Genomic DNA, 54973 nt, shown 5'->3' with positions numbered 1-54973 from the left:
GTACTCGCGGCGGTGAACTGCGGTCCCATGTCTTTCGGGTCGCTTTGGCCATCCGAACTCTCTGCAGTCCCAGTGCCAAGGCGAGAAAGTCACTCAACTTTCGAAAAAGGTAGCGATCTTTTCATTATTTATCGGATGATTGGTAGAATCGTGGCGACTTCGAACAGCACCACCGAGAAAGACACTCATGGAGCCACGCGCTACTGCCAGCCAAGACGCATCGGCAATGAAATCCGCACGACGCTTGCTTCCGGAAGAAAGGGAACAGCAGATCGTCGAGAAAGCCATCGAACATTTCACCCGGAATGGGTTCGGCGGCAGCACGCGCGAACTGGCACGGCAGATCGGCGTCACGCAGCCGCTGCTCTATCGCTATTTTGAAAGCAAGGAAGCGCTCATCGAGCGGGTCTACAACGAAGTCTTCCAATGGCGTCCGGACTGGGACCGGCAGATCACCGATCGCTCGTTGCCGCTGACCGAGCGCTTGTATATCTTCTACCTGGACTACTCGTCGGTGATTCTGCGCGAGGAGTGGATCCGGCTCTTTATCTTTGCCGGGCTAACCCATGAAGGCATCAACAACAAATACCTGAGCAAGCTCCGCACCAAAGTATTCCTGCCGGTGCTGGCGGAGGTACGCGCAGCCTTCGACATTCCCGCGCCACGCAATACAGCGGAAACAGATGCCGAGATCGAGATGATTTGGGGCCTGCATGCGGCAATCTTCTACATTGGCGTGCGCAAGTGGATCTATGGCCTGAAGGTGCCAACCGATATGGAAACGGTCATTCGCCAGAAGGTGGACATGTTCCTACACGGCGCGCCGGCAGCCATGGCGCGTGTGCGTGCTGCGACTTGATGGGCAATGCAGGCGTCCGCAGTAAATTCGGGCGAGGCAACGCCCTACGGATCGCGCCGTTCCGGGGCCTAAAGATGCCCCAATCGATCCGGATGCGGGAATCCGCAAACACCGTTTTCATGCTTTTTCGGCATTATGTAACTCTATTGGGGAATTTTGGGACCGTATGATGGGCGCATGAACCAGTTTATCGCTGATCGGGAATCAATAATACTTCCTGCATCGACATACACGGGACAAGCGTCATGTCAGCCCACTCGACTTCCCTGCAGCAATCCCAACACGCCGAGGCACCGGCAAGCGTGCATTCTCTTTCCGATGAGGCCGGCCGCGCGTCGCATCCGCATCCCTATCTGCAACAGCATCCCGGCTACCAGCGCCTGTTCCGGCCTGGGGCCCTGACGGTCGGCCTTATCCTTCCACTGGAAACCCATCCGGGCAAGCCGGCGCCGACCATGGCAGACCACGTGGAGATGGCGCAACGCGCCGAAGCTCTTGGCTTTGGCGCGCTCTGGATGCGAGACGTGCCGTTTTACGATCCTGCCTACGGCGATGTCGCCCAGATCTTTGAGCCGATGGTTTATATCGGCTACCTGGCGGCAGCGACGACCCGCATCACGCTCGGCACCACGGGGATCGTTCTTCCGACCCGGGAACCGATGTATCTCGCCAAGCAGGCGACCTCACTTGATCAACTTAGCGGCGGGCGGCTGGTGCTCGGCCTTTCTTCGGGAGATCGCGAGAGCGACTACCCGATGCTCGGAATCGACTACGGATCCCGTGGGGACCGCTATCGCGACGCTTACTCGGTCTTTCGTACGTTGGCGGAACAGCGCTTTCCCAACTTCCGCTCGACGCGCTTCGGCGGCTCTCCCGGAACGCTCGATCTCGTACCCAAAGCCCCGTACGGCCGCGTCCCATCCGTCGCCGTAGGCCAGGCGCAGCAGAGCATGGATTGGCTAGCCCAGAATGTCGACGGTCTGCTGACAGGCTCCCCGCCGGTCGACAGGCTGACCGAGTTCGGCGCGCAATGGCGTGCGCAGGTGCGAGCGGCCGCCGGCCCGGACCTGTTCAAGCCACTGGGAATCGGCGGCTTCTTCGATCTCGGCACGAACCCTGACATGCCTTTCCAGCGGATGCCGGGCGGCTTTCGCGCAGGGCGCAATGGCTTGCGCGCCTACCTCGAGAAGGCACAGGCCGCGGGTGTGTCGCATGTTGCGCTCAACCCCAAGGTCAGCCGGCAGCCTTACAAGGAAATCCTGGAGGAGCTTGCCGAGTACGTGTTGTCCGATTTTCCCTCACATATCTGAAGCAGTCGGCCCAGGGCTTTTGCCTTTGGGCCCGACAAGGAACGGTTCCATGTCAGCACTTTTTGATCCCTACCAGCTTGGCATGCTGACGCTGCGAAATCGCATCGTCATGGCGCCGATGACGAGGGCACGTGCCGCCGATACAGTGCCGACCGAGCAGATGGCGCTCTACTACGCCCAACGCGCCAGCGCCGGCCTGATCATTACCGAAAGCGCGCAGGTTTCGGCGCAGGGACGCGGCTACCTCTGCACTCCGGGAATTCATACTCAGGCACAGATCGACGGTTGGAGGCGCGTTACGGACGCCGTTCACACCGCAGGCGGGCATGTCTTCGTCCAGCTCTGGCACGTCGGCCGGGTCTCGCATACCTCGCTGCAGGAAGGCGGACGTCAGCCAGTTGCCCCTGTGGCGATTCCGGCCGCCAACACAACAGTGCAGGCCTACGATCAGGAAAGACGCCCTGCACAGGTACCAGTGAGCACGCCAGTTCAACTGGATGCTGATGGTATCCGCCAGATTGTTGCTGACTTCCGTGACGCTGCGCGTAACGCCATGCGGGCCGGCTTCGATGGCGTGGAGATCCACGCCGGTAACGGCTTTCTCTTCGAGCAGTTCGTCAATGGCAGGCTGAATACCCGTAACGACCAGTATGGCGGTGCCGCGGTCGACAACCGGCTCCGCCTGCTTCTTGAAACGATCGACTCGGTCGCACAGGAGATTGGCAGCCAACGTGTTGGCGTGCGCGTTTCTCCGTTTGCGCGCCTCTACGACCTGCATCCGTTTGACGGCGAGGAAGACACCTGGCTCGCCCTGGCCAAAGCGCTATCTCAGCGCAGTCTCGCATACGTTCATGCCAGTCACCTGGGTTCGGCGACGTTTCAGCAGGCATTCCGCGCGGCCTATCGCGGTACGCTGATGCTCGCAGGCGGCTTCACTGCGGAGTCTGCCACGCGTGCCATCGACGATAACCAAATCGATCTCGCCGTGTTCGGCCGACCCTTCGTTGCCAACCCGGACCTCGTTGCCCGGATGTATCACGGCTGGCCGCTCGCAGAGGCGGGCGAGGAAGCCTTGTACGGCGGCGGTGCCCACGGGTACACCGACTATCCCCCTTTCAACGTCGCCACAGAGGATGTGGCGACGGTCTGAAGCAAATGGAGCAAGAATGACAGCACTCTCAGTACTGGACCTCGTGATGATCGGCGAGGGCAAGCGGCTTTCCGATGCACTCGACGCGTCGCGACAACTGGCCCGCCACGTGGAAAAACATGGTTACAAGCGCTACTGGATTGCGGAGCACCACGACATGCCCGGCATCGGATCTGCCGCCACGCCCCTGATCATTGGAGACATCGCCTCGGCGACGTCGTCCATTCGCGTCGGATCGGGGGGCATCATGCTGCCGAACCATGCCCCGCTCGTGGTGGCGGAACAGTTCGGCACCCTCAACACGCTGCATCCGGGCCGAATCGACCTCGGCGTCGGTCGCGCGCCTGGCAGTGGCGGCGCCACTGTCCGTGCCCTGCGCCGAGGCGCGCCGGAGCGCGACTTCGCGCAAGACGTCATGGAGATGATGGACTACCTTGCCGACAACGGCAGGCAGCCCGTACGCGCGGGACATGAGCCGAATGATGTGCCCGTCTGGATTCTCGGATCCAGCCTCTATGGTGCCGACCTAGCGGCCAAGCTGGGGCTGCCCTACGCGTTCGCGTCGCACTTTGCCCCGCGCTATCTTCACCAGGCCATCGCTCACTATCGCCAGAATTTCCGACCATCCCCACACTACTCGGCGCCTTACGTCATGGTGGGCGTGAACGTCTTTGCGGCCGACACAAGTGACGAGGCGGAGTTCCTGGCTTCGTCCCACCAGCAGTGGATGCTCAATTTGCACATGGGGCGCACCGGATTGCTGCCACGTCCGGTGGAAGGGTATGTGAAAAGCCTCCCCGATCACGAGCGCAACGTCCTCAATCAGGTGTTAGCGTGCACGGTCGCCGGGGATAAGGCCAAGGTGGGTGCGTGGATGCATGAGCTCGTCGAACGGACCGGCGCGGACGAACTGATGATCGACTGCCGGATTTTCGACGTGGGCGCACGCCTTCGCTCGCATCAGTATGCAGCCGAGTCGCTGCAGGACGCCCTTGTCGACTAGACGGCGTCAGATGTACGAGGAGGACGCGGGGCGATACTTCATCGCCCCGCTTGCTTGTCGATCAGGTCAGGCGCTGAACCATCGGGCACGTATTCCATCCATTCGATCAGCCATGGCCCTGCATCATGGCGACGCAAGCAAATTTGATAGTGCGCGCCTAGCAAGCGCGAGCCGTCCGCTTGCCGGGTCTTTCCGGGCATCAATCTGCCAATCCACAATCGTGCCGTACCCTGCTCGCTGTCAATCTCTATCCCCAGTGGGGTGCCATAGTGTTGCATCCATGGCCACGGAAAACGAAACGCCTTGAGTGTCCCCACCACCTCTCTACGCCCGCGCAGATGGCCCATTGGTGTGAGGACAGCTTGCGCATCTTCGCTGAAGCAACCCGCGAGCAGCGAGAAGTCTCCTTGATCCAGAGCCCAGGCGTATCGATACCAGGCTTCAACCACAGCATGTTGATCCGATTCCGCTGCACGCAGGTCGGTACGAGCCCAGGGAGAATCCATTTCGCTGACGATCGTTGCAACGCGATCACCCGGCTGCCACGCGCGGTCCTGGACGGGTAACGTCCAATTCGCCAGCAGGGCTGCATCGCCCTGAACCCAGTTGACCTGCATCCGGATGTCATGAATCAGGGGAGTGTCTTCGCGCATGCACATCTTCAATGTCACGAATCCTCCGAACAGCACCGCACTGGAAGTGGGAGCTTTATGATCACGCACCTCGCCGAAGAAATAGGCACTCATCACCCCTTCCCGGCCACTAAACCGCACCACCTCATTCGAGCCAGTGATATGAACAACTCGGCGGTCGCGAAAATCGACTGTCAGCATCGTGGTCACCGCTTCTTGCCCGCGCGCGTCGCCGCGGTGACTGGATTGGAACTGCACCGCGGGGCTAAACAGTGTGTGGGCATCGCCAACATTCTCACCGGACCAATAGTCAAGGAACGCTGTCAGGGTGGCTTCCAGACGATCACGTAGAACTGCGGGGGGATGCATGCTTCAACTCCTAATCGGTGCGCAGCTTTGGCTATCGAAGCCCGGCGAGCGCGCATATAGACAGACGGCAAGATTAGTCCGATGATTCGGGACGTGCGGTCCCATATCCCGGAATCGGAACACCCAGGCGAGAACGCAAAGACGACAAACGAATGGAACTCAACCGGATTGGCGACATTGCTGCCTTCGTGGCAGCGGTCAAGACTGGCAGCTTTACCGCTGCCGCGACCTCATTGGGGCTGACCCGTTCGGCCATCGGCAAGTGCGTTGTCCGTCTTGAAGCGAGGTTTGGTGTGCGCTTGCTGAATCGGACCACACGCCAACTCAGCCTGACGGACGAAGGGCGAATCATGTATGAGCGTTGCCGGCAGATTATTGAGGATCTCGAGGATGTGGATGCCACCATGGCCATGCGCAGAAGCAAGCCAACGGGGACCCTACGATTGACGGCGCCGTTGTCATTCGGCCAGCGGCACATCCTGCCAGTGCTGGACACCTTCCTTAAGCAGTGGCCCGAACTTCGCGCCGACATCGCCTTCACGGACCGCTTTGTCGATCTGGTGGACGAAGGCTTCGACATTGCTATCCGTATCGGAGAACCGAAGGACGATTCCGCAATCCTGACGCGAACCATCGGAACGCAACGATTTCTGACCTGCGCTTCCCCCGACTATCTCGCCAGACGGGGCACGCCACAAACGCCACAGGCGCTGCATGAGCATGACATCATCACGCTGCGTAGCGCGGATCGCCCTCGAGCATGGCACTTTGACACGCCGGACGGCCATTACGTATTCGACACCCAGGGTCGCCTGAGCATCGATAGTTCGGAAGCCATGCGCGCGGCCGCCCTTGCCGGGTTCGGGATCGTGCAGTTGCCCACGTATATTACTGGCGACGCACTGCGCAGCGGGGCCCTGATTCCAGTCCTGGAAGAGTTTGTGCCAGCACCGGATCCTATCCGGATCATCTACCCGAGCAAGCGTCATCTCTCGCCCAGGATTCGTGCCTTTATCGACCTTCTGGTCGAAATCTGGAAGGATGGCCAACCGTGGGAGCAGCGCTGACAACGGATAGATAATTGGGTCCCCGGCGGACCATATCCTGGTACGGAAAACGGCTTTATCCGGTCTGCGCTTTCTTTCAGACTTCGTTCTTCGCATCGCCTGCGTTTGTCCATCCACAACGACATGGCGGTATGCAAACCGGAGAACGTACCCATGCCCAGTCTTTTCGACCCATTCAAGCTCGGCGCCATCGAGCTCGCCAACCGTGTCGTCATGGCACCGCTCACCCGTTCGCGGGCCGACGCCAACGACGTGCCTTCCGCGCTGATGGCGCAATACTACGCACAACGTGCGAGCGCCGGGCTCATCATCTCCGAAGCGATCAACGTCACGCAGAACTCGCAGTCGTTTGAACGCTCGCCAGGCATCTACAGCGACCAACAGACCGAAGGCTGGCGCCGTGTAGTGGACGGCATTCACCAGCACGGCGGTCGCATCGTGGCCCAACTCTGGCATACGGGTCGCGCCAGTTCCTTTGCCATCCTCAACGGGAAGGCCCCTGTTTCGCCGTCGGCCGTCAATGACGATCTGCATCTCCTCCATGTTTGGGGACAGTTGGAAAACGGCGTCTATACCAAGATCCACGCCACGCCCTCGCGCGCAATGACGACCGAGGAAGTCCAGGCCACCGTCCAGGAATACCGTCGTGCCGCCGAAAACGCCAAGGCCGCTGGCTTCGATGGTCTGGAAGTCCACGCTGCCAACGGCTATCTGCCGCATCAGTTTCTCTCGCCCGGTACCAACCAGCGCGATGACCAATATGGCGGCTCGCTGGAAAACCGGACGCGCTTCTTGCGGGAAATCATCGAGCAGGTGTCGGAAGTATTTCCGCTCGACCGCATCGGCGTTCGGATCTCACCGTTTGCTGACTATAACAACGTACGCGACCCCGATCCGGCGCCGACGTACCGGTATGTCGCCGCCATGGTTCAGGGGTTCGGCATGGCCTATCTGCACGTTGCCGACACGAACGGGTGGTTCGACCGTCACGACTTGCCGCGCATTTTGGAGATCGTCCGCCCAGCTTACTCCGGCGCACTGATTGTCAATGGCGGCATCGACGGCAATAAGGCGAAGCAGCTCGTCGGGGAAGGAACCGCGGATGTTGTGGCCTTCGGCCGAGCCTTTATCGCGAACCCCGACCTGGTTTCGCGCTTGAAAGACAACGTCCCGCTCGCCCAGGCGTCTATGGAACACTGGTACGGTGGATCTGCAAAGGGCTATACCGACTATCCGGCCTATGCGGCCTGAGAGCTGCACCACAGGGTAAATACCTAGCTAGTCGAGTCTGCAGCGGACAGACGCATCTGCTAGAGTTTATCGATCGATCACTGATCGGTCGATAAGTCTATGACGGAAGGCAACTCGGTCGATCCACCTCGACCGAATAACTGGAGACCTCACATGGCTATGATGAAAGCCACCGTATTCGTTGAACCGGGGCGCATTGCGCTTGAAGACAAGCCGATTCCCGACATCGGGCCCACGGACGCCCTGATTCGAATTACGACGACCACAATCTGCGGCACGGACATTCATATCCTCAAGGGCGAATACCCTGTCCGCAGCGGACTCACTCTGGGGCACGAACCAATCGGGATCATCGAAAAGCTTGGTTCCCAAGTCAGGGGTTACCAAGAAGGACAGCGCGTGCTGTGTGCGGCAGTGACGCCCTGCGGCCAGTGTTCGTCCTGCCTGATGGGATTCCATTCCCAGTGCGGCAGCCAAGCCCCCAATGGCTGGAAAGTGGCGGGAGGCTGGAAGATTGGCAACTATCTGGACGGCTGCCAGGCGGAGTATTTCGTTGTGCCAGACGCTCAGGCAAACCTTGCACTGATTCCCGACAATCTGAGCGATGAGGACGTACTCCTGATTCCGGACATCGTCAGCACCGGCTTTTCCGCTGCCGAGTCCGCAGGCATCAAGATTGGCGATGTCGTTGTTGTCGTGGCCCAAGGTCCGATCGGACTATGTGCCACTGCGGGCGCGCGGCTCCAGGGCGCCGGCCTGGTGATCGCAGTAGACCCGGTCGAAGCACGACTCGAGAAAGCCAGGTCGATGGGCGCTGACGTCCTTCTTAATCCCAAAGAATGCGATGTGCTGGACGAGGTAATGAAACTTACGAATGGCGTGGGAGCCGACGTGGCCCTGGAATGCCTCGGCCGTGATGAAACGATGGCGACCTGCGTCAACGTGACACGTCCCGGCGGTACCGTGTCTAGCGTGGGCATCTATTCGAAGGATATCCCCGTGCCCCTGGACGGCTTTGGGGCCGGTCTTGCCAACAAGCGGATTGTGACCTCCACTTGCCCTGGTGGTAAGGAACGCATGCGTCGACTGCTCAACGTGACCTCTAGCCAGCGTATCAAGCTAGACCATCTGGTCACCCACACCTATCCGCTGGATGACGTCGTCGCCGCCTACGAGTTGTTCGGCCATCAACGCGATGGTGTCGTCAAGCTGGCACTGAAGCCGTGAGCCGAGCCTGAGAGCACCGACGTACTGAGTAGCCTCCGGTGCGTCGGTCGCGGGACGTGGTGGCACTCTTTGCACCTACTGAGGCAAACAGATACTCGCGCAGTCGTTGCCAATCAATCCGACCCACTGCCCACTCAATACGTCGACTTCGTCTCTGGGGGTTTCCATGAACTTCCGTTGCGCAAGCGCATACCGGAGCAAACGTTTCACCGTATTGCAGGCAAAGTGAACCTCATCTAGCCCCCTGGAGCTTCGCGTGGACGTCGGCCCAGCGCAAGGGAGCCGGCCCATTAGGTAGCACCGTCTTTCTGTGCCGACCCCTTCAACGACGCGCCAACAAATGCCCGGACTGCGGGCGACAACTCGCGCTTTCTCCTTGCAAAGGCCAGGTCGACGGTGTACTCGAAATCCCGAATCGCTCGATAGCATATGCCCGGCTGGAACAAATTCCTCATCGACTCGGGCACAACAACCACACCATATCCTGCGCAAGCCAGGCTGATCGCAGAGATGAAGTCCTGAACACGATAGTCGAGAATCGCCCTAAAGCCACCGACGGCACCTAATGCCGACAATACCTCTCCGAACCCTTCCTCTTCGTCAAACTGGGGCGAGATGAAGGACGCATGTCTCAGATCCTTGGCGGACAGCTCGGCCTTTCTCGCCAACGGATGATCTTCCGCCATCGCGATCATCAGGCGCTCACTATGTACGAGAGCCGCCGTCAAGCCTTGCGGATACGTACGCCGGGGGCGGCCGATCCCGACATCTATCTCCCCGCTAACTAACCCCTCAAGCTGGCGCGGGGTCTCCATGGCCACCACCTCGATACGGACATTGTCATGTGAAGCACGGAACTCGCGCATCAACCGCGTGAGCACCCCGCTGCTTACGCCTGAAGCGACGAAGCCAATCCGAACAACACCCGCCAGCCCGCGCGCCGCCAGCCTGCCCACCTGTTCGGCACGATCCAGATGCCTCAACGCCACCAAGGCTTCGGCACGTCCTGCATCCGTCAATGTTACAGGCTGTCGCTTGTTGCGGTTCAGCAGACGCACGCCCAAACTCCCGCTCCAATCGCTGAACTTGCGCACTCAAGGCGGACTGCGCCGATCTGCTGCCGGTCGAGTATTACCACGTGGTGTTCACCCTGCCGGCGCTGGTCAGCGCCATCGCCTATACCAACAAGGCAGTGATCTACGGCTTGCTGTTCGACGTCGCCGCCGAAACGCTGCGCACCATCGCGGTGGATCCCAGGCATCTGGGCGCGAAGATCTGTGCGACCCTGGTCCTGCACACGTGGGGATCGGCGCTGACCCATCACCCCCACGTGCACGGCATCGCCCCCGGCGGCGGGCTGTCGGGCGACGGATCGCGCTGGGTGGCCTGCAGGCCGGGCTTCCTCCTGCCGGTCCGGGTGCTCTCCCGACTGTTCCGGCGGCGCTTCCTCGAGGAACTCCACCAGGCCCATCGTGCCGGGCGGCTGCAGTTCTTCGGCGAGCATGCCAGCCTCGCCGAGGCGACGGCCTTCGCCGCGTGGCTCGCGCCACTGCGCCAGTGTGAGTGGGTAGTCTACGCCAAGCGCCCGTTTGCCGGGCCGGCGGCGGTGTTGGCGTATCTGTCGCGCTACACCCACCGGGTGGCGATATCCAACCAGCGCCTGCTTGCCCTGGACGAGCGCGGCGTCACTTTCCGCTGGAAGGATTACCGCGCCAAGGGCCGCACCCGCTACAAGACCATGACGCTCGGCGCGGACGAGTTCATGCGCCGCTTCCTGCTGCATGTGCTGCCCGGGGGCTTTCACCGCATCCGCCACTACGGCCTGCTCGCCAACGCCGCGCGCAGGCAGACGCTGGCCAGGGTGCGTGCGCTGTTGCACGTCGAGCCTGCGGTCGATCCACCGCACGCTGTCGAGGCGCTGGTCGGCCACGCCCAACCGACCTTCGTGTGGCCGCACTGCGGCGCACCGATGATCGTCGTCGACACCTTCACTCGCGGGCAAGCGATCCGCGCCCCCCCGCGGCGGCGAGGCGCAGCATGAGCCCATGCGTCCATCAAGGCCAATTCCGACTGTCGGCTCTTGGGCAACCCGAGCCCAAAGGGGACAGCTGCGCCTGGTGTCCCAATGGCACAGTTTGCCGCGCGACGCGCCGTCCTCAACAAGGGGGTTCCAGCGTTGCCGCCGCGCTTCTCGTCACCGTTTCCTTGCGGCCACCCGAACTCACCACCGTGTCCGGCCGAACTGCGGCCCTTCCAATCCCCATAGTGGCGTAGCTCGCTCAGGCGGCATCGTTCCATTCCGCGGTTTCCTCCCTCGAGGCTTGTCCGACGCCTGCCCGCCAGTTCCGGCGCAGGCTCGCAGGCCTGCGCATGAGGGCAGGCATCAGACAACCCTTAACAGGAGCAGCCAGTCCAGGGGCTTTCCTGATCGGCCGCTTTAGGCTGAATCTGAGTCATTCACGGTCCGAGACCCAACGGCAGCGATCACGGACACCGGTCATTGGACGACTTCAGCCACGATCGACAGCTTGAACCTCGACACCAGTCGTTCAAACACGCGGGGGCGACATGCCGGCGCAAAAAGCCGCTCCTGCGCAACGCGATTGGGTTCGAGGCAACCCGGTGCGGACTTCGCAATTGCCGATTTGATCCCTGAATAGCGAACGTTCAGCAATATATGAAAGGCAGCGGCAACTGCTAGCACGACGCGATGCGGCGTTTCCGATGCGGGCAAGCGCGTAGGCGCACTTCTTCTAAACTCGTAGAGGTTGTTGCTTTGATAGCAAGTTCGAACTCATCCAATTTGGTGCGCGTCCCCCCTTTTGCCCTTGCTTCATGGAGACAGTTGACTTGGTCGCGTGATGTTCCCTTGGATCACCAAGGTGACAACGGTCACGTTCGCTGGAGCTGCAGACTTGAGAATCGCAATACCGTCATCAGCAGGCCACGGCGCCGAGTTCTTTTCGCTGCAGTCAAGGATGCAGAGAAGCGCAACGCGCTTGCCCTTTGCCACCGCGTAGCTTGCTGCCTGCTCGACGTACGCTTGGCAGTCATCCATCTGCCGGATCCTCTTCTTCACCGATTTGAGCTCGATGGAGATCCCCCGCAGGCTCAGGTCTGTCAAACCTCCCGCCGCTGCAGGATGCTCTTCCAGTTCGGCCGCGATGTGAGGTGAGCGCCTGAGTTCCTTGCGCACGTACTCTTGGAATGGCGCTTCGAGCCAGACACCCTTGAACGCTGCATCTTGAACAGCCCGTCCGGTCATGACGGCGGCAAGCATCTGTCCGCCTGGTTCTACCCCGCTAACCTGAAGGCTATGTCCGCCTCGAAGAGGCGGTAGGGGTGCGGGGAAAGCGGAATTCAGTATATAAATGCGGTCATGACACCCGTTGACAGCCTCTGGTTCACCAATCCCACCCTCGCCTATGCCGATTGGCAGAGCCGCGAGGCAGCCGGCGCGGACCGGCGCCCTTTCGCGGCCCGCTCGATCATCCAACATCAGGCCATGTTCGAGCATTTTCGGCATCATCTGCTGGCCGCCGACACCACCGTCGTCACGTTCGGCCCAGACCATATCGATACCTTCTGGCAGTCGCCCGACGCGCGCAGTTACAGTACCGCCACGCGCATGCGCTATCTGAAACTGCTGGACCGGTTGTGTCGCCACTTGGTGGCCATCGGCGTGCGCAAGAGCAATCCAGCCGGTCAATTGGTCCGCGACGGTCAGTGGCCAAAGGCCGAGCCGGATCCCATCTACCTGCCAGAGGACGCGGACGCCCGCCTGCAGGCTTGGGTGCAGCCGCACGCTGGGGATGATCCGGCGGCCTTGCGCAACCGCGCCATCGTGGCGCTCTTCCTCGGCACCGGCGTCACGGCATTGGAAGGCCGCACGGCCCGCCGGGAGGATCTGCAGCCCGATGCTGCCCCGCCCTACCTGCGCGTGCCAGCCCACGGCGCGCGTGATACCCGCACGATCCCCCTCGCCGGGTTCGCGGTGCCGATCCTGACCGAGTGGTGCGTTCGCCGGCAGACCCTTCCGGTCGTTGGCGACCTCGTGTTCTCCCTCCAGGCCAGCGGCGAGCCGATCACGGATATGAGTCTTGGCAAGATCGTGCGAGCGGCGCTCGTCGCGATCGACTTCGAAGCGCCAGACATGAGCCCGCGGGTGCTGCGCAACACCTACTGCCGGCGTCTGCTGCTTGCCGGGCGCAACCGCGATGAAGTCGGCAAGCTGCTTGGGCTGGCCAGCACGCGAACTTGTGACCGGCTAAGGACCACCATCGATGCACAGTTGTAAGTATTGGTATCCCCAAGTCCCACATACCGCATAGAGTTTGCTATTCTCGCGGACGCCTCTACGGCGAAATATCAACGAGTAACCAGACAAAGAAATCCATGGCAACCAAAGCGAAAGCTGTCGTAAAGACCCCGGCCAAGCCTGCCGCCAAGAAGGCAGCAGCACCTGCCCCGAAGGCGGCCGCGCCGGCAAAGAAAGCCGCAGCGGCTGCGCCGGTAGCGAAGCCGCTGAAGGAAACCTTCACCAAGGCGAGCTTGCTGGCCCACCTGGTCGCCCAGACCGAGCTGGACGCCAAGACCGTCAAGACCGTGCTGGCCCACCTGGAAAACACGGTCCTGAGCGCGGTGCACAAAAAGGGCGCGGGCGAGTTCACGCTGCCCGGCCTGCTCAAGGTCACCGCCCTGCAAGTGGCGGCCACGAAGAAGCGCTTCGGCAGGAATCCGTTCACGGGCGAAGATCAATGGTTCGCAGCCAAGCCGGCGACCGTGAAGGTCAAGGTTCGCCCGCTGAAGAAGCTCAAGGACGCTGCGCTCTGAGCCATCGTGCCGCCGGATATACCCTTCAGGGCATCCCGGCGGCGCACAACAATCAGACGTCTTGCAACCCACGGCCGCGAGACACGTGCTTTCCCCCGACTTCGACTGCCAAATCGCTGCGGAACCCGCTATCATTGGAACGTCGCGACAGCGGCAGGAAACAAACAGTACACCGACCCGTTGACAGATCAACCGGTCAACGCACCCCGCCAGCATTGTCCATGGAGCGTCTGCCCATTCAAATTGGCATCGGCATGCGCCTCTCTTCGCGCTCATCTCCTTTTTAACGCCGAGATTTCGGCAGAGGGAGAAAACGTTGAACACCGCAATCGAAGCTCAACCCGCCGCGCGGGTAGCGGGCCATAACCCGATCTTCCGCCTGGAAGAGTTCGCGTCTGGCCGCTACGATGTCTACTCCGCGATCAATGGCTTGCGCGCCGGCTCGCTCATTGGCGGAAACGGTCAATGGTGCGCCGAGCAGGGCAGCAAGCCTCTGGGATATTTTGGGACCAAGGACGATGCCGCCATGGCGCTGATCCAGGCCCGGGGCTTTCCGTCCCAAACGCTCTTCGAGCAGATGCGTGCCTTCGTCGAAGGTCCGCTGAAGCCGCTGCAGCACTACCAGGACGACTTCTACAAGCACGATCGGGCCTATCTGGATGAGTGGCAGAATGCCACTGACATGCTCTGGTTTGTGACCGCCACGGCGACGCATCTCGTCATGCTCGACCTGGACGAAATCACAAAGCGTGAGGGTAACGCCGTGCTGGAGGCCAGGGATCCGGCCATCACCGGCCATCCGCTGCACATCCATCACCTGGACGTTGGGACCGGCAAAATGCGCCCGTGCACACCGGAGAAGGCGCTCGCACTCATTAACAACCAAGCGCAGACCTACCGATTTGTCTCGGGCACCATCAAGAAGAACGGCGAGACCTTTGCGCGCGTGACGCTCACGGTGGAGCGCCGACCGGCACAAAGCCCGATCGCCAACATCGCAATGGCGGTAGCGCGCGAGCCTTCCCAGAAGGAAATCGCAGTGCTACGCCGCTTTGCCGCGTATGCGGCTGTCCGCCACTTTGGCACCCTGTTCGCCGCCGTCGGTCATGTCCGAATCGCCGACGCCGAACGTGCCTACTTTGACTCGGCGAGGCCCGCGCCGAAGTCGTAACCCCGTTCCGCCCTGGCCTGCGCCAGGGTGGAACCCCTGCTTGTCCGTCCGGAATCCTTTCGCAAGGCAACCGCCTTGGGACAGGGTATCCCCTGCGCTTCTTTCAACTGCGTCGTATGACGCAAAGGAGCAAAAGATGGACCTCAGCAATTCCCGGCTTGGCGACAGCCAGCCGCTCGACAACCTCCAAACCGCAAGCCTGCGCATCTGCCTCACCAGCGACCCGCGCATCACCCATCTGGAAGACACCCAGATTACCGGTGCCGTCGTTCTCTACGGCCGCCTGGCCAAGCAAGTTTGGGCTTCGCAAGCGGCACGCCCGTTTGCCGACCCAGCCACTCCGTTCATCCGACTGCAATAGAAGCCAAAGGGATGAACGATGCCAGTCGAACAGCGTGCTGTAGCTGCGGTCACTGAGGTCGTGCCACCACAAGCGGCGTGTCCCACTTCAGTCTGAAAAGCACGCTATACGCCAATGGCGTACACTTCGTCAATGACCGACACCGAAATTGAAGCACGCGACGCCAAGCGTGATCTGGCTGCAGAGCTACTGCAATCTGTTCGCGAAATAACCGCAGGTGAAAGCACGGCGGTAGGGCAGTTCGCCGTGCCCGAGGCTGCCGAAGCGCGCCACCGAACTGGGCTGTCACAAGCCCGATTTGCGCAACTGCCTGGCGTGTCCAAACGCACGTTGCAGGGATGGGAGCAAGGGCGACGGAAACCCACTGGCGCAGCGAGCACCTTGCTCAAGGTGGCCAAAGTGCATCCCGAGGTCCTACGCGAACTCGATACGCCCACGGCAGCATAGCGGAGCTCATCCGCGATCGACGATAGGCTCCCGCTTCCGCGCCTGGCCTTATGTCGACTGCAGCGACCTCTGCTGTACCAAGCCACGCCCTACCCGGGCGTGGCTCTTTTCTTTGGTTCAAAGCCGCATTGTGGGCAGTTTGGAGTCAAGCTGATATCCCGCCGCGGAATGCTGAACGACGGCCGAGTTCGACCCTAAACCGCAGTTCGGGCTCGCGCCACCGTAACGACTGCTTCTAACGGGCAACCGCCGATCGCCCCGTAAAGTTGGTCGGTAAGTCACTTTCCGCGCGGGTTATGTGGCGATAGTCAGGATTTGTCCAAGCCGGTAGCACCCTGGAGCCCTTACTGCGCGTCCGTTATTGCCTGATAGAGTGCCGGGTTCACCCGCTGCAGATCCAACTGTTGCACAGCCTCCTCTGGCGAAGCAGCAAGGCTCTGGCAAATCACGGCAGCATTTACGTTTTGTCGTGCGGCTGCATCTTCGGTGTTCAACCGGATGGTCTGCTCCAGGCTCGGTCCCATCTGCTTGTAGCAGCATGTCTTCAAGCGCATCCGCCGAATACGGTCCTCTGGCATTAATCACACGGCTTTTCGCATAGAAAGCTGCGTTGTGTTGCCTGAACGCTTCGACGAAAACTGTGATGTCGACCCCTTGCGACTTGCAGTAATCTGGCCGGGACCGAACATTGACGAGGTAGTATCCGAGAAACTGCCCAGCCGCCGCGTCCGCTTTCTGCGCGCCAGATTTCACGGCCAGGTCAGCCTGACTCTGCGACGCCGCGGCCTCACGGGCGGCTTCGCCACGCGGCATCTCAGGATGCTGCTTGGCAGCCTGGTCCTGAAGCGCGCGCATCGACGCAGTCGCATTCGCTGTCCCCTGGGCTAAAGCTTCCCCGTCGGCGGTATGCTGCCTGTATGCTTTGACTGCAACGAACGCTACGGCGAAGCTAATCAACCAGACAATCTGCCGTTTCCACGACGATTTTTTGGGTGGACTGTTGGTGTTGTTCAATGCCACGTTGGTCTCCCTTAATTGGCGCCCGTATAATTACGGAAACGGATTCTGGCCCGGACCCGCCTTCAATGACTGTTCTGTCAGTCGCCGCACAGCAGCGGCCAGCCGTTCTCCGCGCGCCAAATCTGCTCCCCTAGTCGAAGCAGCATGTCGTCGCACGAAATCTCGCTGCGAAATCTACTCATTGTCACGAAGAAGAATTGCCATTCGTAGCCTGCCAGCTCTTGGTACTTCGACAACGCGAGCCCGCCCGTACCCGGGTCCGGAAAAGTGTGCTCACGAGCGCGCGATAGCAGGCTAGATGCCATACCTGAATAGACGTTGGCGATGTTCCAGTACGGAGCAAGGTCGGGTTGATAGCGCAATGCTCGCGCAGCAATGTTGAGGTTCTTAACCGGGACAACTTCACCGCTCCTCTTCTTGCTATAGGTGGCGCTCCACAACGTCTGTCGTTGCAGCACGTCGAGTGGCGTCGTCGTTCGAATGAAATACCACCCTTTTCTGTCCGGAATTCCAGCCTTGCTGGCCCACTCCTTGTCGCTTAGATCGATGTTTGCGCAACTGCAAATTCGCTGTAGGTATGCAGCCAGCTCTTTCATTGCGAATCCATTTGTTTGTCTGGTCAATACAATACACGCGTTCGCGCGTGCCTTGGACGCTATACCTGAAGGCAGCACGTGCTGTGATAACTATCGAGAAAACATCATGTACGGATACTTCAAAAAGCGCATCACGGAGCCGTGCGCCCGCAATTAAACACAACGTCTTAAATAATGCAGCATAGTCGTCGTAGTACCTCGTTTGGTCTCTTCCATTGCTAGAAGCAGGCGTCGACTGCCGAGAGAACTTCTACGAGGGTGGCGAAGTACCGGTTATGTAACCCCAGGCGCCGTGTCAGTTTCCATACGCGTTCGATAGGCGCCAGTTGCGGGCTGTATGGTGGCAGGAACAACAACGTCATGTGCCGCCTGTATTTGTGCAGTAACGGTTTGAGCAGAACGGCATGGTGGTACTTGGCGTTGTCCAGGACCACGACGATGCGCTTGCCGCGACGTCGATGGCGCAGTAGTTGGCGAAGAAAGGATGCAAACGTTTCTGCGTTGAAGACAGGGCATACCTGCCAGACGAAGCGACCCGTGCTCAGACTGACGGCGCCAAAACATGCCACCGACTTTCGCGTCGGCGCATGCATCAACACCGGATCGCGGATTTCCGGGGCCACCCACATGCGACAGCGCGATCCGTGTTGCTGGAAATGGCATTCGTCCAGGCTTCCGAGTAGACGAGGAGGTTTCCCCCCTCGCCCCTCACAGACCCGGACGAGCCCAATTAAGGCATCCGGTTCCTCATCGTACAGATTCGCTCATAGAGGCATGTAACGATGGACGATCCGAGACCGCGGCAAAGGGAACCGTTCCAGGATCCCCTTGAACGCAGCCCATGGCAGAGGGCTTTTGTTCGACCGTCGCGATAACCACTTGCGCCAGATACGCTCGACCTTGAACTTCATGGTCGCCAGGCGCTCCGAATTACCGCTGATGCCAAAGTATGCATAGTGCCCCTTCAGCATTCGGCAAAGGCGTTGGTGCTGATCCCGCACCGGCCAGGTCCGCATAGCGCGGCATTGCCGGTTGATCGCCTTGAGCGTACGCGCAACGCGATCTGTTGCGGTCAGCTGTCGCACTACCGCCTTGCCCTTCGCCGAGGTCACCCACACGTGGGTGAACCCGAGGAACTTGAAGGTCGTGGCCAACGCTCCCTGTTGATCATCATGACCAGGCTTGGGCCGGAAGCGGAAATCAATCATCTGGGTTTTGTCCGGGTGTAATTCCAACCCGTATTTACCCAGTCGCTTCCCCAGCACCTGCAAGACGCGCTCCGCATCATCCCTGTACGCAAATAACACGACAAAGTCATCAGCGAAACGCACCAGGGTGCTTGGACCACGAAGGCGCGGCTGAGCGCGAAGGCGCACGGCCGCTTCTGGCCGAACTGAGCCGTCGGATCGTTCCCTGAACTATACCGTCTCCGCCGCCACCGCTCCCCCATCCCGCAAGCCGCCGTAAAACAAAAAAGCCGCCCCCCCAACATGGGGAGCGGCTGATTGCTGTGGGCGAGGCCCCGGGGACTGCTAACGGGTTACGCGCATGGCGCCGCCGCTGGACACGAGCATCACCCGATCGCCAGGGGCAAACGGTTGATCGGCGTCCTGCGTGACGGCGACAAGTCGCCCCAGATCCGTGCGAACGACAATCTCATAGCCCTGCCGGCTGGGGTTCGACGCGCGTTCAGCAACCTGCTGCGCAACGATACCCGCAACCGGGGCGGCGATGGCCGCGGCGACATACCTGCCACGGCCACCACCGATGGCCTGCGAGCCAACGACGGAACCCACGATCGCACCGGCAATGCCGGCAAGACCCGAGAACGCGCCGTAGCCCGGCGTCACACTACCCTGGATGATGACAGCACGTACCCGTACGACCGACGCGTGCTCGACCTGGCCGCCGTGCAACGCCTCCATGCCTCGGTAGACATTGGAGGACGTGTGCTCGACGGTGCAGCCGGTCAGCATGGCGATTGCGGCAAGGGTTGCAAATATCTTTTTCATGGTTTCACCTTTCTTGAGGCGGGCGAAGCCATGCCATCGGGCATGGACATTCGCCCGATGGGTCTTGAGGGAACACGCCACAGAAAGTGGCGCGGGTTACTGCATTGCTGTGTTCAAACTGCGGTTGCCTGCGCCGCACTGGTGCGGCTGCGCGGCGACTTGCGCTGCTTGCTGCTTTCCTTTTTGCTCGGGCGCGGAACTGGGTCAACGTACCCAAATCTCGCCCAGGCCGCCGGGTCCAGCGCCAGCGGATTGGTCCGGCCGGTCGCCAGGTTGACGAACACCCCCGAATACGGGAGTGCGCCGGTGCGATAGAACGTCCACAGCAGGTTGAAGGCTTGAACACCAATCGCCTGGTTGATGACCAATGACTGCTTGCGCAGTGCGTCGGCCATCGAGCAAGACGGCGCGGTGTCTTCCTTGTCGCCAGCCGGGTCGACCAGATCCGGGAACAGGTCCCCAACGTGGGGCAGGCGCCCCGGGTGAGGTTGCCTGATTTCCCCCAGGATGACCTGGCCACGATCCGTTTCGTTGCCGCAGTCGAGGTAATAGGCTCCCCCGCCCTGGCCGCTCGCCGACAGAATCGATTTTCGCGCAGCACGGGTATCGACGCACCCGATCACCAGATCGGCGTGCACTGCCTCGGCGGCGTCCAGTTTGCGGGGTACCGCGACCCATCGTGTGCCCATGAGGACATTGAGCCGGTTGACCAGCAACAGCGCCTTGTAGCCGCCAACGTCCGCCGGGTAGAAACCCTGGCGGCCGACATTGGTTTCGCTCACGGTGTCGTCGTCGTAGACGGTGCAGTCAATGCCACCGGGATGGCCGAGCTCGAGCATGGCATGGTGCAGTCGCGCCAGGTTCGGCAGCAGGACGCTGCCCGTGCCGCCGGCACCGACCACGACCACCTTCCACGCCCCACTAATCATGCACGGCGGAATCCTATGTTGTAGCAAAGTCATTGGCTTCTCCAACGGCATCCAACCAGGACACCGGAATGTTGCGTGAACGCTCGAAGATCCCCTTCGCGCAGAGTCGCAAGGCGACATCCATGCTTCGGGTATGACAGCGGCCAAGCACAACCGCGAACTTCACGTCAAAGCGATCGTCTTGGTCATCGGTCGTTGAGAAACCGGCGGCGAAACGCCCGTGCGAGTGGGAATCGGCCACCAGGACTTCGCCGTCGGGGAGTTGCGGTCGGTCGTAGCGGAGGCTGGCGCTGTCATGCGACAGCACGACCACCGGCACCAAGCGAAACACCTTGGTCCCGGGGTTCCAGACAATCCACCCACCAGTTTCATTGGGACACGCCGCTCTCGCCTGCTCGGCAAAGGCGCCGATCAGCTCTGGCGGAACTCGGCCGCACAGCAGTTCGGTCACCTCCTCGACAACCCCATAGGGGATGGCCGTTGAGACGGCGTAGCTGCTGATGCGGCGGATGAGCCGGATCCAGGGCCGAAAGATCTCGATGAATACGCCGTTGCTCGCGACAAGCAAGCGCTCGCCTGCTGTTGTCATCCCCGCGACGGGCTCCCTCGTCGGGACCATGACGGTCGGGAAGGAGCGTTGCAATGTGGAATCGAAAGGGTTCATGGTGATGTGAGCTCGTTGGCGATCAGATCGCCGAGAGTGTGTTTGAAGGGAACGAGGACGTCCTTTGGGTATGCCTTCCCGAACGCGCCGTCCAGCATGTCTTTCCAGAACGCAAACACGCCGCGCTTGTAGGCAACCCGTTTGCCGCCGTGGTTGGGGTGCGTGAAGGCCGAGTTGAAAAATGCAGCCTCCCAGCCACGAATCGCGCTCACGCCGATCCTCGCAGGGACCTTTGCGGACCCGACGCAGATCTCTCCAGCGTCCCAGGTGTTGAAGTAGGGAGGTTCGTAGAGCTTCGTCTTCGGCGTCGGCCTGCCTTCGTCCCGCAGGGCGAACACGCGGAATCCGTCGACAGCGGCCTGAAACACAAGCCCGGGGTGCGGCACGATGCTGCTGCGATTGCCAAGCTCCTTGCACTGGAAGAACACGCGACGCATGCACGGCGGGCACCACCAGGTCACTGCATGCGCTCCAATGGACAACACGGTCGCAGGCAGAAACTCCGCCTGTGGGATCGCGTTCTCGGCGAGAGATTGCAGGCACTGCACGAGGCCGAACCGGTCAAGTGGCACACCCGCGCCGATCGTAGGCCTGTCACCCTTGGGGGCGGCCAGGATCGGGTGGATGGTTCCGTACGAAATGCGTCCGTCCTGTTGGCTGTAGAGAAGCACGGCATTGGTGAGACTGATCTCCACGCCGGCAGATCCCATTGCGATTTTTGTCATAGTGGATCCGAAATTGTGAGGTGGCCAAGCACCCGATCGATGCTGGCCAGCGTTTGAAGGGCAAGTTGCCAATCGGCGTACTGGCGGCGGATGGCCGACGCATTTTGGGCAATCGGGATGAAGCCCATATGCATCGTCGCTTCGCCGCCTTCCCAGTCGAACGTGTAGATGTCGTCGAAAAGTTGCTGGATCCGGTCGTCGTTCTGCCAGACCAGTGCCGCCGCGGAGTACACCGGGTTGCCCCGATAGGCGTAGTCGAAGAGGTTCCGTTCGCGGCCGCGGCGAACCAGGTCGCGCAGCCGGATTAGCTCCCGGCACAATCGCCCTACACCTCGCCGACAGGTCAGCATTTCCAGTGTTGCAACGTCGAGTCCAAAACTCCTACGGGATGGGCGTCGGCCCGCTCCTTTCGTCGCTAGGCAAAGGGCTGCTGGCCGCAGCTCTTCCCGCACCACCGACGGCAGATAGTTCTGCAGCGTCTCGCTGTCCCCGCCATGGCATTCGGTGAGGTGCTCCAGCGCGTCGTCATCGGAAGCCATCTCGTCACCATCCCAGTGAAAATGGGAAAAGTGATGGAGCAGCTCGCTCGGGGTCCGTATCCATGTGGTCTGCCATGACGCCGCTTGAACGAGACGCACGGCGGTGGCCAACAGTTGCGGGTGCGCGCGCGTGAACTTCTCGGCACGCGCGTGCAGTTCGAAGATCCCTTCACCATCACTGCTGACCGCGAGGTAAAGCGGGGCGTCGCCAGTAAAGGACTCTGCCTCGTACTGATGCGAAATCTCCGACCGGACGGTATCCGCGTCCATCATGGAGAACGTCAGATTGAGGTACCTGAACGGCCGATGCTGCCGGCCGAACCATTTGAAGAGCGCCTGCGCGTAGGCATCGGCGATCCCGCTGGGTGCCTTGATGTCCCGCGCCCGAAGCGGCGCGGTATCAAACTGCGCGCGCGCCAGCGCCGCCACGGCTTCGGGGGTATGGAAACGTACCTGGCCCCTGACCGCGACGTCGGCCGAGACTTCCGGCAGCGTCAGAAAACCATGGGCAGGTCGATCTGCGGCAGCGGCAAGCCGCTGAAATTGCGGGATTGCGGCGACGCCTCCATCGACACCGCCACTAGTTTGCCGAGGGCTGAGCAGCATGCTTGCATCTCCTTCGATTGTAAAAAAACCGCCCTCTCGGGCGGCTGATCGAATGCTCTGTCGGGATCCGCCAGGGCTTTCATCAAGTCCCGATGGCGCATGGCTACCCCTTGGCACCCGCAGCGCGGACGAAGGTGTAAGTTGCCGTCTCCCCCTTGTGCTCGGGGCCGTCCACCTTGGCGGTGGTCAGCTCCGGGTACTGCGCCGAGTACAGGTCCCGCACATCATCGGGACTGAACGCAGGACCGGGATCGACGAACGTCATGCCGTTGTAGAGGAACTCGCGCACAAGGCGCGTCACTTCGATGGCCATGGTGTGCCTCCTATTGGTCGTCGAGCAATGCGGCGAGGTCCGTCCCCTTGGACTCCGGAGGATGTCCGTCGCTGGCGGGAGCTGCAGTTGGCGGGGCTTCCGCCTCGGTAGTGCCATCGGCGGACTCTTCGTCATCTTCGCCTTCACTCTCCTCATTCGGAAGCTGCGGCTTGGACTTCGATTTGCCAGCGTTGGCGATCGCCTTCGAGGCCCTCTGCGTTTGCGCGGTCTTGGCGGCATCGAGCACGGCGGTTGTCGCCTCTACCTGCTCGCTGAGCGAGCGGCGCGACGTCGTGTACCCGGCAAGCGCGTCGAGGAAGCCGGCATCCAGCTCCGCCGGCGTGGCCGTCAGGACCAGCGGCAGGCTCAGACCCGACTCAGCGCCACCCTTGACGGCTGGCGCAACGAAGACCGTCATCTGTTCGCCCTTGAGGGCGAGCGTCAGGACAAGCTTCTCACACGACCCAAGCAGGGTTGCAAGTTGTTGGAACATGGAATTTTCCTTTCTCAGAATTGGGGGAATGCGGTGCCTTAAAACAGCAGCACGCGCGGTACCTTGCCTTCGTACTCGAACTTCTCCACCTTCAGGAGGGCTTCGATCAGCTCGGGCTTCGGCTTGTTGAAGACTTTCGCGGTGCTATCGCCGAGCGCGGCCAGCAGGCCGATCTCGTTGGCAACGACCTTCATCTCCGACTTCGTCAGCAGGTCCAGGAAGTCCTTGGATAGCTTCCAGTACCGACGCAGATCGAGCTTCTGGTATTTGCAAAGACGCACCAGCGATGGCACATCCAGCCCCTCAATGGCCGCGACAGTGAGCGCGACGGTCAGGTTTTGCCGTTGCACCTCGGTGAGAGCGGCCGCGGTGTCGAGCGCCTTGTCGAGATCCGTGGCACTGCACGTTTCGTCGGGAACGATGCGCTCGTACAACTTGCGCAACAGCGTCCCCTCGATAGTCCGCGCCTGTCCCGCCAGCGCGATGGCAAGCAGGTACTGGTTTGCCACCGCAGGATCGGATGCAGCCTCGCGCCGCAGAAACTTGCGCCACAAGGCAACGCGGTAGTTCTTCACCTTGTCGGTCTCGCTGACGGCCGTGACTGGCTTCTCCATCGGCGTCGCGCCAGCGGCAGTGCCGGCGCCAGATGCCGCCGCTGCCGTTCCCGTCTTACCGCCCTTCTTCGATGCCGGCGGAGGAACCGCCGCGGCTTTCTCGGCTGCGATCCGCGCGGCTACCTTGCGCGAGTTGCAGGCCGTGTCGAAGCATTGACCCCGGTAAATCTTGCCCATCGAGTCCGGCAGGCCGCTGACGGCAGCACCGAAATTCTGGCAGGCATGGCAGGCCTTGGCCTGCTCCTCACCAACCCCGGTTGCCCCGCCAACGACCAGTTGGATCCGGGTGAACTTGTCGCCTGTCCGCACGATCCGAACCGCCGGAAATTCATCCTTGAGGCCTTGCTCGATCGTAGCCAGCTGCGCCTCGCTCTTGGTGTTGAAGCACGTGCGATTCGTGCAGTTACCGGTGGCGATGGATTCGCCGAACATCTCCGTCTGCAGCGCAGAATTGTGCGGGCACGTTGCACACTCCGTCTGGTCGAAAATGGCGCTCGCCAGGCTGCAGGACACTGTCTCAATCGCCTTCTTCAACTCGGCAACCGTCTTCGACTCGGAGACGATGACAGGCAGGAACTTGTCCTGCTTGTCCTTGGCAAGGGCGGCGAGCAGCTCGGCGTGACCCAGCTGGATCTTGCGCTCATTGAGGGCATTGAGCACCTCATTGCTACAGTTCATGAGTGCCAGGCGTTTGTCGAGCAGCGCGCGGGACCAGCCGAATATGCGCGCGGCCTCCTCCCGGTCGCCTTTGAGTTTGCCGACCATCCTGGCGGCAGCGACCGCCTCTTCAGACGGCGCCATGTCGTCGCGGGCGACGTTTTCAATGATCGCCATCGCCTCAGCCGTCTCATCATCGACATCCTTGACCATGATCGGCATGTTGTATTCCATGCCATAGACTTCCATGGCGGCGCGATAGCGCCGCTCGCCGGCAATGATTTCGTAGTACCCGTCTTCCACTGGCCGGATGACAATCGGCTGCATAACGCCGCCCGCGGCACGAATGCCAGCGACGAGTTCCGCCATCGTTTTCGGATCGAAATGCCGGCGTGGGTTGTAGCGCCCCGGCCGTATGCGACTCATCGGCAGGGTCGGGGATGCGAGGCTTTCTGGTGTCTCCTGGGGGACAGGAGTGACTTCGGGTATTGCAGGAACTTGCATGTTGGGCTCTCCTGATTTAGAGGTGAACCCATCCCTTGAGGATGTGGTTCCCTCGTGGGTTTACAGTGCCGCTCCAGCGGCGATGAAAAAATACTGAGATGCCGTGCATCTTTGGACTGCCTCAGCAGTCCGAAAACGCGGCGCAGTGCCGAGCTTTCAAAGTAGTGGGAAGACCAGTCACGCCGTCTACCCTTCGAAAGAGCCATCGGCTTGATAGACCACATGGCGGTTGCCGATGTTGAGTGCCTTGTCGCGCAGGACCTGGGTGAACATGGTCTCCGGCACGGTCACGCCCAGTGCGGCGAGCTTGTTGCGGAAGTAAGAGAGGCCGGCACCCATCGAGGCGGTGTCGTCCAGGTTGTGATAGATGAAGTCCTCCGATCGTTCTTCCGGCCCATCGCATGGATCCGAACCCTCATCCACGTCGGCAAAGGCCAACACTGGTGCCGGCGGCGCATTGCAGGGCACGTTCAGACGCTCCACCCACAGAAAGAAGTGGTGCAGCGGCCGGTCCCAGCCGAGAACGACGTCTACGCGGTTGGTCCCGTGGACAGTTTCAAAGTGATGTTGGCTCATGGCAATTCTCCAGGTGTGGCGCCGCGCCAGCCAGATGGCTGGCAGCGGCGGTACTTACAGTGTTTCCAGCGCTTGAAGCGCCTTTTCCTTGGCGTTGGCACCAATGCCGAACCAAGCTGAGTTCAGGCGATTGTCCTGACCGCGTGCGCGGATATGGAAATCGTGGTACTCGGTGACTGCGTTGAGCAGCCCCCATGCCGTACCCCTGACACCGTCCAACCCGGCGCCCTTGCCGGCGCCGTTGAATAGCCCCATGACGGTCTTGTAGCCTCGCGACTTGGTGACATCCGGGGTTGCAATCGAACTCATCAAGGACTGCAGCACGGCGTCAGCCTGTGCGGCCGAGACCGGCTTCTGCGACAAGTTCTTCATGCGGTCGATGAAGCTACCGAAGACCTTCTCGCCGATCAGGCCGAGCTGGTCCTGTACAACCGTCGGATCGAACTCGGTGTTGTGGCGCACCTTGATTACCGAAGCGCTGGCCAGCGCAGCTTGCGCGCCATGCAGGCTCAGGTGCAGGGTGTTGTTGCAGACCACGCGAACCGAGGTGAATTGCGCGGTTGTCGCGAGCGAGCCATCGCAAGATGTGGCCAGCAGCAGGTAGTTCTTCACCGGGTCATGGTCGACCACTTCCGCGTCGAATCCCGTCCTGGCCAGCGCCCAGATTCGGCGCCCGCCCTTCAGGCTGCCCGCGGTCTCGAGCGTGAAGCCCGAGTGCGCGACCAGGTCGCGGAAGAACTCCAGGACCTCGCCCGGCTGGACGACCTTGTAGCGATCGGAAACCACCGCCAGCGGCGCATTGCTGTCGCTGCGGTAGAGCACGTGATGTTCCGGGAAGTCGTGCATCTGGCCGTTCATGAACTGCACCGTGCTGCGGTGCAGTTGCCAATCCAGCTTGGCTTCGCGGCGCCAGTCCTCGATCGTCGCGTTCTCGGTAAGCTTTTGGCCGAGGCCATGCCACGGCATTGCACCGACGTAGGCCATGGAAGCCGTGCCGTCGAGAGAGAGTTGTAGTTCGTGAGCCATTTGGAATCTCCTGGGTGGCGTTTGTGACAATGCGGCGGGATGCCGCAACAAAAACCAGGAGGTATCGGACCTTCCGTCTACGCCGCTTGAATGGCGCAAACGGAAGCCCCGAGGGGCTTCACGAGTTGTGGGAAGATGCCTTAAAACCCGAAGCGCGCGCAGCGCATGCGGGCCAACGGACCGGTAATGCCGGCAGTGGCCAACTCGCTGACGAGCGCTGCTATACCCGTGTCCTTGTCCGGTACTGGAGTACGAGCCTGTTCTGCATACGGCTGAACGCAGCACTTGCGGACCAAGAACGTGTTGCCCCGCTGAATGAGCGCGAGCTCGATATCCAGGGTGCGGAAGCCGGCAATCAACAGGCTGTGCTGCTTCTTGGATTTGCGTCCCCGAGACGGGCTGACAGCTGCCGCTTCGGGCTTCTCTTCGGGCAGGGCGAGATTCACCCCACCCTGATCGTCTGGGTGCATTTTCATGGTTGTTGGTTTTCCTTACTGTGTCTCGCCAACGCACAGGGCGGCGATCACGCTGCGGATGAGCTGTCTGCTGTATTCCAGGCGACTGCCGGACTGCACGCAGAAGTCGACGAGACGATTGGCGCCGTCCGTGACGATCGTGCCGTAAAGTACGAACGAATCCGGAGTGGCCTTATGGAATTGATGGATGCGACCTTCGCTATCAAAAAAGCGCGCGTGATATCGCAAAAACGTACGCGCGATGAAATCACGGTGGTCGAATACGGGGAGTGCGCGGGCCAAATCCCGGCGCTGCAATGCGCCATCGGGATAGATCAGGCCAAGCTCGTCTTGTGTCCGGCAAGTGGGCGAAATGATCCGCGCAATATGCACGGGTTCGTCGCACTCGCGCTCGGGTTGAAGCTTCCCGAGCAGACGCATATATCCCCTGCCTACTGCTAGTTCTGTCATTTCACCCCCTTTCCGGTACCTGCCGCTGCTGCGGCGATTTGAAAAGGGGTAACTGGTTCAATTCTGCATCGTTTTCGGGGTGGCGTGCAAGAGAAACACCCAGAAAATGAATCGGAATTTGCGGTCGCACTCGCAAGATGCCGCCAGGAATCAAAGTGATGCAATTGACAGAAGAACAGGAATTTATCATCGCGGATCCACTGGATAGCGACCTGGTGATGGTGATCGCCTTCGCCGGCGGGGCGAAGACCACGACGCTGCGGCTCAAGGCCGCGGCGCACCCGAGAAAGCGCGGACTCTATCTGGCCTATAACCGGGCCGCTGCCATCGCTGCCCGCGAAACCTTTCCTCCTAACACCACCTGCAAGACAGTGCACGCCCTGGCCTATCCGCGGTTCGGCAGTCGCTACACCCACGAGCTGGTCGCGAACCTGCGCGTCGGAGACGCGATGAGGCTTATGGGCCTGGGCGACGACTGGAAGCTGGGACGCGAAGTGGTCGAGTGCGTAAACGCCTACATCTGCTCTAACCACGACGCGTTTCCGCAGCTCGCACCAGCCGGTGGCGACCTCTCGCTTACGGCGGAGCGAAGGACCCACGTGGCAGCGGTCGCCAAGAGCCTCTGGCAACGGATGGCAGACCCGCGGGATGACGCGCCAATGGTGCATGACGGGTACCTGAAGTTATTTCAGCTCTCCCGCCCGACCCTTCCCTACGACTTCATCATGCTGGACGAAGGACAGGACAGCAACCCGGCCACGTTGTCGCTGTTCCGCCACCAGAGCCAGCCGAAGATCATCGTCGGCGACCCCTACCAGAGCATCTATCAGTACCGGGGCAGCGTCAACGCCATGGACCCAGCCACGGCGTCTCAGGTCTACCATCTGAGCCGCAGCTTCCGCTTCGGGCCACAGATTGCCGACATGGCCACGAAGCTGCTGCAGGAGTTCTATGGGGAACAGCGCGTCATCGTCGGCGGCGGACCCGATACCCAGATTCAAGACTTCCACCCGTACGGCCCTCACGCCTGGCTATGTCGTACCAATGCCGAGGTGTTCGCTCAAGCAGCCGCTGGTGTCCAGGCGGGTGAGTCCCTAGCCTTCGTAGGCGGCATCGATGGCTACAACTTCGCCCAGGTACTCGACGCCTATTGGCTCTTCATCGAGTGCCCAGATCAGATCCGCGACCCGCTCGTGCGCCAGTTCCGATCCTTTGCAGAGATGAAGCGCTATGCCGACGCCGCCGAAGACCCCGAAACGAAGCGACTCATCAAGGTGGTCGGTATCTATGGAGGCGATATTCCCGCCCTCATTCACGCGATCCAGCGCTCCCTCGCGCCGGCAGGGCAGGCCGCCGATCGGACACTGACAACGGCCCATAAATCGAAGGGACATGACTTGTCCCGGGTCGTCATGGCGGACGACTTCCCCGACCTGGCGGATGACGATCTGGACCTGCAGGAAGCCAACCTTGCCTACGTCGCGGTCACACGCGCCGTGCATTCGCTTCGTCCAAACAGCATGTTGCACGACTGGTTGTGCCAACTATCGTCTAGTCGTTAGGCCAGCGCTACTGATCAGCGCAATCCGCGAGTGCCGCAATGCGCCAACATATCCAATAACCGAAAAGCGAGGTGACGAGACAGAGCGACAGTGACGACGAAACGGCGTACACGCCCCAAACCGCAGAAGGGAATTTGCGGCAAAAAACAGAAACACAGTTCCGGTGCCCACCGGTTGGGACATGGGTAAGAAGTTCGGGCGATGGCTCGAGCGAAGGAAGTGAAGAAATGGTCAAGAAACAGAGGAACTCAACTCAAGTGCGGCTCACTCCAGTTCAGATCGCAACGCTAAAAGCCACCCTTGGCCGAGTGTCCGCCGCCGCTGTTGGCGATGAGGCAAGACGTCGCTTTTCGTTGAACGTCGGAAGGGCAGAATGCAGACGCGTCGCCGCGCTGATCAAGGAAGAAAAAGGGGATGAGGAACAAGGCAATCTGAGAATCCGTACTGGAAACCGGGATATCGATGTGCTCCGGGGTCTATCGCAATACTTCGGACGGCCGCAGTCGGATGTTCTCGCCTTCCTTCTCCATCGCACCCTGAGCGAAGTAGTCGGAGGCATCCCCCTGCCGCTGCGTGCCGAACGCCTTGGGGTCACAGCGCTCGAGGCTCACCTCCAGGCGTTAGCACGACTGCCAAGGAAGAAAGCGCCACCGAAACGTGAGGGTGCCCGGCGAGCTACCGACCCTGAATAATGCAAACCGACATAGGAGTCCTGCAATGCCCTCGATGGAGAATATCCAAGACGCACTAGTCCGCTGTCTGCGACAAGAGCCGCCGAAGGACCACAGGCTGTCATCGGACGCATCTCAGCTCGCGACCGTCTGGGCCGAGATGCGATGGAACGGGGACGCCAATCGACCATTGGAAGCGTTGTCGACAAAACAGGCGACAGCATTTGCCCGCTGGAAGGGATAGCGCCCAACACAGCGACCACCAGATTGCCCCTGGTTTCACAACGATCCAGGGGCCACTGCTCGCACTACCAACATCAAGCGAAGCCGGTCGTTGCCCCGCAGCTGTCCGCAAGGGCAGATGCGGGGCAACCATGGCGGGTCCGAAAAAAATCAGGGCTCGATACTGAGGTCCAGCTCTGCCTGAGGGACCGCCGCTTGGGCCCAGGCGCCGCGCCCCGATTGCGGTAGTTGGCCGAAACACAGGGAAGCTGATGCGAGCCTGTCGATATCGTATTCCAGCGTGAGGCCGTGTAGATCCTTAAAGGCCGTGCGCCGACAAACTTCGTCGTGCTCCGCTTGTTGGGCATGGGAGAGTCGAAGGCATCCGAACTGTAGGTACCATTTGTACCCGGCGGTAATTTGCCCAGCCACCATCCCCCGATCATGCATTTCCAGTAGTCGCTCCAACTCAAAATCTTGGAGCATTGAGGCGCTCTCGGAATCGACGGAGAAGCTCTGCTCCGTTTGGAGCTTCCACATCGCATGCCCGCCGGCGCGCCGCGTTGGGGTAATGGTGAAGGACATTTCGGGCCGGCCTCGAAGCGCCTGCGTCTGCGCTACCGCGCTCGTCCCGGTTGTACCTATCGGCGACACTGCAGCCAGAAGGCATCGCAGTACGTCCCGCTTCTGCGGTACTGAGAAACGAGGACAAGCGGTCCTACCGTCGGCTGCCGTGGAGACCGAAAACGGCTGAACCAAAAGGAAAAAGGGACTTCCAGAACGCTTGGCTCTGGAAGTCCCGGGACTTCGGATTGCGGAGGTGCTGTCAGTGCAGCACGCGTGCGCGACGCGAGGTCGCGGTTGCGAGCTTGAACAGCATTTCGAGGTTTCGCAGCACGGTGGGCGATTCATCCGCTCCGGCTTCGAACATTTGCTCTACGAGGGCCTTTACTCGGGCTGCTTCTTCGGGCTGTTCCGCTGCCTTGGTCAAACTGCCCCAAAACGCCGGCTCGAACAGCGGCCAACGTGCATAAGCACTGGCTTGAGCTCGATCGGTGCGACGAAACGTGTTGCCTTCGGAAGCCGCTTGAATAGCTTTGCGTTCAACCTTGTCAAAAATTGCGGGCATCGTGATCTCCAGACATTGCCGTGGAACGGCGATTGAAATGGAGGTGGGCGCGGAGCGCCTTCGGAATGAGGTCCAATCCGAAACCGCCAGGCGGATGTCCGTTCGTTCCTTCTGCCTCTCGGGGAGGCTTGCTGGAATTCTTGCACAGATGTTGATCGACTCCAAGGCCAAGTGCTGCTGATTCGCCGGGACAATTCGCTGCGACCGCCCCGACGAAATTGCCCACGTGGGCACCGTTTATCTATGCTAACCCTTTGATTTATATAGCGCAGAAGTCGATATCCGGCCAATTTATTGCTCAATTTTGGCCGGCTAACCGACCCACGCACGTAGCCTCCCACGGTCAAGATGCGTGAATCCGTTCGCCGGATAGTAGCCGACGCCACCGGCGGACAAGTAGCGTCCGAGCTGGGCGACCCGGCTCGCCGACACACCTGGAATCCGAATGTCCACAGCTTGCCCATGCATGTGCAAGCTGTTGAATGCCGCACCCTCGGTGCGCGCATTGGTTTGCGGATGCCGGTAGCCAGAGAGCACCGTAACTGGCTCGTCAACGCTGAAGTAACGTAGCCAACCGTACACGCCGCGGAGGATATCGAGCGTTACCGGGTCGATTTGCACCGCCAGGTTGAGCTGCACGTCGCGCAGGAGCTGGCAGACGGCCATGTAACCCTCCGGAATGAGCCTGCCGTCCGCCCAGTAGACTGTCTTGACCGTCTCTGTCGTAGTCCGTGTCTTCGCACGTACCAGCCATAGCTCGCGCGGCTGGGACCAGAAGTCCCCGCTCCATCCCGGAACTGGCAGCGCGAGACTAGCTACTGCCGCAGCACTCTGTTGCAGGAACCGCCGCCGCGACGGCAGTAGAACGTCGCCCTTTAGGTCGAGTAGCATGGGGCAAACTGCTGAGTTTCGTTGACTCGATAATCGTGGTGATTGGCAACCCCGGCGATTGGAGTGCGAATGGAAAAGCAATCGCTTTCGGCACCGCCGCGGCGCGTCTGGAATCTAAAGCTATTTCCCGCTGGATTTGTAAGTTGCGACCAAAAAATCGCGCGCGATGATGGCTCTATCTGCAATGCAAATGGAGCGTGATCATGGAGTCTTCCTGCACCATAAAATCCACCGTGCTGGATCCGAAGCTCGGCTTCGATATCGGCTACGACTATGCCCGCTATGGCCTGCACCTTCCGTCGAGTGTCCGAGAGGCCGCCGAGGCGCTGCCCCCGCAAATCTTCCAAGGCCACCGGTATGGCAGTCAGAAGTTCCTGCTCACGCGGCCGCGCGGCGATCGGTACGTGCGCAAATGGCTGCAGCTCCGCGTCAATGCCTGGCGCCGCCTGCGGCATTTCGATGACCGCATTACCCCGGACTACCTGCGCACAATCGACCTCCCCTACTGCCCGGTGACGCGCGTCACATTGGAGCATTCGTCGGCCAGCGATACCACTTGGTCGGTCGATCGCATCTACAACGGTGCCGGCTATGCCCCCGGCAACCTGGCAGTCACATCCGCGCGAGCGAACACCGCGAAGGGCGAGCTCACCACAGCCCGGGTTGTCCGGATCCTGCAAGGCGAGAGCAGTCGGCAGTTGGCCCCGGCTCTGACGCGCGAGCAGTGGCGCCGCCAGATCTGCATGATGGCCTGGTCTGACCCAAGCGTCCCCTCCGAGGCCTCGTCTCGGCTCACGATGGCAGTCCTGCCGCCACCGCGGACACTGTGCCATTCGCCTTTCACGGCTTTCCAGGTCGTACTGAGCCTTGCGATGATCGGCCGGCCCTTGCGCAATGGAGTCGATCCGATCCAAGTCGCCATCGATTTGGTTCCGACCAAGAAGACTCGCCGCCAAATCATCGAGATGGTGCTGGTCCTCAAGCGATTGGCCAGTCTGAATGCTCGCCGGCTCGCGAACGAGGGCAACGGCGGGCCGATCGCCCTCTATGCGGTCGAGGATGCCTGGGCGTCGGATGCGGTGGTACTGCACTGGGAACGCATCGTCCGCAAGAGCGAGGCGGTCCAGTTCCTTCCCGCCATGGCGTGCCTTGGCGGGTGCCCCGGCAAACGGGAGGATTCGTACGACGGCTGGGCACTCGCTTCCGGCGGCTACGACACTCCGTGCCACAACTGAGCCCGAACCTATGACCACGTTCCGCCAGATACTTCGCACCACCGTCTTGGCCGCATTTCGCGTCAATGTCGAGCTGGAAGACAGTGTCGTCACGCGCTTGCGGGGTGGCCGCGTCATCGTGGTCGCCAACCACGTCAGTCTGCTGGACGGCGTCCTGGTTGCCCTGGCCAGCCCGGTACCGCTCATGTTCGGCGTCGATCCCGACTATGCGCGGCATTCTAGGTTCGCCATGGCCGGCATGCGGGCGCTCGCGCGCATGGGGTTCGGCGACGTGGTCCCATTGGATCGCAACTCCCCGTACTCAATGCGCACCCTCTCGCAGCGGCTGAATCGGGATCAGGCCGTGATGCTGTTTCCCGAGGGCGCGATAGGGACGGGCGCCGCCCCTTTGCCAGCTCGGCCCGGTGTCGCCTGGCTTTCCCAGCGCACAGGCGCCCCGATCGTCTACGTCCAAATCCGGGGCGCCGAACAGAGCCGCCTGTTCGCCAAGGCAGGCAAGCGATGGTGGCCAGCGATCACCTTGACCTTTGGCCGCCATCTGGAGCCGGACCGTTGAGGCGGCCCGCACCCTCGCACGGCGGGATTGTCCGCCCGGGAGAACCGGTCACGCGGTTTCGATGCGTCGTATGCGGTCATCTTTCCGCCGGATGGATCCCCGGCCGAGGACGCGGCGATGGGACCTTTCGCTATCCACGCCGCCATCTGGTCGAGGGCAGCATTTGCGAAGGCGTGATGCGCGAGGCGGAATGGGTCGAGGTCGAGATCCTCCAGTGAGGCGACAGCCAAGCCCTTCCCTTCGAACGAGGGAGTTGCGCCAGGCAAATGCGGCAGTACCTTACCAGTAGGTACTGAGGAGACGAGGAGACATCATGAAGCTGTTCAAGAAGCCGAATCGGCGCTGCACCTGGAACGAAACCGAAGCCTGCCCGGCCACCGTGCGAATTGCAATTGGCCTTGGTGCTTTGATCGCGGTGGCGGTCCTGGCAGCGCTCTCCCGTCTCAATATTGGGTAAACAAGCGAGGGACCGAAATGATCCACCAAACAGATATCCGACGCGCGACCATTCAGAAGGAGGCAAACCAGTCCTGGTCGTCGCTCGTGTTTTTTGAGTGCATGACCGCCGGCCTGTTCCTCGCCACCTTTTTCATCATGAAAGGAATGAACCCATATGCCGGCCTCGCCCTAGCAGCCCTGCTGGGCTTCCTGGTGCTGTCCAGCCAACGGGCGCGCAGAGTCGTGAGTTGCGTCGCCACACTTCTGTACACCCTCGTGGGCGCCTATGTCGGCTACGCGATGGAATCCTGGGCCCTGGGCATGATCCTGTCGATCCTGGTGTTCCTGCTGTCGTGGACCTTCCACGACATGGGCAACCAGCACTACGACGACTTCCAGGCGCCCCGGAAGTAGCCCACGGTCAGCCGAATCCCGTCTCTTTTCGGCTCCCATTTGAGCGGGCCGCCTGGCGTCGCAGGGCAAGAATGGGACACCCTCCTGCCGTCGCTATGCCGAAGGAATTCTATGCGTAAACACCACATCGCAGCGGCCGCCTTGGCTGCTGGCGCCTTGCTGCCGGCCATCGCGCACGCGTTCAGCTTCAGCCTCCCCGAAGCGGCATCCGCAATCACCGCAGCCTCGACGGATATCGAGGCCGCATTTTCCCCTGACGCCGGCGCGCTGGATCTCGTGCTCAAGGTGATTGGATCGGCCAAGCAATCGATCCGCGTGTCTGCCTACAGCTTCACCTCCGCCCCCGTCACGAAAGCGCTGCTGGACGCCCGCCGGCGCGGTGTGGATGTGCAGGTGGTGGTCGACCAGCGCAACAATCTGATTGACGACCGTAGCGGCAAGGCCGCCGCCGCACTCGGCGCGCTGGTCACCGCTGGCATCCCGGTGCGAACCATCAGCACATACGCCATCCATCACGACAAGTTCCTGTGTGTCGACGGCCGCACGGTCGAAACCGGTAGTTTCAATTACAGCGATGCGGCGGCTCGCAGGAACAGCGAGAACGTCCTGGTGATCTGGGACCGGCCAGATCTCGCACGCCGCTATCTGCGCCACTGGCAAAGCCGCTTCAACGCCGGCGTGCCTTACCAGCCTCGGTACTAGCGAGCACGGACTGAAGACCCTGGAGCCGCGCAAATGAGCCATTTCGTACACATCATGGGTCGCGCGTACGCGCTCTCCGATTTGATGGAGAGCGAAGGCGGATATAACGCGGTACTGGAGCGCGCGAAGCGCACCGCTGGCTATGCCGAGTGCGGCTGTGTCCCGCGACCGCCCTACCCGAAGCTGCAGATTCGGCGCCACGGCACCTCGTACCTGCTGGCGAGATGGCCGGATCAAGCCCACCTGCACGCGAAGGAATGTCCTTTCGGGCGAGCCTGGGCTGCGCGATCGGAGGACGCGGAAGCCACAGCTCCGTTCGTGCTGAGGGACGGCGTACTCGATATCCGCCTGGATCTCGCGTTGACGGTACTGCCGCGCGCCCTGCCGGCGGCGCCAGCGCAGGTGCCATCCGGGGAAGCTAAAGGGGCCGGCCGCCGGACGGCAGGCTTGCTGGCCTTCCTCGAGTATGCCTGGGAGGCCGCGGGCCTGAACAACTGGTCGGCCAATGAACGCCGGAGCTGGGCTACCTGCTGGTCCCGTCTGACCGCGGAAATCGGCAACGGCCTGATCAATGGACAGCCGGCCGCGGACATTCTGCACGTCCTCCGCCGATTTGAACCCGACAAGCGCGCCGAGATCAATGGCGAGTTGGGCACGTTCCTGAACAGGCTCAAGCCAAAAGCCGACGAGAAGCGCCGCGGACTCCTCATCGGTGAGATCCAATCCATCCAGCCCAGCCAGTTCGGGGGCGTCCTTGTCCTGCGCCAGAGCAGCCGACGTTACTACTTGTCGGAAGAGGGATATAGGCGGACGCTCCAGGCGCACGGCACGGCCCTGTCTGGGATCGGGCGTCACGGAGCACGTTGCGTAGCCATCCTCGCTGTGGGCCATTCCGACAAGGGTTACCTCAAGGCTGTGGAAGTCGCAGCAATGCTCACCAACGCAGTGTTCATTCCTGGCGACTCCAGCTACGAGCTCGCCATGGCCGACCGGCTGATCCGTGAGGGTCGCACCTTTGTGAAGCCGCTGCGCCACGTCGACCAGGCGCCCGTGCACCCGGATTTCGTGTTGCGCGACACCGCCAAGGAAACGGTGATTGAGGTCTACGGGATGGTCGGCAACGCCGAATACGACAGGAAAGTCACCGAGAAGCGCCAGCACTATGCCCGCCTCGCGACGCCGGTTGTGGAATGGATCCCGCCAGGCCAGGCGCTGGAAAGCGTCGTGTTGCCCCCGATCAAGCGAGGGGCGTAGTGGTGTGGCGCCCCCGACCCAACTCTCAAAGGAATGGCCTTGAGCAAAGCCGCAAGTCCCGCCGTGCCGAAGCCTGCGAAACGCAAGCCTGCCGCCAAAGTCGGGGGCAACGTTCGCAAGGCGACGAGACCCACTGCAAAGGCTGTTGCCGCCGATCCTGCGCAGCGCGCGGTAGTCGCCTTGTGCACGAAGCAGGACAACGAGCTCGACGCCAGCGAAGAGCGACTGGTCGCAGGTGTGCGCGCCTTTGCTGCGGCTGTGATGGCGCACCCTGCGCTGCTGGATGCCGGGCCAGCGGTGGGTGCCGCCATTGCCGGTGGCCCAGCGCTGCCCATGCTTATCCAGCGCTTTGTCGCACCAATGCTCGCCACTATGCCAGACCCAACGAACGGAGAGCCAGTCCAGGTCGACCTGCGCTGGTACCTCGTTGACCGCTTGTACGCGGCACAAGCACCGCAGCCAGACTCGTTCTGGGTGCTGGATGTTGTCCAAGCAACGGGACGCAGCAAAGCCACACCCGTTGCCCCTGTGCCAACAATCGATCCCCGCCAGGCTGCCCTGTTCTAGGAGTTGGCGGTTACGCGCGGCAGCTTCTACTGGCACTTCAAGGATCGAGAAGACCTGTTGCGCCGGATGCTGGAGTCCTGGCGCGATGAGGCCACTGAGCAAATCATTTATCGATTTGAGAGGCGCAACCTTGCCCCGCGGGAACTGATCAAGGACCTTCTGTCGCTTCCATTTCGCGGCGCTCCGGCACAGGAAGCCGCATCCACCGAGCTGGCCAGACGCGCCTGGGCACGACGCGACGAACGCGCACGCCAGATACTGGACGAAGTGGATGCTAAGCGGCTCTCCTATGTTGCTCAATGCTTCAGCGCTCTGGGGTTTAGCATCGCGGAAGCGCGCGCACGAGCATTTGCGCTATATAGCTATGAACTGTCAGAGGCACTGCTGTCGCATCAGGGAACGGATGAGCAAAAGGCTGAACGAAGGGCTTTTATGGAGAAGCTCTTGCTGACCCCAGCCTGAATAACCTAGGCTACCCACGTTCTCGAGGTGCGATCCCAGTGCAGGCACTTCAACGGCCCGCATAGGACTCCGAGCTCGCGCTAGAACATATACGAGACGCCTACGAAGGTGATGATGGGACGCAGTCTCACCTTAGTTTGACTGACGATCTCCACGCCCTGTGCTGTACGTCCTTTCAACGTAACGTTAGTGTCACTGGGCATGTAGCCGACCAGCGCACCCACTGACCAATGCTTGCTGATCCGATAGTCGAGTCCAACCTGAACGACCGGACTCCATGAACTCGAGGCTTCGGCAGTTGCGGACCCGCCCGGCCCAAAGTTTTGCGTAATAAACGCATCGTTAGTTATCCGCGCATTGGTAAACCATGTATAGGAGACGCCCACGGCGGCGAACGGGCGAAAGCGGCTGTCCGGCTCACCGAAGTGATAGCGAAGTAACAACTCAGGTGACCATGTGCGGGCATCTCCCAGCACGCCATATCCGCCGAACGTGCCTCGCCCCTCTAGCTGCGTCCTCATTGGAAATCCGCCAAGAAACGCCACACCGGCATGATCAGTAAAGTAATGCTCCGCGAGAATCCCAATCGTCTCGAGGCTACGCGCACCGACTGAGGAGCCCTGCACCTCGCTATTCATGGGAACCCCTCCGATGCTGGTGATCTTGACAGGGTCGCTGCCTGTCTGTGGGGCGATGTGAGCCCATCCGATACTCACGACGTTATCCCCGGCGCTCTGTGCGTGTACACTGCTACCAATCGCTCCAATAAATGCCGCGCTGCCCAGGCTCATCGTCCTGGCATATCGCCACCGCCCCATGGTTGTCTCCGTATTTATTTAGGTATTAAAATTTCGCGTGTCGTCCGCACGCAGATAAGCTGCTGGGCTGAACCGGCGCGCGGTAGGTTCGCCCAGTAAAATGCTGGGAACTGGGGAAATTCAATGCGCCCCTGAGCGGGTACGCGCCCCCCTCAGGCTCCAGCTCTTGAGCTGAAAAACCCCTTCTATTCTTCAAAGAAGGCGGATGCTCTCAGCGCGAGTGCGACCGCGTGCTGAGGGCGAATGCGTCGAGCTCAGCCCCTTCCGGATCGGCCGTCTCGTGCCGTCAGTACCGACTCGCTCAGTGCTGCCGAAAATCTTCCGCGTGCATTTACCTTATGCTCGGTAAGGCGATCGACTTCGGTTGCAATGCGCTGGAACTCAGCATCGAGAAGCCTCGAGATAGCGCCACGCAGAACGTGCTGGACCAGCAGAGAACCCGGCACGAACACGCGACGCTTGCGCCTGTGGATCCCTTGGACCAGACGGTCGGCCGCCAGCGACACCGGATAAGTCTTGCCGGCCGGACCGCGCAACATTGTCCGCATCCGGGCGAACTCAGCATGTTCCCGATCGGCGTCGCGCACCATCGGTGTATCGATGAACATCAGATAGGCGACGCCCACATCGACGCCGAGGTGGGTGACCTCTACGCGCACTGCATTAAGCAACGCTTCGAGGCCCGCTTTGCTCGCGGCATACATCGATTCGCCGGGGGGCGCGAATATCGCCGCAGCCGAAGCTACCCCAAGCAGGTATCCATGGCTCTTGATCAGATGTGGCAGGCAAGCATGCATGAACCGCCAATTTCCGGTCACGTTCACATCCAGCACTGCAGCCAGAACGTCGGGATCCAAGTGCCGCGCCGCACCGACTGTGCCGATTCCTGCGTTGGACACGGCGACGTCGATCGCCCCGAAGTGCTCGACCACGTGGTTCACGGCGTTAACCACCGACGCGGAATTGGTGATGTCGCAGCGCAGCCCGATGGCTGGTTGACCGAGATCCGCCGCGGCCTTCTCAGCGGCTTCGCCGTTGATGTCCAGCAATGCGAGGCGATGCGTCTTCGCAAGCCGCTCGGCCACTGCGAGGCCGATTCCGCTGGCCGCCCCCGTGATCACTGCCACCGGTCTTGTCATGGTGCTCCTCCCTTTCTTCCGTACTCAGCCAGAGGCTGAGACGACAGTCTTTGCTGTCGTCGGTTTCGGTGCGCTGCGCCACGATCCACGTCGGAGGACGTGGATCGTGCCTGCTGCATTTGCGATTCAGATCCTGCGCTCGTGGTCCCGCCAGTACGGTTCGCGCACGTCTTTCTTCAGTACCTTTCCGTTGGCACTGCGAGGCAGCGCGTCGACGAATACGACTTTCTTCGGTGTTTTGATTCCGCCGAGCTTGGGACGACAGTACGCAAGGATTTCCTCCTCGGTCGCATGAGCCCCCCGGTTCAGCTCGATCACTGCGGTCACCGCCTCACCCCAGTCCGCGTGGGGGATACCGATGACGGCACAGTCCTGCACCGCGGGATGAGTCCAGACGACCTGTTCCACCTCGCTCGGGTAAACGTTGAACCCGCCGGTGATGATCATGTCCTTCTTGCGGTCGGTGATGTGCAGGAAACCTTCTACATCGAGGTAGCCTACGTCGCCGGTATGCAGCCAACCGTCAACGATCGTCTCGGCAGTCTTGCCCGGGGCCTTGTAATACCCCGCCATTAACAGGTCGCCGCGCACGCAGATTTCGCCGACTTCTCCAGTAGGGAGGATCTGGCCGTTCTCGTCGAGGATCTCAACGCGCACCAGGGGCGCCGGCCGACCGGCCGCCGACAGCCTTGCATCCTCGGCAATCTTGCCATCGCGGAAATGCTCCTCGGGCCGCATAAAAGCGATCGCGGAGGGCGCCTCGGCCTGCCCGTATCCCTGGAACATCACCGGCCCAAAGACTTCAATCGCGCGCCGCAGCTTCTCGGTGGACATAGGCGCTGCACCGTAGATGAAGTACTTCAGCGAGGAGAAATCCCGCTTTTCGATCCCAGGCATCTCCAGCAGCCGGTAGATCACCGTGGGAGGCAGATACAACTCGGTGACGCGATGCTTCTCGATCAGGTCGACCAGTTGGCTCAGATCCATCCGGTTCATCACGACAATCGTGCCTCCGCGCGCGGTGCACGGTAGCGTAAGAGTGCCCGCGGCATGCGTCATTGGTGCCGCAACGAGGTTCACGATCGGCTCGTCCGAGGCGTACGGTGCGGCAAACATCTGGTGCAGCGCGCTAACCGACAAACTCCGATGCGTGTTCATCGCACCTTTCGGTGCGCCAGTCGTGCCCCCAGTCGGCATGACCCCGGCCAGGGAGTCCGGTTCGGGAATGTAGTCAGGGACTGCGCTTGACGCTCCGTCCAACAGCGCCGCAAGCGTGATCCCGCCAGCAGCCGATGCTGCGTCCGGATCCTCCCCAAGCGAAATCAAGGTGTGCAGCTTCTTCAGATGACTGCGCAGCGACTTCACCAACGGCAGATACTGCTCGTGGCAAAATAATACTTCGCAGTCGAAGCCGTCCAACAGGCGCTTAATCTCCTCAGGCGGATTGACGGGGTTCACGGGAACCCACACCAACCCTGCGCGCCACATTCCGAGCACACAAGCCCATGCGGTCGGGTCGTTACTCGCGAGTACCGCGCCTTTGGCTTCGCGATCGATGCCTTGCCTCAGCAGCGCGTTGCCGACGCGGCACGAAAGCTCGCCAATCTCTTTGTAGGTGAAGGTCCGCTCTTCGGCGATAAAGGCCGCCCGGTCAGGGGCAGCGCGCCAGCCGCGATCAAAAAAATCGGTAATAGCCATACAACTTTCTCTCTTACAAGCTGCCGCGGTACAGCAGCGCGTTCAGGTAACCAAACTTCATGTTCAGAAGATGGTTCTCCCCATCTTCAATCCGCGCGGCGCGGGCGTCCCGGAAGAACTTCTCCAACGGGTACTCGCGAGTGAGGCCGTATCCGCCAAAGATCTGCAGCGCTTCGTCGGCCACCTCAAAGGCCAGGTCTGTGCAGGTCACCTTGGACCCGCCGGTGTAGTACGGATGCTTGGCCGGCGAGAGCACCGTGTACTCCGTCGCACGGCGAGCCACCGCGCGCATGGTCTCCACATTGCGGGCCATGGTGCCGAGCCGGTATTGCACCATTTGATGCTCGGCCAGCAGCGCACCACCCTGTCGTCGCTCATGGGCGTACTGCATCGCAAGCTCGAAAGCGCCACGTGCCAGGCCGGTCGCCATCTGGCCCATGCCCACGCCCGCTGTCGACCATGTGCTTGCGTGTCCGCGCCAGTAATCATTGCCAAGCGACACCGCATAACGCACCGGCACCTTCACGTTATCGAAGTACACCTCCCCCTGGGGCAAGGCCCGCTGGCCGAGCTTCTCCAACGGCTTGCCACGGCTCACCCCGGGCAGGTCGAGAGGAATGATGACTTCGACGCCGCGCGGGTGGCCGCCGTCGTCGAAGAACCCATCACCGTAGTCGGCAGCGATCGACATGATTGCGACCTGCGCAACCGGACCGTTGGATACCCAGGCTGAGCTTTGACCGTTGATGACGATGTCGCCACCGCTCACCTTCGCCGTCAGATTGCCCTTGTTTCCCAAGCTTGCGCTGGGGTGCCGCTCGGCCGGGTATAGCATCGTGCCGTCCGAGCCGCGGTCGGGCTGCGTCGCGATCCAGCATCCAAGCTTGCCCTCGGTCAGCTCAATCAGTTCCCGGTTGCCAACTCGCTTGGCCATCATGTTCGCGAACGCGGCCGCGGCCAACGACACCGTGAGTCCCATGTCGCCCCATCCCAACTCCTCGATGACGATTGCCTGCAGACGGGCCAGGAGATGCGGCGGCACATCGCCCGGATCGGCATCGAATCCGATTCCAGACTCGGCTGCGATTCGCATAAAGTCCCAATACGGCGAGCCGGGCGCGATGGATTCTTCTGCGCTGAGCTTGTCGATTGCAATTCCCATCGGCCGCATCACGTCTCGCGCGAACTTGTGGGTCGCATCCTGGACCACACGCTCGTCGTCGCTCAGGATCTCGAAGCCGGTCAGTTCAACGTAAGGCAGCCCGGGCCGCACGGACTCATCGCGGTCAAGTGTCTGTGTCATTTCAGTGTCTCCTTTGTGCGGTCGCTAACTACTGCCGCTCTTGAACAGCCGCAATCGTTGCCGGAAGATCGCGTTCGTGGTCGACGTCCTGTAGCGCAGCCATCTTCACCAGAAACTCGCGGGCCGCAGGCGCTTCAAGGAGCTTCCTCAGTGCCGCGTTTTCCCCGGAGAATCCCGCGAACTGCGCTTCCACTGCAGCACCGGACATGCCCTTGAACACTTCAGCAATCGCCGCGATGGTGCCTGCCGAACTCGTCGCGACGTCGCGTGCCAGTGTGTTCGTATAGGTCTTCAGCTCTTCGCGCGAAAGCACACGGTTGACAATGCCGTAGGCAGCAGCCTCCTCGCCCGTGAAGTCACGGGATGACAGGATCACCTCACGGGCCCGCGCCGGGCCGATTTGCATCGCCAGGCGCGTGGTACCGCCCCCTGCGGGCAAGATCCCGCCCCTGACCTCGGGTAAGCAGAACCGGCTCTCCGGGGTGGCAAAGCGCATGTCCATCGCGAGCAAGAATTCCAGGCCGCCCCCGCGACAGATCCCGTCGACCACGCCGATCTTCACTTGAGGCAGGATTTGCCACGCCGTCGTGAGCGCCTGCACCACATTGATGTCGTCATAGCGGCTTTGCGGCACGTTCGGGTCGGTCATGGAACGGAGCAGGTCGTTCAGATCGTAATGCGCAATGAAGAATTCCGGGTTGGCACTGCCAAAGACCACCACGGCAGTGTCCGGGTCGCACACGAGCGACGCGGAGAGCTCGAACAACTCGCCAACCATCTTGATGTTCATTAGGTTCAATGGCGGGTTGTTGAAGTCAACGCGCAGAATCCGGCCGTCGCGCCGGACGTTAAGTGTCTCGTAGGTCATTGTTTTCTCCTCCGATATGTTCAGACTGATGGTCAAGCGCCGAGGATGGTAATCGCGGCAACGGCTTCTTCGCCGGCGTACAGTCCCCCGCCGTTTTCCGCGATTGCAATGCGCGCCCCGGGAACCTGGCGGGCTGCGCAATTGCCACGAAGCTGATGCACGAGTTCGTAGATCTGCGCGATGCCGGAAGCTCCCATGGGATGGCCCTTGGACTCCAGGCCGCCAGACGGGTTGACGGGCAGCCGCCCCCCCAGCCTAGTGGCACCGGACTCTGCGAACTTGCCGCCAGCGCCGATCTCACAAAAGCCAAGCAGTTCGGTCTGTAGGAGCTCGCCAAACGCCGACGCATCGTGGACTTCCGCCACCGACACATCGCCCGGCCCCACTCCCGCCTGCTCGTAGGCCGCAAGCGCCGCGAGCCGGCTGACCGAACGGTCCCAGGCTGACAGCGGGCGCACCGTGCCGGTCTGCAATACCGTGGCCAGTATCCGCACCGGGCTGCGAGCTCCGAGACGCTTCAAACCGGCAGCGTTGCACACGACCACCGCCGCGGCACCGTCGGTAAGCGGTGCGCACATCGGAACCGTCAGCGGTCCGGATACCGGACGTGCTGCAAGGATTTCTTCCATCGACATCGGCACGCGGAAGTGCGCAAGGGGGTTGTGCACCGCGTGCGCGTGGTTCTTTTCGGCAATCAGAGCGAGTTGCTGCTTGGTCGTCCCGAACGCATCCATGTGGGCTTGGGCGAGCGCAGCATAGACATCCATGAACAGACTGCGCGGCAGTGCATCGTCGGGGGGGCTACCACCGAGTTCGGCCAGCACCGCACGAACGCCTTTCCGGTCATTCACGTCAACGCCCCCGTCGAATACACTGAGGGACTTCTGCTTGTCGCCGATGTTGAGCCTCTCCGCGCCGACTGCGAGCACGATGTCGCCAGCGCCAGCGCGTATGTGCATGACCGCCTGGTGCAGCGCCGTGGCGCCGGTCGCGCACGCGTTCTCGACATTGACCATCGGTATGCGTTCGAAACCCATCGCGCGCAGCGCCATCTGGCCGGCCACGACGACTTGGCCCTCCAGCACGTCCTGGCAGGTATTGCCGAAATAGGCTGCCTCGATGTCGCCAATGTCAGCGCCGGCATCAGTAAGCGCTTCCGTCACCGCCTCCCTCGCCAGTTGCTTGACCGAAGCCTCAGTCCGAACCCCGAACGCGGTCATGCCAACGCCGACAATCCAAACCGCCATCTCGCTCACGACACCGTCTCCTCGGTTACGTGCGCGAGCCCATAGGCCTCCAGGGCGCCCATGAGTTCGCGATGCCCCAGCAATTGGGCGGGCGAACGGAACCCGACGCCGTTGTACGTATTGCCGATCAATCGCATTGCGGCATAGGCCTGGACCAGGCCGGTGATCTGATAGCCGGATGTGCTGTGGATAACCGCCCGTGCCGTGGTGTTGTTGCCGCGACCCGTACACCAGTCGATAGAGCGATGAACCTGCCGGTTCTCGCGGGGTGGCGTGCGCGGCGTCATGCTGGCGGCTACCCGGTCGAGCACGGGGTAAAGCTTATCTTCGGGCAGCCACTGGAACACAACCTTGAACATGCGTTCTGCGGCGCGCACTTGTTGCGGAATGTCGCCCTTGTCGTTGCGCATCGCGACGAACATGCGACAGTTGCGCACCCGGCGGTCGTCCCGGAAGAATACCGGCAAGGCGGTACCACCCCATTGGAGGCCAGGCACAACATGCCCGGTGCCAGGCACGACCATGTCCTGCTGGACAATGCCCTTGTACTTTTTCAGGACGTTATCCTCAAGATAGTAGGAGTCCGTGCGGATCACGTCGAAGATCGACTGGGTTGAACCGACGGTGGGCACTGCGCTGACGTACTCGCCCAACTCCAGGGTGTCAATGCCGGGCGTCTCCAACACGATACGGGCGACGATGTCCGGAATGGCGTATTGCATCGACACGGCGGTGGACACCACCAACCCGGCCGCCGCAAACTTCGGGCCCCACTCGTCAAGCAGCTGCAGATGGTGCTCCTGCTCGCCGGCGGTATCGAGATAATGGCAGCCGGCTTGCAGCGCGGCTTCCAGAACCGGGGGCGCATAGCGCAGGAACGGGCCGACCATATTGCAGACGACCTTTCTGCCTTTGAAAAGCGCCGTCAGTGACTCGACCGTGCCATCGACTTCGACAATCTCGTAGTCCGCAGTTTCGATCCCGGGGACAGTGTTCATGACCTCCTGCAGCTTGGCCCGGTTTCGCCCCGCGGCGACAAAGGGAATACTGTACTCACGCAGATACTCGGCCACCAGCCGGCCGGTGTAGCCGCTGGCGCCGTAGATGACGACTGGATGCAGTGCGCTCACTGTCTCCTCCTTTATAGTGGTTTCACGACTGTTGTCAGGCTGCAATGTAGCGGTCAGCCAAGGCCCTTCGCTTGCCTGTGAGCGCGCGCAATTTGCCGTTTTGCGCAGGATTGGATCAGGTTTACCCTGCACGGGCACTCGCTTGACACGGCGTCAGCCCGGTTACAAGATCAGTCTTTGTATTGCGTGATCATTCGCCGACGGAGGGACTGCCATGGCAGCAACAGCGACCTGGTCGACCCACGGGTTGGCTCAAGAGCACATTACGGACGCGTGCAGTGCCATGCTCCCCGAGCTGCACATGACGTGGACACTTTCGCTTCCGGAGCCCCGCCGTTTTAACGTGTCAGCGCGGTACCGCAAGCTGGACCGGCTGACCGTCGGAGAGTTGCGCAGTGGCCGCATCATCGGCCAACGTCCAGATTCCAGCGTTGAGCCCATGGTCGGTGTTCTGATGAATCTGGGTGGACGACTAGAGTGCCGATACGCAGACCGCAGCAAGGTCGTGCTCGAACCCCAACATCTGCTTATCTGGGACAGCGAGCTGGCATACGACTTTGAAGCCGTGGAACCGCATCGCGAGGTCTACTTGCTTTTGCCGCGCGAACGTGTCCCTTATGGAGTAGCCAGCGCAGCTGCGCGGCCGGGTGCAGCAGTACCGGTACGGGTCGGCTCCGGCCTCTGCGCGGTGGCAGGCGACCAGCTGCAGGCTATCGCCCGGGAACTCGACTATCTCACCGACACCGCTCTCGCGACGGCTTGCCAGTCCTTTTTCGACATGCTTGACTCAGCACTTACGGTCTCGTCGGGGCGGCCGTCGCCCCGAGCGGCGCTGATGATGAAGATCGAGCAGTACATTGAGGACAATCTGGACGATCCCGACTTGAGCGCCTCGTCGATTGCGGCCGCACACGACATCTCGGTACGGACGCTACATGTCGCGTTTGCAGGCACGGGCAGGACCGTTAGCCGCTGGATCCTTGACCGCCGGCTGAGGGTCTGCTTCCGCGAACTCTCTCGTGCAGCGAGCACGCAGACGGTGACGGACGTCGCGTATCGGTGGGGCTTCAACAATGCAGCGCACTTCAGCCGAACCTTCAAGCAGGCGTTCGGGGTGACCCCCAGCAGCCTGCGACCGTGCGGAGGATCCGTGACGCTGGATAATCGCGAGTCCCCCCCCTTGCCGCCAAGACCGCCGAACGGTTGATACGGAAGTGCGCCCCTCCGGTCGATCCGGGAACATAGTTGCCTTCAGGATCCGGGCCAGGCCATGCGAAAAGAGCATGCACATCCATCGGCAATGTTGCCAACTTCCGAGTCCCTTATTGAGGAGGGGGAGAAGTATTTCAGATTGCTCGCGGATGCCTTGCCGCATATCGTATGGACGGCAATGCCTGATGGTGGGGTCGACTTTGTAAACCGGCCGGGAGTCACCTATACAGGTATGAGCCTTGATCAGTTGGCGGGATGGGGTTGGGGTCAGGCGCTCCATCCTGATGATTTGCTGATCACCAACGATCGCGCTAGGAATGCCATAAAGAACGGCTGCGAATTCGAAATAGAATTCCGCCTGAAAAGAGCTGCCGATGGCGTCTATCGCTGGTTTCTTTGCCGTTCGAGACCTTTCAAGGACGGCAACGGAAATATCATTAAGTGGTTCGGCACCTCTACGGACATCGACGACCAGAAGCAGGCGCAGGCGGCAGCCGAAAGTGGCAACCAGGCCAAATCGGATTTTCTCTCCAGCATGAGCCATGAGTTGCGCAATCCGCTGAACGCCATTCTTGGCTTCGCGCAGCTGATGGCCTCCGAGTCCCCGGCTCCGACTGCGTCGCAGCAGACCAGCATCGACCAGATCCTGAAAGCGGGCTGGCATCTGCTGGAGCTCATAAACGAAGTGCTCGACCTGGCGAGGATCGAAGCCGGCCATGCGTCGCTGTCCCCCGAGCCGGTATCGGTCATCGACACCTTGCACGAGTGCCAGGCAATGCTTGAGCAGCAGGCCCTGAAGCGCGCCGTTCGCATGCGGTTTCCCGCCGTCGAACCACCCTGCTTCGTCCGTGCCGACCGAACCCGCCTGAAACAGATCCTCCTTAACCTGCTGTCCAATGCCATCAAGTACAACCGGGAGCAAGGCTCGGTCGATGTGCAGGTGACTACGGCGGAACATCGCGTATGCGTCAGCGTCCACGACACGGGCGCAGGGCTGACACCGGAGCGGCTCGACCAGCTATTCCAGCCATTCAATCGCCTAGGGCATGAGGCGGGCCCCGTGGAAGGCACCGGCATCGGTCTCGTGGTGGCCAGGCGGCTGGCAGAGTTGATGGGGGGAACGATCGACGTCGAAAGCACGCCCGGCGTGGGCAGCGTGTTCCGGGTCGAACTGCCCGCTGCCGCCCCGCCGGCAATGGCGGGCGAACACCCGGCGACCGCCGCGCCCGTGCGGTCGCCGGCCGAAGCCCCATCCACGATGCACACGCTGCTGTATGTGGAAGACAATCCGGCCAACCTCAGGCTCCTTGAGCAACTCGTCGCGCGCCGCACGGATGTGCATCTGTTGTCCGCGGCCACGGGGACACTCGGCGTCGAGCTCGCTCGCACTGCCCTGCCCGAGGTCATCGTAATGGACATCCATCTGCCGGACGTCAACGGCATTGAAGCCCTGGGGCGTTTGCGCGACAACCCCACGACGATGCATATCCCGGTCATCGCCCTAAGTGCCAACGCGATGCCGCGCGACATCGAACGAGGCATGAAGGCAGGATTCTTCCGGTACCTGACCAAGCCGATCAGGATCCATGAATTCATGGATGCACTGAACGCCGCGCTGGAACGACCGCGAACAGACTCGCCATGATCCAGGCAACGGACATCCTGGCTGCGAAAATCCTGGTCGTTGACGATCTGGAGGCCAACGTTCTGTTGCTCGAAGGGATGCTGCATGCCGCAGGCTACACCCGTGTCGAGTCAACCACCGATCCACGCACGGTCGGCGAGCTTCACGGCAGGAATCACTATGATCTGATCTTGCTGGATCTCCAGATGCCTGGCATGGACGGGTTCAAGGTCATGGAACACCTCAAGGCCGTTGAGCCGGACAGTTACCTACCCGTGATCGTCATCACCGCCCAGCCTGATCACAAACTGCGTGCACTGCGGGCTGGGGCGAAAGACTTCGTCAGCAAGCCGTTTGATCTCGGCGAGGTGCTGATGCGGGTGCGTAACATGCTGGAAGTGCGCCTGCTGCACAGCGAGTCCTTGCAGTACGGCAAAGAACTCGCGCACAAGGTGTGTGAACTCGAAGCCAGCAGGGACACAATCATTCGCCAGAGCGATGAACTGAGGCACCTCTACGAGAAGCTTGTTCGCGAGCAACAGGTCACCGAACGGCTGCTACTCAACGTACTGCCTTCGCCCATCGCCGAACGCCTGAAGCTTCGATCCGATCTCATCGCGGCCGGCCCGCCGAAAGTCATTGCCGACAGGTTCGAGGAAGTCTCGGTGCTGTTTGCCGACCTCGTCCAGTTCACCCGATTCTCTCCCGCCCTGAGCCCCGAAGGACTGGTGGCAGTACTCAACGAGATCTTCGCTGACTTTGACGATATCGCCGACGACCGCGGCTTAGAGAAGATCAAGACGATCGGCGACGCATATATGGCGGCGGCCGGCCTTCCAGTTCCTGCTGTCGATCACGCGGCCCGGGCCGCTCATATGGCACTGGACATGCTGGAATACCTTCGCCAGTTTAACGAGCGAAGCGGCTACGGTTTGCAGTTGCGGGTTGGCATTCACAGCGGCGCCGTCGTTGCCGGCGTGATCGGCCGACGAAAATTCATTTATGACTTGTGGGGTGAAACCGTCAATATTGCGAGCCGAATGGAGTCCCACGGTATCGCCGGCCGGGTTCAGATAACCGATGCCACGCGGCAACGGCTTGGAAAACCGTTCCTGCTGGAAGCGCGCGGGCCCATCAACGCGAAGGGTATCGGCGAGTTACGGACATGGTTCGTCGCTGGACGGACAACTGACGCCTCCCGGTAATCGTATGCTTGCCGCGACGCCACGCGGCCCCGCCGATGGTGTCGGTTCGCTTCCAGCAAAGCTGGCTCCAGGCTCACGTTTGGTTCGTGGCTTTAATGAGACCGGCTGTTGCAACTGTCGCATCGCGAGCTCGCCGAGGTGAAAAGCGATCCCGGATCGCCGGACTTTGCTCCTGCAGATCCCTTTTTGTTGTATTTTCAATACATCCATGTGGAACCTTGATTGACCGGAAGTCGGATCGCTAACTCCCAACTCAGGTGGGTCCAGAGACTCTCTCGCTGTATGCCGCAAGAGGCTTAAATGCGCGTGTCCAGGAGGCCCTCCACGCACGTGGATCGACAAATGAGAAGAAGTACTCACGTGACCCGGTGGCGCCACCCAGTTGCCGGTTTGTGCCCTGCCTGTCACTAACGTTCGGACTCCAGGCATTCGAACGCCTTCCTGATCTCCTATTCCGTCAGTTCGTTCCTTCTCTCGCGAGAAGCCCGCGTGTAGAGTCATGGCGATGCCCAAGCCGGCACGAACTCGTGCGATATCGCGATGCAAATGCCGCTGCTGTAGGGTTCACTTCGAGGAAGAGGATGGCGGGCGAACTGAATGCCGGGATAGTAGGAGAGAAGCGGTGACGGCGCTGTATTCGGACGTATATTCTCAGGTCCAGGAGCTCCAGACGACGATCAATGCGATGCACACCGAAGGCATCCGCCAGCTGTCCACCGAACCCACTCGACTTCCCACTGACACGCTAACTGGATTCCATGACCATCGGGAAGTGTGGCAGCAAGAACTTACCCGCGCCACGCTCCTCGGGCTTGGTCCTCAACACCAACACCCGGCCCAGGTGCGCGATGATTTCGAGACCCACTGCGCGCCCGGCAGGCCCGCAAGACAAGACCTGACTGAACGTCAACAGGCCGTACTCGCCCTCGTGCTGGAGGGCCTGCCAAATAAGCTTATCGCTCGCCGCCTGGGCTTGACGGTGAACACCGTCAAGGAACACGTCTCCGCCATCTTGCAGCGCCTTGGCTCGCGCACACGAACTCAGCTGCTATCTGGGATGAAGCCATTCCGTTCGCATGAGGCGCATGCCGGCGAGGCCGCCAACGCGACGAATGAACAGCCCGATGGCGCCGCGCCGAACAGCCCGCCAATCAAGCCGAAGGATCTCGGCCTCACGAGCCGCCAGGGTACAGTGCTGCTCCATTTGCTCGACGGACTGTCCAACAAGGCAATCGCACGGCACGTGGGGTTGACGGAGAACACCGTCAAGGAACATGTTTCGGCAATCCTGAACCGGCTTGGAGCACGCACTCGCATGCAGTTGATATCTCAGATGAGGCACTTCGCACCTCCGCCGGTTTCGGATCCGGATAGCGCTTATCTCGACGGCGCTGCGTAGACAATTGTCACCATGGCGGCCGCGGCTACGATAGATTGCCAAACTTGCACCGTGTATCTCCCACAAGTGCCCGTGCGACAGAAGCGGCGACCAGCGTTGGTAGTGCGGCCGCCTGGGAGAGCTCAATGGACTAGCAGCTGCGAAACTGGCAATCCCGAAGACCAATCGACCTTGCGCAGGTAGTCCGGTCTCTGACAAGCCGTCACCAGTCGCTCGATCCCTGCGGCCTCCAGCCAACAACCGAGTGCCTTCCCTAGTTCATCGAACGCCAGCGGATCGCCCGGTTCGTCGAAGCCAATCAGGCAAAATACCTGTCCCGTATCGTCGTTGTCCGCCCAGTCGATCCCATGGGCCAAAAGGCTCTGGACGGTCGACGTCACGAGCGCATCGCTGATTAGGTCGCTCAGATAGATCCCGACTGTTTCCGCCTCCTTTCTCAAGTGAGGCAACTCAAGATAGGGGTCGGCTTTGAGATAGCCCAGAATCGCCAGGGTGGCCCCGTCGCCGTCATTGTCCTGGGAGTGATCGACCACCAGCATCCCCCATTCGGTCCGGAGTGCACGCCGCGGGCGAAGCGCATCGTCCAATTGCCCAAAGTCGTCGCCGCCTTCGACGGCTGCCTTGGCCCTTGCAACGCCAATGACATATTCCGGCAACGACGTCAGCGGCCAGTTCTCCAGCGCCTCTGGGCCGATGCCCTTTGCCAGGATTCCGGCAACCTCTTCGGCCGAGTATTCGCGGTCCTCTCGCATTTCCTTCTCCAAGTTGATCGGCGACGATCAGTCGCCAGCGGGTGATTGATGGCTCGGGGCCTTCGCCAAGATGCGGTACAACGCCTGCCGTGAGATCCCCAGCTTGGCCGCGGCCGCCTTCTTCTCCTGGCCGCAGCTATCCAGCGCAGCCCTGACCTCCCCTCGTGACGGCGGTTGCCGGCGCGCCGGCGCATGCTTGCCCAGGTAAGCGTTGCTCTTCGATTCCCTGGAGTGGCCGGCGGCCTCAACAACCCGCTTCATCCCCTCACGGTGCAGGGCGTCCAAAGGCTTCGTTCCCCCCTGGATCGCGGAGAATTCCCCGGTCACGCGGTGGTACAAGCCGTTGAGATATTGGTGCCGTAAGCCGTGCGAGGTGATCTGCAGCTCGCGCTTTGTCACCCCGTGGACCCTCAAGACGTAGTCATAGTGATTGCGCCACTGGTCTAGGCTGTACTCGATAGGAATCGTGGTGCCGCTCACGCTATTGGCCATCCGACATGCATCTTCGAGCAACTTGTACTGCGCCTCGGTCTCGAGCTGCACCTTGCGTGGCCGCTTTGCTTTCGTTCCGTCGTCCACCCGCAACTGCCCATCGGCCGTTACTCGATGCGGCTTCAGCAGGAAGGACTCCTTTTTGCGAAGGCCGAAGGCGGCCTGAAACCTCAATTGCGTCGCGACGTGCCGGTCGGACTGCTCGATCTTCCGCAACAGCGCATCGACATCTACCCCACTGGCGTCCCACGTCTTCTCAACCTCAGCAAAGTACGTGCGTCGGTAGTCATCAGGACGCTCAATGTAGTCGTCAAGCTTACCGACCAGGTTGTGCTTGCCCATCCAGGCGGCAATCGTGCGCAAGTATGTCAGCTTGTTTTCCACCGTCCCGGGCGCCTGCTTCAGCTCCAGCACCCATTTGCGCACAAGGTGCTCGATGTGCTTCTGCTTCAGGTTCCACGGACTGGTCAACTTGTAGCCGTCTTCCCGCAACTCCCGGAACGAGGCCAGCAGGTTGATGACACGCCGATACTGGGTCTCGAATGACACCGGCTTGTCGCTCAACCGATTTGGGCTGCGGATCTTCTTGAGGCGGTCGCCGGCGAGCAGCTTGAAGGCGTCGATAAAGGACGGCGGCAGGCCGGATCGCTCGGCGATGGCCGCGTAGTCGATTGTGATCACGCTGGCACTCCGAGGTCAGGGCTCGACGGGCGGATCCGTGCGGTCGCTGCGGCGACGCACCTCGATCTTCGCGTCGTGAAGCTCGAGTGACAGCGCACCCAGGAGCCCAACCAACAGCAGGGCGATCGGAGCAAGCTTTCCGGTCCGGTCGGGCCAAAACAATAGGATCACCAGTATGCCAACGGCAATCACGGTGCACAGCGCCACCACCTGCTTGACCAGGTTGGTTACGTTTCCGTCCCTTTCACTGCTTGCCATCGAAAAATCCTGAGTACGCAGGCCAAGTCCGTGCCTGCGGTACCGGAGTCAGCGCCGTCCGCGCGCCGAACACCAGGCTTCCCGGCCGGGCTCCACCCAATATATTTACAACGAAACTCTGGGCGCGCCGCACCCAAATACGGTTCCAAATCCAATCACATTCGGCATCCATCCGAATGTGCCCAACAGCTCCGTCCTTTAGCGATTCCGCCGATGAGCCAAGCGCGTGGAGCAACGCAACCTGACCGTCGCAGCAACGTCTCCGTCACCGCTCCCACGCGCCCTACCGCTGGCCGTGGATTCTGATGGGCATTCTGTGCAGGCTGCCTTGGGCCTGTGTTGTCGGCTGAACCGCTGGGTGATTCCCATGCGGCCACCCCGTATGACCTCGCCATCCAGCCGCATCGCATCGGGCTTCGTGACCAGTGTCCCCGCCTCCTGGCGATCGGGATGTGTGTGTATTCGGTGTGCCGTTAGGCGTGTCCGTGTCCGGAGAAACTGTGTCTCATCCAGACGCATTTGCTAAAACAGACCGCTAAGCCGAGCGGTATCGCGTGTCCGGTGTCCTCAGTATTGGCAACCACAGGGCGCACCAGCTAATGAAAAGAAGCCAGTCACCGAAGGAATCGGACACGAATGTGCCGACCAACGACGAACTGGCTTTTTGGGAGGCACGCTTGCGCGCAACGGGCGCGAGGCAATGCCTTGATCTAGGGACTACTGCTGATGACGCTCAGCAACGTTGAATTCGGGGCCCGACGTACGTTGGGCGTACGTCAATGATCGCGCATTTCAAGTCCTTGAGGAGTTCGAAATGCCCCGCTTTTTTATGAGTAATTGCTTTTGACCAAGTGGCATCGATAGGAAAAAATATTGCTCCGAGCATGCTCCGAACATGATCACTTAATAAGCAGTTTGTACTTCATTGGACACTCCATTTTTTCTTAATTTTTAAGCATGCTCCGAGCATGCTCCGAACAAGGAGAAAGCATGAAGAAAACCGATTCGATTTGCGTCGAAATCCGCATTAGTCCAAACGATGGCCCCTTGCATAACAGGCTGAAACAGTATCCAGGCTACGCTGGCAGCCGAGAGCGCGCGCAGTACGTCAAGTCACTGCTCCTTCGCGCCTTCGAGACCCTGGAGCAAGCTCCATACAGCGCC

The 54973-nt window shown here is 61.2% G+C and carries 59 protein-coding genes and 1 pseudogene (1 of these 60 running past the window's edge); 28 read left to right on the top strand and 32 right to left on the bottom strand.

From position 1 onward, the window contains the following. The first annotated feature begins 187 nt into the window (after positions 1-187). From AC1Q7Q_RS22035 to AC1Q7Q_RS22020, 4 genes are all read left to right on the top strand, one after another. Positions 188-859: a TetR/AcrR family transcriptional regulator gene (locus AC1Q7Q_RS22035; protein WP_492371061.1), complete on the top strand. Its 672-nt coding sequence runs from the start codon at positions 188-190 to the stop codon at positions 857-859. A 245-nt stretch (positions 860-1104) separates the two neighbouring features. Continuing rightward, entirely contained in the window at positions 1105-2169 is a 1065-nt protein-coding gene (locus tag AC1Q7Q_RS22030; RefSeq protein ID WP_492371060.1) for an LLM class oxidoreductase, read from the top strand. Between the two features lie 49 nt (positions 2170-2218). Further along, a complete protein-coding gene (locus AC1Q7Q_RS22025; RefSeq protein WP_492371059.1) occupies positions 2219-3319 on the top strand; it encodes an alkene reductase in 1101 nt (366 codons plus the stop codon). 16 nt (positions 3320-3335) lie between these two features. Next, a complete protein-coding gene (locus tag AC1Q7Q_RS22020; protein WP_492371058.1) occupies positions 3336-4322 on the top strand; it encodes an LLM class flavin-dependent oxidoreductase in 987 nt (328 codons plus the stop codon). Positions 4323-4360: 38 nt separating this feature from the next. On the opposite strand, the gene AC1Q7Q_RS22015 is transcribed toward AC1Q7Q_RS22020, so the two are convergent. Further along, positions 4361-5323 (bottom strand): nuclear transport factor 2 family protein, encoded by a 963-nt coding sequence (locus AC1Q7Q_RS22015; protein ID WP_492371057.1) that lies wholly within the window; start codon positions 5321-5323, stop codon positions 4361-4363. 152 nt (positions 5324-5475) lie between these two features. Here AC1Q7Q_RS22015 and AC1Q7Q_RS22010 point away from each other — a divergent pair, with 152 nt between their 5' ends. From AC1Q7Q_RS22010 to AC1Q7Q_RS22000, 3 genes are all read left to right on the top strand, one after another. Further along, the gene (locus AC1Q7Q_RS22010; protein WP_492371056.1) at positions 5476-6390 is read left to right on the top strand and encodes a LysR family transcriptional regulator; all 915 of its coding nucleotides are present in this window, start codon (positions 5476-5478) and stop codon (positions 6388-6390) included. A gap of 153 nt (positions 6391-6543) precedes the next feature. Continuing rightward, on the top strand, positions 6544-7641 hold the full coding sequence (locus AC1Q7Q_RS22005) for an alkene reductase (protein WP_492371055.1): 1098 nt from the start codon (positions 6544-6546) through the stop codon (positions 7639-7641). Between the two features lie 153 nt (positions 7642-7794). After that, a complete protein-coding gene (locus AC1Q7Q_RS22000; protein WP_492371054.1) occupies positions 7795-8868 on the top strand; it encodes a zinc-binding dehydrogenase in 1074 nt (357 codons plus the stop codon). A 290-nt stretch (positions 8869-9158) separates the two neighbouring features. Here the strand turns inward: AC1Q7Q_RS22000 and AC1Q7Q_RS21995 are convergent, their stop codons facing one another. Continuing rightward, a complete protein-coding gene (locus tag AC1Q7Q_RS21995) occupies positions 9159-9926 on the bottom strand; it encodes a LysR family substrate-binding domain-containing protein (RefSeq protein WP_492371053.1) in 768 nt (255 codons plus the stop codon). Positions 9927-9976: 50 nt separating this feature from the next. On the opposite strand from AC1Q7Q_RS21995, the pseudogene AC1Q7Q_RS21990 reads away from it, so the two are divergent. Then, a pseudogene (locus tag AC1Q7Q_RS21990) lies at positions 9977-10909 on the top strand (IS91 family transposase); the annotation flags it as partial. Between the two features lie 792 nt (positions 10910-11701). Here AC1Q7Q_RS21990 and AC1Q7Q_RS21985 read toward each other — a convergent pair. Continuing rightward, on the bottom strand, positions 11702-12148 hold the full coding sequence (locus tag AC1Q7Q_RS21985; RefSeq protein ID WP_492371052.1) for a hypothetical protein: 447 nt from the start codon (positions 12146-12148) through the stop codon (positions 11702-11704). A gap of 99 nt (positions 12149-12247) precedes the next feature. Here AC1Q7Q_RS21985 and AC1Q7Q_RS21980 point away from each other — a divergent pair, with 99 nt between their 5' ends. From AC1Q7Q_RS21980 to AC1Q7Q_RS21960, 5 genes are all read left to right on the top strand, one after another. After that, positions 12248-13165, top strand: coding sequence for a tyrosine-type recombinase/integrase (locus tag AC1Q7Q_RS21980; RefSeq protein ID WP_492371051.1), 918 nt, complete (start codon positions 12248-12250; stop codon positions 13163-13165). Positions 13166-13263: 98 nt separating this feature from the next. Continuing rightward, on the top strand, positions 13264-13701 hold the full coding sequence (locus tag AC1Q7Q_RS21975; protein WP_492371050.1) for an HU family DNA-binding protein: 438 nt from the start codon (positions 13264-13266) through the stop codon (positions 13699-13701). 316 nt (positions 13702-14017) lie between these two features. Beyond that, complete coding sequence (locus AC1Q7Q_RS21970; RefSeq protein ID WP_492371049.1) at positions 14018-14872, top strand: hypothetical protein; 855 nt, start codon at positions 14018-14020, stop codon at positions 14870-14872. A gap of 136 nt (positions 14873-15008) precedes the next feature. Then, positions 15009-15233, top strand: a complete 225-nt coding sequence (locus AC1Q7Q_RS21965; RefSeq protein ID WP_253933089.1) for a hypothetical protein — start codon at positions 15009-15011, stop codon at positions 15231-15233. Between the two features lie 132 nt (positions 15234-15365). Then, positions 15366-15680, top strand: coding sequence for a helix-turn-helix domain-containing protein (locus AC1Q7Q_RS21960; RefSeq protein ID WP_492371048.1), 315 nt, complete (start codon positions 15366-15368; stop codon positions 15678-15680). 294 nt (positions 15681-15974) lie between these two features. Here the strand turns inward: AC1Q7Q_RS21960 and AC1Q7Q_RS21955 are convergent, their stop codons facing one another. The 16 genes from AC1Q7Q_RS21955 to AC1Q7Q_RS21880 form a co-directional block, all read right to left on the bottom strand. Continuing rightward, positions 15975-16700: a hypothetical protein gene (locus tag AC1Q7Q_RS21955; RefSeq protein ID WP_492371047.1), complete on the bottom strand. Its 726-nt coding sequence runs from the start codon at positions 16698-16700 to the stop codon at positions 15975-15977. A 77-nt stretch (positions 16701-16777) separates the two neighbouring features. After that, entirely contained in the window at positions 16778-17296 is a 519-nt protein-coding gene (locus AC1Q7Q_RS21950; RefSeq protein WP_492371046.1) for a hypothetical protein, read from the bottom strand. A 218-nt stretch (positions 17297-17514) separates the two neighbouring features. Next, complete coding sequence (locus AC1Q7Q_RS21945; RefSeq protein WP_349609845.1) at positions 17515-17967, bottom strand: IS630 family transposase; 453 nt, start codon at positions 17965-17967, stop codon at positions 17515-17517. Positions 17968-18060: 93 nt separating this feature from the next. Next, positions 18061-18627 carry a reverse transcriptase domain-containing protein gene (locus AC1Q7Q_RS21940; protein WP_492371045.1) on the bottom strand — a complete coding sequence of 189 codons (567 nt, stop codon included), beginning with the start codon at positions 18625-18627 and terminating at the stop codon, positions 18061-18063. A 201-nt stretch (positions 18628-18828) separates the two neighbouring features. Continuing rightward, positions 18829-19308, bottom strand: a complete 480-nt coding sequence (locus AC1Q7Q_RS21935; protein ID WP_492371044.1) for an outer membrane lipoprotein — start codon at positions 19306-19308, stop codon at positions 18829-18831. Between the two features lie 113 nt (positions 19309-19421). Next, entirely contained in the window at positions 19422-20270 is an 849-nt protein-coding gene (locus AC1Q7Q_RS21930; protein WP_492371043.1) for a PRTRC system ThiF family protein, read from the bottom strand. Beyond that, positions 20251-20901, bottom strand: coding sequence for a PRTRC system protein A (locus AC1Q7Q_RS21925; RefSeq protein ID WP_492371042.1), 651 nt, complete (start codon positions 20899-20901; stop codon positions 20251-20253). The genes AC1Q7Q_RS21930 and AC1Q7Q_RS21925 overlap by 20 nt, the downstream gene beginning before the upstream one ends. Continuing rightward, a complete protein-coding gene (locus tag AC1Q7Q_RS21920; protein WP_492371041.1) occupies positions 20898-21626 on the bottom strand; it encodes a PRTRC system protein B in 729 nt (242 codons plus the stop codon). The genes AC1Q7Q_RS21925 and AC1Q7Q_RS21920 overlap by 4 nt, the downstream gene beginning before the upstream one ends. Then, positions 21623-22771: a PRTRC system protein F gene (locus AC1Q7Q_RS21915; protein ID WP_492371040.1), complete on the bottom strand. Its 1149-nt coding sequence runs from the start codon at positions 22769-22771 to the stop codon at positions 21623-21625. The genes AC1Q7Q_RS21920 and AC1Q7Q_RS21915 overlap by 4 nt, the downstream gene beginning before the upstream one ends. Positions 22772-22874: 103 nt before the next feature. After that, positions 22875-23084: a PRTRC system protein C gene (locus AC1Q7Q_RS21910; protein ID WP_253932986.1), complete on the bottom strand. Its 210-nt coding sequence runs from the start codon at positions 23082-23084 to the stop codon at positions 22875-22877. Between the two features lie 10 nt (positions 23085-23094). Continuing rightward, positions 23095-23577, bottom strand: coding sequence for a PRTRC system protein E (locus tag AC1Q7Q_RS21905; protein WP_492371039.1), 483 nt, complete (start codon positions 23575-23577; stop codon positions 23095-23097). A 38-nt stretch (positions 23578-23615) separates the two neighbouring features. Then, positions 23616-25352, bottom strand: coding sequence for a PRTRC system ParB family protein (locus AC1Q7Q_RS21900; protein WP_492371038.1), 1737 nt, complete (start codon positions 25350-25352; stop codon positions 23616-23618). Positions 25353-25538: 186 nt separating this feature from the next. Continuing rightward, the gene (locus tag AC1Q7Q_RS21895; protein ID WP_492371037.1) at positions 25539-25928 is read right to left on the bottom strand and encodes a hypothetical protein; all 390 of its coding nucleotides are present in this window, start codon (positions 25926-25928) and stop codon (positions 25539-25541) included. A 54-nt stretch (positions 25929-25982) separates the two neighbouring features. After that, positions 25983-26954 (bottom strand): DUF932 domain-containing protein, encoded by a 972-nt coding sequence (locus AC1Q7Q_RS21890; RefSeq protein ID WP_492371036.1) that lies wholly within the window; start codon positions 26952-26954, stop codon positions 25983-25985. 140 nt (positions 26955-27094) lie between these two features. Next, complete coding sequence (locus tag AC1Q7Q_RS21885) at positions 27095-27430, bottom strand: hypothetical protein (protein WP_492371035.1); 336 nt, start codon at positions 27428-27430, stop codon at positions 27095-27097. Between the two features lie 15 nt (positions 27431-27445). Beyond that, positions 27446-27880 carry a hypothetical protein gene (locus AC1Q7Q_RS21880; protein ID WP_400097300.1) on the bottom strand — a complete coding sequence of 145 codons (435 nt, stop codon included), beginning with the start codon at positions 27878-27880 and terminating at the stop codon, positions 27446-27448. 158 nt (positions 27881-28038) lie between these two features. On the opposite strand from AC1Q7Q_RS21880, the gene AC1Q7Q_RS21875 reads away from it, so the two are divergent. Both AC1Q7Q_RS21875 and AC1Q7Q_RS21870 read left to right on the top strand, forming a co-directional pair. Next, positions 28039-29442, top strand: a complete 1404-nt coding sequence (locus AC1Q7Q_RS21875) for a UvrD-helicase domain-containing protein (protein WP_492371034.1) — start codon at positions 28039-28041, stop codon at positions 29440-29442. Between the two features lie 227 nt (positions 29443-29669). After that, the gene (locus AC1Q7Q_RS21870) at positions 29670-30134 is read left to right on the top strand and encodes a hypothetical protein (RefSeq protein WP_492371033.1); all 465 of its coding nucleotides are present in this window, start codon (positions 29670-29672) and stop codon (positions 30132-30134) included. Between the two features lie 372 nt (positions 30135-30506). On the opposite strand, the gene AC1Q7Q_RS21865 is transcribed toward AC1Q7Q_RS21870, so the two are convergent. The 3 genes from AC1Q7Q_RS21865 to AC1Q7Q_RS21855 form a co-directional block, all read right to left on the bottom strand. After that, on the bottom strand, positions 30507-30920 hold the full coding sequence (locus tag AC1Q7Q_RS21865) for a hypothetical protein (protein ID WP_492371032.1): 414 nt from the start codon (positions 30918-30920) through the stop codon (positions 30507-30509). Positions 30921-31161: 241 nt separating this feature from the next. After that, positions 31162-31464 (bottom strand): hypothetical protein, encoded by a 303-nt coding sequence (locus AC1Q7Q_RS21860; protein ID WP_400097295.1) that lies wholly within the window; start codon positions 31462-31464, stop codon positions 31162-31164. Between the two features lie 312 nt (positions 31465-31776). Then, entirely contained in the window at positions 31777-32355 is a 579-nt protein-coding gene (locus tag AC1Q7Q_RS21855; protein WP_492371031.1) for a YcbK family protein, read from the bottom strand. Between the two features lie 203 nt (positions 32356-32558). Between AC1Q7Q_RS21855 and AC1Q7Q_RS21850 the strand changes: the two genes are divergently transcribed. The 8 genes from AC1Q7Q_RS21850 (at position 32559) to AC1Q7Q_RS21815 (ending at position 37983) form a co-directional block, all read left to right on the top strand. Continuing rightward, a complete protein-coding gene (locus AC1Q7Q_RS21850; RefSeq protein ID WP_492371030.1) occupies positions 32559-33590 on the top strand; it encodes a hypothetical protein in 1032 nt (343 codons plus the stop codon). Positions 33591-33600: 10 nt separating this feature from the next. Beyond that, a complete protein-coding gene (locus AC1Q7Q_RS21845) occupies positions 33601-34146 on the top strand; it encodes a 1-acyl-sn-glycerol-3-phosphate acyltransferase (RefSeq protein WP_492371029.1) in 546 nt (181 codons plus the stop codon). A gap of 313 nt (positions 34147-34459) precedes the next feature. Further along, positions 34460-34603, top strand: coding sequence for a hypothetical protein (locus tag AC1Q7Q_RS21840; protein ID WP_492371028.1), 144 nt, complete (start codon positions 34460-34462; stop codon positions 34601-34603). A 17-nt stretch (positions 34604-34620) separates the two neighbouring features. Next, positions 34621-34998 carry a hypothetical protein gene (locus AC1Q7Q_RS21835; protein WP_492371027.1) on the top strand — a complete coding sequence of 126 codons (378 nt, stop codon included), beginning with the start codon at positions 34621-34623 and terminating at the stop codon, positions 34996-34998. 111 nt (positions 34999-35109) lie between these two features. Continuing rightward, complete coding sequence (locus AC1Q7Q_RS21830; RefSeq protein ID WP_492371026.1) at positions 35110-35700, top strand: phospholipase D family nuclease; 591 nt, start codon at positions 35110-35112, stop codon at positions 35698-35700. A 33-nt stretch (positions 35701-35733) separates the two neighbouring features. Next, on the top strand, positions 35734-36954 hold the full coding sequence (locus AC1Q7Q_RS21825) for a DUF1173 family protein (RefSeq protein WP_492371025.1): 1221 nt from the start codon (positions 35734-35736) through the stop codon (positions 36952-36954). 39 nt (positions 36955-36993) lie between these two features. Further along, positions 36994-37521: a hypothetical protein gene (locus AC1Q7Q_RS21820; RefSeq protein ID WP_492371024.1), complete on the top strand. Its 528-nt coding sequence runs from the start codon at positions 36994-36996 to the stop codon at positions 37519-37521. A 3-nt stretch (positions 37522-37524) separates the two neighbouring features. Next, complete coding sequence (locus AC1Q7Q_RS21815) at positions 37525-37983, top strand: TetR/AcrR family transcriptional regulator (protein WP_492371023.1); 459 nt, start codon at positions 37525-37527, stop codon at positions 37981-37983. 80 nt (positions 37984-38063) lie between these two features. Here AC1Q7Q_RS21815 and AC1Q7Q_RS21810 read toward each other — a convergent pair whose 3' ends face one another. The 7 genes from AC1Q7Q_RS21810 to AC1Q7Q_RS21780 all read right to left on the bottom strand — a co-directional run bounded on the left by AC1Q7Q_RS21810 (position 38064) and on the right by AC1Q7Q_RS21780 (position 46186). Further along, positions 38064-38774, bottom strand: coding sequence for an OmpW/AlkL family protein (locus tag AC1Q7Q_RS21810; protein WP_492371022.1), 711 nt, complete (start codon positions 38772-38774; stop codon positions 38064-38066). 281 nt (positions 38775-39055) lie between these two features. Continuing rightward, the gene (locus tag AC1Q7Q_RS21805) at positions 39056-39940 is read right to left on the bottom strand and encodes an SDR family NAD(P)-dependent oxidoreductase (protein WP_492371021.1); all 885 of its coding nucleotides are present in this window, start codon (positions 39938-39940) and stop codon (positions 39056-39058) included. A 126-nt stretch (positions 39941-40066) separates the two neighbouring features. After that, positions 40067-41638: a class I adenylate-forming enzyme family protein gene (locus AC1Q7Q_RS21800; RefSeq protein ID WP_492371020.1), complete on the bottom strand. Its 1572-nt coding sequence runs from the start codon at positions 41636-41638 to the stop codon at positions 40067-40069. Between the two features lie 13 nt (positions 41639-41651). Then, complete coding sequence (locus AC1Q7Q_RS21795) at positions 41652-42941, bottom strand: acyl-CoA dehydrogenase family protein (protein WP_492371019.1); 1290 nt, start codon at positions 42939-42941, stop codon at positions 41652-41654. Positions 42942-42969: 28 nt separating this feature from the next. Further along, a complete protein-coding gene (locus tag AC1Q7Q_RS21790) occupies positions 42970-43809 on the bottom strand; it encodes an enoyl-CoA hydratase/isomerase family protein (RefSeq protein WP_492371018.1) in 840 nt (279 codons plus the stop codon). A 32-nt stretch (positions 43810-43841) separates the two neighbouring features. After that, the gene (locus AC1Q7Q_RS21785) at positions 43842-45056 is read right to left on the bottom strand and encodes a thiolase family protein (protein WP_492371132.1); all 1215 of its coding nucleotides are present in this window, start codon (positions 45054-45056) and stop codon (positions 43842-43844) included. Between the two features lie 5 nt (positions 45057-45061). Further along, entirely contained in the window at positions 45062-46186 is a 1125-nt protein-coding gene (locus AC1Q7Q_RS21780; protein ID WP_492371017.1) for a saccharopine dehydrogenase family protein, read from the bottom strand. A gap of 214 nt (positions 46187-46400) precedes the next feature. Here AC1Q7Q_RS21780 and AC1Q7Q_RS21775 point away from each other — a divergent pair, with 214 nt between their 5' ends. The 4 genes from AC1Q7Q_RS21775 (at position 46401) to AC1Q7Q_RS21760 (ending at position 51626) form a co-directional block, all read left to right on the top strand. Beyond that, a complete protein-coding gene (locus AC1Q7Q_RS21775; RefSeq protein WP_492371016.1) occupies positions 46401-47393 on the top strand; it encodes a helix-turn-helix domain-containing protein in 993 nt (330 codons plus the stop codon). Between the two features lie 63 nt (positions 47394-47456). Beyond that, positions 47457-49043: a PAS domain-containing hybrid sensor histidine kinase/response regulator gene (locus AC1Q7Q_RS21770; RefSeq protein ID WP_492371015.1), complete on the top strand. Its 1587-nt coding sequence runs from the start codon at positions 47457-47459 to the stop codon at positions 49041-49043. Next, on the top strand, positions 49040-50227 hold the full coding sequence (locus tag AC1Q7Q_RS21765) for an adenylate/guanylate cyclase domain-containing protein (RefSeq protein ID WP_492371014.1): 1188 nt from the start codon (positions 49040-49042) through the stop codon (positions 50225-50227). Before AC1Q7Q_RS21770 ends, AC1Q7Q_RS21765 begins: the two co-directional genes overlap by 4 nt. A 622-nt stretch (positions 50228-50849) precedes the next feature. Beyond that, positions 50850-51626 (top strand): helix-turn-helix transcriptional regulator, encoded by a 777-nt coding sequence (locus AC1Q7Q_RS21760; protein ID WP_400097270.1) that lies wholly within the window; start codon positions 50850-50852, stop codon positions 51624-51626. Between the two features lie 122 nt (positions 51627-51748). Here AC1Q7Q_RS21760 and AC1Q7Q_RS21755 read toward each other — a convergent pair whose 3' ends face one another. The 3 genes from AC1Q7Q_RS21755 to AC1Q7Q_RS21745 are packed head-to-tail and all read right to left on the bottom strand — an operon-like array spanning position 51749 to position 53809. Next, positions 51749-52378 (bottom strand): hypothetical protein, encoded by a 630-nt coding sequence (locus tag AC1Q7Q_RS21755; RefSeq protein ID WP_492371013.1) that lies wholly within the window; start codon positions 52376-52378, stop codon positions 51749-51751. Positions 52379-52405: 27 nt separating this feature from the next. Continuing rightward, positions 52406-53551 carry an integrase domain-containing protein gene (locus AC1Q7Q_RS21750; RefSeq protein WP_492371012.1) on the bottom strand — a complete coding sequence of 382 codons (1146 nt, stop codon included), beginning with the start codon at positions 53549-53551 and terminating at the stop codon, positions 52406-52408. 15 nt (positions 53552-53566) lie between these two features. Beyond that, positions 53567-53809, bottom strand: coding sequence for a hypothetical protein (locus tag AC1Q7Q_RS21745; protein ID WP_492371011.1), 243 nt, complete (start codon positions 53807-53809; stop codon positions 53567-53569). Between the two features lie 990 nt (positions 53810-54799). Between AC1Q7Q_RS21745 and AC1Q7Q_RS21740 the strand changes: the two genes are divergently transcribed. Continuing rightward, on the top strand, positions 54800-54973 hold the 5' portion of the coding sequence (locus tag AC1Q7Q_RS21740; protein WP_492371010.1) for a hypothetical protein. It continues 69 nt past the right edge of the window; 174 of the gene's 243 nt are visible here — the first part of the coding sequence; it begins with the start codon at positions 54800-54802; the stop codon falls past the right edge of the window.

It is taken from the genome of Cupriavidus sp. GW823-FHT07A04 (genome assembly GCF_058794615.1).
This window is presented reverse-complemented; position numbering and strand designations above follow the sequence as displayed.

Bases quoted from the DNA above. Each gene is read 5' to 3' on its own strand.
- AC1Q7Q_RS22035 (WP_492371061.1), top strand. From the start codon at position 188: ATGGAGCCACGCGCTACTGCCAGCCAAGACGCATCGGCAATGAAATCC.
- AC1Q7Q_RS22030 (WP_492371060.1), top strand. From the start codon at position 1,105: ATGTCAGCCCACTCGACTTCCCTGCAGCAATCCCAACACGCCGAGGCA.
- AC1Q7Q_RS22025 (WP_492371059.1), top strand. From the start codon at position 2,219: ATGTCAGCACTTTTTGATCCCTACCAGCTTGGCATGCTGACGCTGCGA.
- AC1Q7Q_RS22020 (WP_492371058.1), top strand. From the start codon at position 3,336: ATGACAGCACTCTCAGTACTGGACCTCGTGATGATCGGCGAGGGCAAG.
- AC1Q7Q_RS22015 (WP_492371057.1), bottom strand. From the start codon at position 5,323: ATGCATCCCCCCGCAGTTCTACGTGATCGTCTGGAAGCCACCCTGACA.
- AC1Q7Q_RS22010 (WP_492371056.1), top strand. From the start codon at position 5,476: ATGGAACTCAACCGGATTGGCGACATTGCTGCCTTCGTGGCAGCGGTC.
- AC1Q7Q_RS22005 (WP_492371055.1), top strand. From the start codon at position 6,544: ATGCCCAGTCTTTTCGACCCATTCAAGCTCGGCGCCATCGAGCTCGCC.
- AC1Q7Q_RS22000 (WP_492371054.1), top strand. From the start codon at position 7,795: ATGGCTATGATGAAAGCCACCGTATTCGTTGAACCGGGGCGCATTGCG.
- AC1Q7Q_RS21985 (WP_492371052.1), bottom strand. From the start codon at position 12,148: ATGCTTGCCGCCGTCATGACCGGACGGGCTGTTCAAGATGCAGCGTTC.
- AC1Q7Q_RS21980 (WP_492371051.1), top strand. From the start codon at position 12,248: ATGACACCCGTTGACAGCCTCTGGTTCACCAATCCCACCCTCGCCTAT.
- AC1Q7Q_RS21975 (WP_492371050.1), top strand. From the start codon at position 13,264: ATGGCAACCAAAGCGAAAGCTGTCGTAAAGACCCCGGCCAAGCCTGCC.
- AC1Q7Q_RS21965 (WP_253933089.1), top strand. From the start codon at position 15,009: ATGGACCTCAGCAATTCCCGGCTTGGCGACAGCCAGCCGCTCGACAAC.
- AC1Q7Q_RS21960 (WP_492371048.1), top strand. From the start codon at position 15,366: ATGACCGACACCGAAATTGAAGCACGCGACGCCAAGCGTGATCTGGCT.
- AC1Q7Q_RS21950 (WP_492371046.1), bottom strand. From the start codon at position 17,296: ATGAAAGAGCTGGCTGCATACCTACAGCGAATTTGCAGTTGCGCAAAC.
- AC1Q7Q_RS21935 (WP_492371044.1), bottom strand. From the start codon at position 19,308: ATGAAAAAGATATTTGCAACCCTTGCCGCAATCGCCATGCTGACCGGC.
- AC1Q7Q_RS21930 (WP_492371043.1), bottom strand. From the start codon at position 20,270: ATGACTTTGCTACAACATAGGATTCCGCCGTGCATGATTAGTGGGGCG.
- AC1Q7Q_RS21925 (WP_492371042.1), bottom strand. From the start codon at position 20,901: ATGAACCCTTTCGATTCCACATTGCAACGCTCCTTCCCGACCGTCATG.
- AC1Q7Q_RS21920 (WP_492371041.1), bottom strand. From the start codon at position 21,626: ATGACAAAAATCGCAATGGGATCTGCCGGCGTGGAGATCAGTCTCACC.
- AC1Q7Q_RS21915 (WP_492371040.1), bottom strand. From the start codon at position 22,771: ATGCTGCTCAGCCCTCGGCAAACTAGTGGCGGTGTCGATGGAGGCGTC.
- AC1Q7Q_RS21910 (WP_253932986.1), bottom strand. From the start codon at position 23,084: ATGGCCATCGAAGTGACGCGCCTTGTGCGCGAGTTCCTCTACAACGGC.
- AC1Q7Q_RS21905 (WP_492371039.1), bottom strand. From the start codon at position 23,577: ATGTTCCAACAACTTGCAACCCTGCTTGGGTCGTGTGAGAAGCTTGTC.
- AC1Q7Q_RS21900 (WP_492371038.1), bottom strand. From the start codon at position 25,352: ATGCAAGTTCCTGCAATACCCGAAGTCACTCCTGTCCCCCAGGAGACA.
- AC1Q7Q_RS21895 (WP_492371037.1), bottom strand. From the start codon at position 25,928: ATGAGCCAACATCACTTTGAAACTGTCCACGGGACCAACCGCGTAGAC.
- AC1Q7Q_RS21890 (WP_492371036.1), bottom strand. From the start codon at position 26,954: ATGGCTCACGAACTACAACTCTCTCTCGACGGCACGGCTTCCATGGCC.
- AC1Q7Q_RS21885 (WP_492371035.1), bottom strand. From the start codon at position 27,430: ATGAAAATGCACCCAGACGATCAGGGTGGGGTGAATCTCGCCCTGCCC.
- AC1Q7Q_RS21880 (WP_400097300.1), bottom strand. From the start codon at position 27,880: ATGACAGAACTAGCAGTAGGCAGGGGATATATGCGTCTGCTCGGGAAG.
- AC1Q7Q_RS21875 (WP_492371034.1), top strand. From the start codon at position 28,039: ATGCAATTGACAGAAGAACAGGAATTTATCATCGCGGATCCACTGGAT.
- AC1Q7Q_RS21870 (WP_492371033.1), top strand. From the start codon at position 29,670: ATGGTCAAGAAACAGAGGAACTCAACTCAAGTGCGGCTCACTCCAGTT.
- AC1Q7Q_RS21865 (WP_492371032.1), bottom strand. From the start codon at position 30,920: ATGTCCTTCACCATTACCCCAACGCGGCGCGCCGGCGGGCATGCGATG.
- AC1Q7Q_RS21860 (WP_400097295.1), bottom strand. From the start codon at position 31,464: ATGCCCGCAATTTTTGACAAGGTTGAACGCAAAGCTATTCAAGCGGCT.
- AC1Q7Q_RS21855 (WP_492371031.1), bottom strand. From the start codon at position 32,355: ATGCTACTCGACCTAAAGGGCGACGTTCTACTGCCGTCGCGGCGGCGG.
- AC1Q7Q_RS21850 (WP_492371030.1), top strand. From the start codon at position 32,559: ATGGAGTCTTCCTGCACCATAAAATCCACCGTGCTGGATCCGAAGCTC.
- AC1Q7Q_RS21845 (WP_492371029.1), top strand. From the start codon at position 33,601: ATGACCACGTTCCGCCAGATACTTCGCACCACCGTCTTGGCCGCATTT.
- AC1Q7Q_RS21840 (WP_492371028.1), top strand. From the start codon at position 34,460: ATGAAGCTGTTCAAGAAGCCGAATCGGCGCTGCACCTGGAACGAAACC.
- AC1Q7Q_RS21835 (WP_492371027.1), top strand. From the start codon at position 34,621: ATGATCCACCAAACAGATATCCGACGCGCGACCATTCAGAAGGAGGCA.
- AC1Q7Q_RS21830 (WP_492371026.1), top strand. From the start codon at position 35,110: ATGCGTAAACACCACATCGCAGCGGCCGCCTTGGCTGCTGGCGCCTTG.
- AC1Q7Q_RS21825 (WP_492371025.1), top strand. From the start codon at position 35,734: ATGAGCCATTTCGTACACATCATGGGTCGCGCGTACGCGCTCTCCGAT.
- AC1Q7Q_RS21810 (WP_492371022.1), bottom strand. From the start codon at position 38,774: ATGAGCCTGGGCAGCGCGGCATTTATTGGAGCGATTGGTAGCAGTGTA.
- AC1Q7Q_RS21805 (WP_492371021.1), bottom strand. From the start codon at position 39,940: ATGACAAGACCGGTGGCAGTGATCACGGGGGCGGCCAGCGGAATCGGC.
- AC1Q7Q_RS21800 (WP_492371020.1), bottom strand. From the start codon at position 41,638: ATGGCTATTACCGATTTTTTTGATCGCGGCTGGCGCGCTGCCCCTGAC.
- AC1Q7Q_RS21795 (WP_492371019.1), bottom strand. From the start codon at position 42,941: ATGACACAGACACTTGACCGCGATGAGTCCGTGCGGCCCGGGCTGCCT.
- AC1Q7Q_RS21790 (WP_492371018.1), bottom strand. From the start codon at position 43,809: ATGACCTACGAGACACTTAACGTCCGGCGCGACGGCCGGATTCTGCGC.
- AC1Q7Q_RS21785 (WP_492371132.1), bottom strand. From the start codon at position 45,056: ATGGCGGTTTGGATTGTCGGCGTTGGCATGACCGCGTTCGGGGTTCGG.
- AC1Q7Q_RS21775 (WP_492371016.1), top strand. From the start codon at position 46,401: ATGGCAGCAACAGCGACCTGGTCGACCCACGGGTTGGCTCAAGAGCAC.
- AC1Q7Q_RS21770 (WP_492371015.1), top strand. From the start codon at position 47,457: ATGCGAAAAGAGCATGCACATCCATCGGCAATGTTGCCAACTTCCGAG.
- AC1Q7Q_RS21765 (WP_492371014.1), top strand. From the start codon at position 49,040: ATGATCCAGGCAACGGACATCCTGGCTGCGAAAATCCTGGTCGTTGAC.
- AC1Q7Q_RS21755 (WP_492371013.1), bottom strand. From the start codon at position 52,378: ATGCGAGAGGACCGCGAATACTCGGCCGAAGAGGTTGCCGGAATCCTG.
- AC1Q7Q_RS21745 (WP_492371011.1), bottom strand. From the start codon at position 53,809: ATGGCAAGCAGTGAAAGGGACGGAAACGTAACCAACCTGGTCAAGCAG.